Origin of the sequence: Pseudomonas sp. TYF_14 (genome assembly GCF_043105275.1) — a bacterium.
GTDB lineage: Bacteria > Pseudomonadota > Gammaproteobacteria > Pseudomonadales > Pseudomonadaceae > Aquipseudomonas > Aquipseudomonas alloputida.
Window position 1 is genome coordinate 168,667 of record NZ_JBICLK010000034.1, and the last position, 57,671, is coordinate 226,337.

At 62.7% G+C, this 57,671-nt stretch carries 44 protein-coding genes and 2 pseudogenes (2 of these 46 only partly in view); 25 read left to right on the forward strand and 21 right to left on the reverse strand.

What is annotated here, in order from left to right; all coding sequences use genetic code 11:
- The 9 genes from ACF8O8_RS11315 to ACF8O8_RS11355 all read right to left on the reverse strand — a co-directional run.
- On the reverse strand, positions 1 to 44 hold the 5' end (the start) of the coding sequence (locus ACF8O8_RS11315; protein WP_010953707.1) for an NAD(P)-dependent oxidoreductase. 865 nt of this gene lie to the left of the window's left edge; only the first 44 of its 909 coding nucleotides appear in the window; it begins with the start codon at positions 42 to 44; its stop codon lies off the left edge, out of view.
- A gap of 56 nt (positions 45 to 100) precedes the next feature.
- Positions 101 to 1,480 (reverse strand): aspartate aminotransferase family protein, encoded by a 1,380-nt coding sequence (locus tag ACF8O8_RS11320; protein ID WP_392509697.1) that lies wholly within the window; start codon positions 1,478 to 1,480, stop codon positions 101 to 103.
- Positions 1,481 to 1,575: 95 nt separating this feature from the next.
- On the reverse strand, positions 1,576 to 2,829 hold the full coding sequence (locus ACF8O8_RS11325) for an aspartate aminotransferase family protein (protein WP_392509698.1): 1,254 nt from the start codon (positions 2,827 to 2,829) through the stop codon (positions 1,576 to 1,578).
- A 37-nt stretch (positions 2,830 to 2,866) separates the two neighbouring features.
- Entirely contained in the window at positions 2,867 to 4,291 is a 1,425-nt protein-coding gene (locus tag ACF8O8_RS11330) for a gamma-aminobutyraldehyde dehydrogenase (protein ID WP_392509699.1), read from the reverse strand.
- A gap of 77 nt (positions 4,292 to 4,368) precedes the next feature.
- Positions 4,369 to 5,700 (reverse strand): APC family permease, encoded by a 1,332-nt coding sequence (locus ACF8O8_RS11335; protein ID WP_010953711.1) that lies wholly within the window; start codon positions 5,698 to 5,700, stop codon positions 4,369 to 4,371.
- A 12-nt stretch (positions 5,701 to 5,712) separates the two neighbouring features.
- Entirely contained in the window at positions 5,713 to 6,870 is a 1,158-nt protein-coding gene (locus tag ACF8O8_RS11340) for an iron-containing alcohol dehydrogenase (RefSeq protein ID WP_392509700.1), read from the reverse strand.
- Positions 6,871 to 7,088: 218 nt separating this feature from the next.
- Entirely contained in the window at positions 7,089 to 7,964 is an 876-nt protein-coding gene (locus ACF8O8_RS11345) for an alpha/beta hydrolase (RefSeq protein ID WP_350297748.1), read from the reverse strand.
- Positions 7,961 to 9,487 (reverse strand): flavin-containing monooxygenase, encoded by a 1,527-nt coding sequence (locus ACF8O8_RS11350; RefSeq protein ID WP_392509701.1) that lies wholly within the window; start codon positions 9,485 to 9,487, stop codon positions 7,961 to 7,963. Before ACF8O8_RS11350 ends, ACF8O8_RS11345 begins: the two co-directional genes overlap by 4 nt.
- Before the next feature lie 276 nt (positions 9,488 to 9,763).
- Positions 9,764 to 10,345, reverse strand: coding sequence for a TetR/AcrR family transcriptional regulator (locus ACF8O8_RS11355; protein ID WP_010953715.1), 582 nt, complete (start codon positions 10,343 to 10,345; stop codon positions 9,764 to 9,766).
- 250 nt (positions 10,346 to 10,595) lie between these two features.
- Between ACF8O8_RS11355 and ACF8O8_RS11360 the strand changes: the two genes are divergently transcribed.
- From ACF8O8_RS11360 to ACF8O8_RS11390, 7 genes are all read left to right on the forward strand, one after another.
- Positions 10,596 to 11,483 carry a phytanoyl-CoA dioxygenase family protein gene (locus ACF8O8_RS11360; RefSeq protein ID WP_392509702.1) on the forward strand — a complete coding sequence of 296 codons (888 nt, stop codon included), beginning with the start codon at positions 10,596 to 10,598 and terminating at the stop codon, positions 11,481 to 11,483.
- Between the two features lie 20 nt (positions 11,484 to 11,503).
- Entirely contained in the window at positions 11,504 to 12,871 is a 1,368-nt protein-coding gene (locus ACF8O8_RS11365) for an NAD(P)/FAD-dependent oxidoreductase (protein ID WP_392509703.1), read from the forward strand.
- Positions 12,872 to 12,960: 89 nt separating this feature from the next.
- Positions 12,961 to 13,608 (forward strand): hypothetical protein, encoded by a 648-nt coding sequence (locus tag ACF8O8_RS11370; protein WP_392509721.1) that lies wholly within the window; start codon positions 12,961 to 12,963, stop codon positions 13,606 to 13,608.
- A 464-nt stretch (positions 13,609 to 14,072) separates the two neighbouring features.
- Entirely contained in the window at positions 14,073 to 15,494 is a 1,422-nt protein-coding gene (locus ACF8O8_RS11375; RefSeq protein ID WP_392509704.1) for a DUF1329 domain-containing protein, read from the forward strand.
- 25 nt (positions 15,495 to 15,519) lie between these two features.
- On the forward strand, positions 15,520 to 17,166 hold the full coding sequence (locus tag ACF8O8_RS11380; protein ID WP_010953720.1) for a DUF1302 domain-containing protein: 1,647 nt from the start codon (positions 15,520 to 15,522) through the stop codon (positions 17,164 to 17,166).
- Positions 17,167 to 17,174: 8 nt separating this feature from the next.
- Positions 17,175 to 19,589: an RND family transporter gene (locus ACF8O8_RS11385; protein WP_392509705.1), complete on the forward strand. Its 2,415-nt coding sequence runs from the start codon at positions 17,175 to 17,177 to the stop codon at positions 19,587 to 19,589.
- Between the two features lie 10 nt (positions 19,590 to 19,599).
- Positions 19,600 to 20,562, forward strand: coding sequence for a WD40/YVTN/BNR-like repeat-containing protein (locus ACF8O8_RS11390; RefSeq protein ID WP_392509706.1), 963 nt, complete (start codon positions 19,600 to 19,602; stop codon positions 20,560 to 20,562).
- Positions 20,563 to 20,678: 116 nt separating this feature from the next.
- Here the strand turns inward: ACF8O8_RS11390 and ACF8O8_RS11395 are convergent, their stop codons facing one another.
- The gene (locus ACF8O8_RS11395; RefSeq protein WP_392509707.1) at positions 20,679 to 21,548 is read right to left on the reverse strand and encodes a phytanoyl-CoA dioxygenase family protein; all 870 of its coding nucleotides are present in this window, start codon (positions 21,546 to 21,548) and stop codon (positions 20,679 to 20,681) included.
- A gap of 238 nt (positions 21,549 to 21,786) precedes the next feature.
- On the opposite strand from ACF8O8_RS11395, the gene ACF8O8_RS11400 reads away from it, so the two are divergent.
- Complete coding sequence (locus ACF8O8_RS11400) at positions 21,787 to 23,040, forward strand: CdaR family transcriptional regulator (protein WP_010953724.1); 1,254 nt, start codon at positions 21,787 to 21,789, stop codon at positions 23,038 to 23,040.
- Between the two features lie 58 nt (positions 23,041 to 23,098).
- On the opposite strand, the gene ACF8O8_RS11405 is transcribed toward ACF8O8_RS11400, so the two are convergent.
- Positions 23,099 to 23,665: a TetR/AcrR family transcriptional regulator gene (locus ACF8O8_RS11405; RefSeq protein ID WP_010953725.1), complete on the reverse strand. Its 567-nt coding sequence runs from the start codon at positions 23,663 to 23,665 to the stop codon at positions 23,099 to 23,101.
- A 94-nt stretch (positions 23,666 to 23,759) separates the two neighbouring features.
- On the opposite strand from ACF8O8_RS11405, the gene ACF8O8_RS11410 reads away from it, so the two are divergent.
- Genes ACF8O8_RS11410 through ACF8O8_RS11420 form a run of 3 tightly spaced genes read left to right on the forward strand, consistent with a single transcriptional unit; the run spans position 23,760 to position 29,440 of the window.
- Entirely contained in the window at positions 23,760 to 24,893 is a 1,134-nt protein-coding gene (locus ACF8O8_RS11410; RefSeq protein WP_049586198.1) for a MexC family multidrug efflux RND transporter periplasmic adaptor subunit, read from the forward strand.
- Positions 24,894 to 24,908: 15 nt separating this feature from the next.
- Positions 24,909 to 28,037, forward strand: a complete 3,129-nt coding sequence (locus ACF8O8_RS11415) for a multidrug efflux RND transporter permease subunit (RefSeq protein ID WP_392509708.1) — start codon at positions 24,909 to 24,911, stop codon at positions 28,035 to 28,037.
- A complete protein-coding gene (locus ACF8O8_RS11420; RefSeq protein ID WP_392509709.1) occupies positions 28,037 to 29,440 on the forward strand; it encodes an efflux transporter outer membrane subunit in 1,404 nt (467 codons plus the stop codon). The genes ACF8O8_RS11415 and ACF8O8_RS11420 overlap by 1 nt, the downstream gene beginning before the upstream one ends.
- 82 nt (positions 29,441 to 29,522) lie before the next feature.
- Here the strand turns inward: ACF8O8_RS11420 and ACF8O8_RS11425 are convergent, their stop codons facing one another.
- From ACF8O8_RS11425 to ACF8O8_RS11460, 8 genes and pseudogenes are all read right to left on the reverse strand, one after another.
- A complete protein-coding gene (locus tag ACF8O8_RS11425) occupies positions 29,523 to 30,080 on the reverse strand; it encodes a TetR/AcrR family transcriptional regulator (RefSeq protein WP_010953729.1) in 558 nt (185 codons plus the stop codon).
- Between the two features lie 177 nt (positions 30,081 to 30,257).
- A complete protein-coding gene (locus tag ACF8O8_RS11430) occupies positions 30,258 to 30,662 on the reverse strand; it encodes a phosphate ABC transporter substrate-binding protein (protein WP_392509710.1) in 405 nt (134 codons plus the stop codon).
- An 11-nt stretch (positions 30,663 to 30,673) separates the two neighbouring features.
- A complete protein-coding gene (locus ACF8O8_RS11435; protein ID WP_061405631.1) occupies positions 30,674 to 31,834 on the reverse strand; it encodes a hypothetical protein in 1,161 nt (386 codons plus the stop codon).
- 29 nt (positions 31,835 to 31,863) lie between these two features.
- On the reverse strand, positions 31,864 to 33,483 hold the full coding sequence (locus ACF8O8_RS11440) for a methyl-accepting chemotaxis protein (RefSeq protein WP_020191871.1): 1,620 nt from the start codon (positions 33,481 to 33,483) through the stop codon (positions 31,864 to 31,866).
- A 592-nt stretch (positions 33,484 to 34,075) separates the two neighbouring features.
- A complete protein-coding gene (locus ACF8O8_RS11445; protein ID WP_010953733.1) occupies positions 34,076 to 34,756 on the reverse strand; it encodes a TetR/AcrR family transcriptional regulator in 681 nt (226 codons plus the stop codon).
- Between the two features lie 113 nt (positions 34,757 to 34,869).
- Positions 34,870 to 35,015, reverse strand: a pseudogene (locus ACF8O8_RS11450) (integrase); the annotation flags it as partial.
- Positions 35,016 to 35,061: 46 nt separating this feature from the next.
- Positions 35,062 to 35,181: pseudogene (locus ACF8O8_RS11455) on the reverse strand (integrase); the annotation flags it as partial.
- Between the two features lie 98 nt (positions 35,182 to 35,279).
- Positions 35,280 to 36,194: a LysR family transcriptional regulator gene (locus ACF8O8_RS11460; protein ID WP_003253946.1), complete on the reverse strand. Its 915-nt coding sequence runs from the start codon at positions 36,192 to 36,194 to the stop codon at positions 35,280 to 35,282.
- Positions 36,195 to 36,400: 206 nt separating this feature from the next.
- Here ACF8O8_RS11460 and ACF8O8_RS11465 point away from each other — a divergent pair, with 206 nt between their 5' ends.
- From ACF8O8_RS11465 to ACF8O8_RS11475, 3 genes are all read left to right on the forward strand, one after another.
- The gene (locus tag ACF8O8_RS11465) at positions 36,401 to 37,423 is read left to right on the forward strand and encodes a zinc-dependent alcohol dehydrogenase family protein (protein WP_010953736.1); all 1,023 of its coding nucleotides are present in this window, start codon (positions 36,401 to 36,403) and stop codon (positions 37,421 to 37,423) included.
- A 514-nt stretch (positions 37,424 to 37,937) separates the two neighbouring features.
- The gene (locus tag ACF8O8_RS11470) at positions 37,938 to 39,323 is read left to right on the forward strand and encodes a hypothetical protein (protein WP_010953737.1); all 1,386 of its coding nucleotides are present in this window, start codon (positions 37,938 to 37,940) and stop codon (positions 39,321 to 39,323) included.
- Complete coding sequence (locus tag ACF8O8_RS11475) at positions 39,323 to 40,678, forward strand: GntR family transcriptional regulator (protein WP_392509711.1); 1,356 nt, start codon at positions 39,323 to 39,325, stop codon at positions 40,676 to 40,678. The genes ACF8O8_RS11470 and ACF8O8_RS11475 overlap by 1 nt, the downstream gene beginning before the upstream one ends.
- A gap of 127 nt (positions 40,679 to 40,805) precedes the next feature.
- Here ACF8O8_RS11475 and ACF8O8_RS11480 read toward each other — a convergent pair whose 3' ends face one another.
- Positions 40,806 to 42,107, reverse strand: coding sequence for an MFS transporter (locus ACF8O8_RS11480; RefSeq protein WP_392509712.1), 1,302 nt, complete (start codon positions 42,105 to 42,107; stop codon positions 40,806 to 40,808).
- Between the two features lie 66 nt (positions 42,108 to 42,173).
- Positions 42,174 to 43,487 (reverse strand): L-fuconate dehydratase, encoded by a 1,314-nt coding sequence (locus ACF8O8_RS11485; RefSeq protein WP_049586184.1) that lies wholly within the window; start codon positions 43,485 to 43,487, stop codon positions 42,174 to 42,176.
- A gap of 101 nt (positions 43,488 to 43,588) precedes the next feature.
- Between ACF8O8_RS11485 and ACF8O8_RS11490 the strand changes: the two genes are divergently transcribed.
- The 11 genes from ACF8O8_RS11490 to xerC all read left to right on the forward strand — a co-directional run.
- Positions 43,589 to 44,536, forward strand: a complete 948-nt coding sequence (locus tag ACF8O8_RS11490; RefSeq protein WP_010953741.1) for a LysR family transcriptional regulator — start codon at positions 43,589 to 43,591, stop codon at positions 44,534 to 44,536.
- A 27-nt stretch (positions 44,537 to 44,563) separates the two neighbouring features.
- Positions 44,564 to 45,535: a LysR family transcriptional regulator gene (locus tag ACF8O8_RS11495; RefSeq protein WP_010953742.1), complete on the forward strand. Its 972-nt coding sequence runs from the start codon at positions 44,564 to 44,566 to the stop codon at positions 45,533 to 45,535.
- 146 nt (positions 45,536 to 45,681) lie between these two features.
- Positions 45,682 to 47,223, forward strand: a complete 1,542-nt coding sequence (locus ACF8O8_RS11500; protein ID WP_060488914.1) for a UxaA family hydrolase — start codon at positions 45,682 to 45,684, stop codon at positions 47,221 to 47,223.
- A 35-nt stretch (positions 47,224 to 47,258) separates the two neighbouring features.
- Positions 47,259 to 48,317, forward strand: coding sequence for an Ldh family oxidoreductase (locus ACF8O8_RS11505; protein WP_392509713.1), 1,059 nt, complete (start codon positions 47,259 to 47,261; stop codon positions 48,315 to 48,317).
- Between the two features lie 20 nt (positions 48,318 to 48,337).
- Entirely contained in the window at positions 48,338 to 49,555 is a 1,218-nt protein-coding gene (locus tag ACF8O8_RS11510) for a fumarylacetoacetate hydrolase family protein (protein ID WP_392509714.1), read from the forward strand.
- 99 nt (positions 49,556 to 49,654) lie between these two features.
- Positions 49,655 to 50,962, forward strand: a complete 1,308-nt coding sequence (locus ACF8O8_RS11515; RefSeq protein WP_350298821.1) for an MFS transporter — start codon at positions 49,655 to 49,657, stop codon at positions 50,960 to 50,962.
- Between the two features lie 125 nt (positions 50,963 to 51,087).
- Complete coding sequence (locus tag ACF8O8_RS11520) at positions 51,088 to 52,737, forward strand: VRR-NUC domain-containing protein (protein ID WP_392509715.1); 1,650 nt, start codon at positions 51,088 to 51,090, stop codon at positions 52,735 to 52,737.
- The gene (locus tag ACF8O8_RS11525) at positions 52,734 to 54,995 is read left to right on the forward strand and encodes an ATP-dependent DNA helicase (protein ID WP_392509716.1); all 2,262 of its coding nucleotides are present in this window, start codon (positions 52,734 to 52,736) and stop codon (positions 54,993 to 54,995) included. The genes ACF8O8_RS11520 and ACF8O8_RS11525 overlap by 4 nt, the downstream gene beginning before the upstream one ends.
- Before the next feature lie 209 nt (positions 54,996 to 55,204).
- On the forward strand, positions 55,205 to 56,611 hold the full coding sequence (locus tag ACF8O8_RS11530) for a PAAR domain-containing protein (RefSeq protein ID WP_392509717.1): 1,407 nt from the start codon (positions 55,205 to 55,207) through the stop codon (positions 56,609 to 56,611).
- Entirely contained in the window at positions 56,601 to 56,999 is a 399-nt protein-coding gene (locus ACF8O8_RS11535) for a hypothetical protein (protein WP_392509718.1), read from the forward strand. Before ACF8O8_RS11530 ends, ACF8O8_RS11535 begins: the two co-directional genes overlap by 11 nt.
- Before the next feature lie 394 nt (positions 57,000 to 57,393).
- On the forward strand, positions 57,394 to 57,671 hold the beginning of the coding sequence (xerC, locus tag ACF8O8_RS11540) for a tyrosine recombinase XerC (RefSeq protein WP_004576552.1). It continues 637 nt past the right edge of the window; only the first 278 of its 915 coding nucleotides appear in the window; it begins with the start codon at positions 57,394 to 57,396; its stop codon lies beyond the right edge, outside the window.

Genomic DNA, 57,671 nt, shown 5'->3' on the forward strand with positions numbered 1-57,671 from the left:
ACGGAAACGTCGAACTCGAAGCTTTCATCACTGTGTTCACGCACGGTCAAACCCTCATGATTGTTGTTTTACGTGAGTAGCCATCAGATGCAGCCTTTGCTCACAGCAGGTGCTGTGAGCGCGCCCAATCCGTCGCGTCAGCCAGCGTCCGCTCGAAGGCGCTGAAGATCGCCTCGATATCGTCCTGGGTGGTAATCAACGGAGGACAGAAGGCGATCGTGTCGTAGATGGCGCGAATGATCAGCCCATGCTTGTGAGCCTGTTTGAACACGTAGCCGCCCAACGTCCCTGGCTGGGCGAACGGTTGGCGGGTGGCCTTGTCGGCAACCAGTTCGATCCCGCCCATCAGCCCGACGCCTCTGACGTTGCCAACCAACGGGTGGTCTTCGAACGCGCGCAGGTGGCGCTGGAACACGGGGGCCAGGTGCTGCACATGGCCGACCAGATCGCGCTCTTCGATGATGCGGATGTTTTCCAGCGCAACCGCCGTGGCGACGGGGTGGCCCGTGCAGGTCAGGCCGTGGGCGAATGCCCCCAGGCGCTGGCTCTGGCTCACCAGTACATCGTTCATGGCATCGGACACCACCACGGCCGCCAGCGGCTGGTATGAGGAGGTGAGCTGCTTGGAGAGCACCATGATGTCGGGCTGGATGCCGTACAGCTGAGAGCCGAACATTGTGCCAAGCCTGCCAAAGCCGGTGATGATTTCGTCGATCACCACGAGGATGTCGTAGCGTTTGCACACCGCCTGGATCGCCGCCCAGTAGCCTGTGGGAGGAGGGATCACGCCACCTGCCGCGATTACCGGCTCGCCGATGAACGCGGCGATGGTTTCCGGCCCTTCGGCAAGGATATAGCGTTCCAGTTCGTTCGCCAGACGGACCGTAAAGGCCTCTTGCGATTCTCCTGGCCGAGCAAATCGGTAGAAGTTCGGGCAGGTCAGGTGATGAACCGGGATGGCCGGCAGATCGAAGTCACGGTGCATCGATGGGATGCCGGTCAGGCTTGCTGCGGCGACGGTGGCGCCGTGATAGGCCTGTTGTCGAGAGATGAATTTCTTTTTGGCGGGCCGGCCCAGTGCGTTGTTCACGTACCACACCATTTTCACCACCGAATCATTGGCCTCGGAACCTGAGTTGGTGAAGAACACATGGTTCAGATCACCCGGCGCCAGCGCTGCCAACTTGGCGGCGAGCGCTGCGGCAGGCGCATTGGTCTTGTGGCTGAAGCTGTGGTAGTAGGGCAGTTGCTTGAACTGCTCGACGGCAGCATCGACCAGGCGCTGTTCACTGAAGCCCAATGCCGCGCTCCACAGGCCCGACATGGCTTCGAGGTAGGCATTGCCTTGCTCGTCAAAGACCCGGACGCCGTCACCTCTGGCGATCACGAGTGGCCCGACCTCTCGGTGCTGGGCCAGGTTGGTGTTGGGATGAATGAGTGCCGCCAGATCGTTCTGAACGGTTGAAGAGTGGGTGCTCATTGGCTCATGTTCCTGTCGCAGGGCGAGGGTTGCCCGCAGGTGAGCAGGTGGCGTGCGCCCAGTGTCCGCTCCGGGTGCACGCCTGGACCCTGCAGTTACTGGCGAAGCGCTGCCGCGACCGCCTCGCCGAAGGCGTTCAGGCCCTGTTCGAGCTGGTCGGTCGGGGTGTTCACCGGCGGCATCAGCTTGATGATTTCGCCATTCGGGCCGCAGCGGTCGACCAGCACGCCCGCTTGCAGAACGCGCTGCTGGGCATCCTTGGCCAAGGCCACGTTGCCGCGGCCGAAATCGATGCCGGCGATCATGCCGCGCGAGCGGGCGGAGGCGACGCCCGGGATCTCCGCGAAGCCGGCAACCGCACGTGTCATGGCCGCGCTGTTGTCGGTCAGCAGCTTCAGGAACTGCTCGTCGCGCCAATAGCCGAGCGCGATCTGCGCGGTCAGGAAGGCCAGCTGGTTGCCGCGGAACGTGCCGATGTGATCGCCCGGCTGCCACACATCCAGCCCGGCGCGGATCAACACGATCGCCATCGGCAGGCCAAAGCCGCCGATGGATTTCGCGCAGGTGATCAGGTCCGGCACGATCCCGGAGCGCTCGAAACCGAAGAAGTCGCCCGTGCGGCCACAGCCAGCCTGGATCTCGTCGCAGATGAGCACCACCCCGTGATCGCGGGTCCATTGGCGCAAACGCTGCAACCACAGGTTGGAGGCCGGGTAGACACCGGCCTGGATCTGCACCGACTCCACGATCACGGCGGCTGGCAGTTCCGATCCGCTGCCCTGGTCGTTGGCCAGCCGCTCGAGGAAGCCCATGCTGTCGAACTCACCGTAAGGGCTGTCTTCGTACGGTACGAACACCACGTCGTTGGACAGCCCGGGGCCTCGGCGGGTGCGGTTCCCAGTGACCGCCAGCGCACCGGCCGTCATGCCGTGGTAAGCCCCGTAGAAGGAGACGACCTTGGTGCGCCCGGTCGCCTTGCGCGCCAGCTTCAATGCCGCTTCGACGGCATCGGCACCGGTCGGGCCGGTGAACTGCACCTTGTAGTCCCAGCCTCGTGGCTTGAGCAGGTCACGCTCGATCGACTCCAGGAACTGGCGCTTGGTGGTGGTGTGCAGGTCGAGGGCATGGGTCACGCCGTTGGCCGACAGGTAGGCGATCAACGCATCGCGCATGCGCGGGTCGTTGTGGCCATAGTTCAGGGCGCCGGCGCCGGCGAAGAAGTCCAGGTACTCGCGGCCATCTTCGCCGCGGATCTTGCTGCCCTGGGCGGTATCGAACACCAGCGGCAAGTCGCGGCAGTACATCCGCACGTTGGACTCGAGCCTTTCGAACGTTTCGATGTTGTTCATGCATAACCTCTTGCAATGATGGGGTGTCGTGGGGCGGTCAGTGCTTGAACATCACGTGGCGGACCAGGGTGTAGTCTTCCAGGCCGTACATGGACAGGTCCTTGCCGTACCCCGACAGCTTCACGCCGCCATGGGGCATTTCGCTCACCAGCATGAAATGGGTGTTGACCCAGGTGCAGCCGTACTGCAGGCGGGCGGCCAGGCGATGTGCCCGCCCCACGTCGGCGGTCCACACCGAAGAGGCCAGGCCGTAGTCCGATTCATTGGCCCAGGTCAGTACCTGGGCCTCATCCTCGAAGGGCGAGACCGTTACCACCGGGCCGAAAATTTCACGGCACACCACCTCGTCTTCCTGCCGGGTGCCGGCCAGGACCGTGGGCTCGAAGAAGAACCCGGGACCTGCGGCGCGCTTGCCGCCCGTGACGACCTCTATATGGGGCTGCTCCCTGGCCCGGTTGACGAAGCCCTCGACACGCTGCAGGTGCTCTTGGGTGATCAGCGGGCCCATTTCGGTTGCCGGGTCATCCTGCAACCCACATTTGATGCTGGACACGGCTTCGCCAAGCTTGCGAACGAACTCCGGGTAGACCGCCTTCTGCACATAGAGGCGACACGCGGCCGTACAGTCCTGGCCGGCGTTGTAAAAGCCGAAGGCGCGAATGCCCTCGACGGCGGCGTCGATGTCGGCATCGTCGAAGATCAGCACGGGGGCTTTTCCCCCCAGCTCCATATGCATGCGCTTAACGCTGTCGGCCGTGCCTTCGATGATGCGGCTTCCGGTACGTACGGAACCGGTCAGCGACACCATGCGCACCAGAGCATGACTGGTCAGCGGCTCACCCACCGTGGCGCCGCGCCCATGAACGATATTGACCACCCCGGCGGGGAAGATATCGGCGAGCAGTTCCCCCAGCTTCAAGGTGCTCATCGGGGTGTGCTCGGAGGGCTTCAGGACCACGGTGTTGCCGCCGGCCAAGGCCGGGCCGAGCTTCCACGCCGCCATCAGCAACGGGTAGTTCCACGGCGCGATGGAGGCGACGACACCGACCGCGTCGCGGCGGATCATCGAGGTGTGCCCCGGGATGTACTCGCCCGCCGCCGAGCCTTGCAGGCAGCGAACGGCGCCGGCGAAGAAGCGGAACACGTCCGACACGGCGGGCAGTTCATCCTGCAGCACGGCCGTGAACGGCTTGCCGCAGTTGTCCGCCTCCAGGCGGGCGAACACCGCGGCCTGGGCGTCGATGCGGTCGGCGAGGGTGAGCAGCAGTGCCGCACGGTCCTTGGGCGGTGTTTGCGACCAGGCTTCGAAGGCCGCATCCGCGCTTTGCACTGCGGCATGGACCTGTGCATGACTGGCCTCGTGGGTCTGTACCAGGACGCGGCCCAGGGAGGGGTTGTAGACGTCCACGTGGTCGCCTTCGCCGGCTACGAGGGCACCATTGATCAGCAGTTTTGTTTGCATGTCGATCTCGTCATTGAGCGGCAAGGCCTGTGGCCTGCCTTGTGATTGTCGTCAGAGCGTTCGATGGGAAGAGGGGGCTATACCAGGGCGTCGGGGACCGGGTTACGGAACAGGCTGGTCCGGCAGGCGAGGTAGACAAGCCCAAGGCCGAGCCAGCAACCGCCCATGATCAGGGCGTCTTTATCCAGGCTGACCAGCATCCACCCGGCCGTGACCAGGCCGATGAGCGGAAAGAGCACCCCGCGCAGCAACCCGGCGCCGTCCTTGACGCGCGCATCGAAGGTGAGCCGCAAGGCGCACAGGTTGACGGCGGTGAAGGCGAGAAAGGCGCCGAAGTTGACCAGGGAAGTCGCGGTTGCGATCGTCAGGCCAAACCCGGCGGTGCCGAAAACACCGCACAGCAAGATGTTGAAGGCCGGGGTCTTGTAGCGCGGGTGCAGCGCGCCGAACAGCCGCCGGGGCAGTTGGTTGTCCCGGCCAAGGGCGTAGAGCAGCCGGCCCACGCTGGCCTGGAATGACATCCCCGCAGCGAAGTGGGCGACGATGATCCCGGTCAGGACCACGGCGAAGAACAGGTCGCCGCCGATCATCCGGGCAATCTCGAAGGCGGCCCCGTCCACAAGCTCGAAAGTGGGGGAGGGGTGCGCCAGGTACATGAAGTACGAGGAGCCGACGTAGACCGAACCGCCGATCAAGGCGACCAGCAGGATGGCGCGCGGCAGCGTGCGGCCAGGGTCGCGGGTTTCCTCGCTCAGCGTGGACAGCGCGTCAAAGCCCAGGAACGAGTAGGCGGCGATGGCGGCGCCGGCCATGCTGGTGGCGAAGGGCACGTCCTGGTTGAAGAACGGCTTGGCCGACAGCAGCCCGCCAGGGCCGTTGGCCGCCACGATGTAGTGCACGCACAGGCCGATGAACACGGCGATGATGACCAGTTGCACCACCATCAACAGCACGTTGAAGCGGTTGGCCACCTGGATGCCGAGCACATTGAGCAGCGAGGTAGAGACGATGAAGCCGGTGATCCACACCCACTGGGGCACCTCGGGGAACGCCATGTTGAGGTAGCTGGCGCCGAGCAGCCAGATCAGCATCGGGATGAAGAAATAGTCCAGCAGGGCGGCCCAGCCCACCATGAATCCGAGGTTGGCATTGAGCATCTTGCGGGTGTAGGTGTAGGCCGAACCTGCCACCGGGAACACCCTGACCAGTCGGCCATAGCTCAAGGCCGTGAACACAACGCCGGTGGCTGCGACCAGGTAGGCCATGGCCGTGGTGTTGCCGCTGGCCTGGGTGATCACGCCGTAGGTGCCGAAGACGATTAGCGGGGCCAGGAAGGCCAGGCCGAACAGCAGCACGGAAAACGGGCCCAGGCTGCGCCTCAACGAGGCGCCGGAGGTTGACTGACTCATGACGGTGCCCTCTTACGCGACGAAGTGGTAAGCGGTGGTGATGATGTCGTGGTAGGCCGCTACGGACATCGCCTTGGCATTGCTGGCGTCGGAGAAGTTCTGCTTGGACTTTTCGGCGATGGTCAGGAAATCGTCCTCGCGCACGCCCTTGACCTCGGCGAAGCGGGGGATGCCCAGGTCCTTGCTCATCTGGAACAGATGGCCGACGGCGGCCTCGGCGGCATCGACCGGAGACAGCGTGGGGTCGATCCCCAACGCGTAGGCGACCTGGGCATGGCGGACGATATCGGCATCACGGTTGTGACCGAACACGAAGGGCAGGAAGATCGCGTTGCCCACACCGTGGGGCGTGTCGTACATGCCGCCGATGGCTTCGGAAATGCAGTGCACGCTGCCGACGTCGGCGTTGCCGAAGGCCATGCCGGCAATCAGGCTGGCCACCAGCATCTGCTCCCGGGCCGCCTGGTTGTCGGGCTCCTGCACGGCCGCCTTGAGGTGCTGGCTGATCAGGCGGATGGCATGCAGCGCCAGGCCGTCGCTGATCGGGTTTGCCACGCGGCAGGTGTAGGCTTCGATGGCATGGGTCAGGGCATCCATGCCGGTTGCGGCTGCAATCGACGGCGGCAGCGTGTCGGTGATATGGGAGTCGAGCAATGCCAGCACCGGGCCGATGCGATAGTCCAGCACGTTCATTTTGAAGTGGCGGGCGGTGTCGGTGATCACCGAGAAGCAGGTCACTTCGCTGCCGGTGCCGGCCGTGGTCGGGATGGCGACGATGGGCGGGATGGCATGGGTAAGCGTGAACGACCCTTCGTAGTCCTCGATACGGCCGTCGTGGGTGAGCAGCAGGCTGATGGCCTTGGCCGCATCCATCGCGCTGCCGCCACCCACGGCCAGCAGGCCGTCGATACCCGTGCCCCGATAGCGCTGGGCGGTGTGGTTGATGTCGTCACTGCGCGGGTTGGCCTTGATGTCCGCCACTTCCTCGTAGGCGATACCGGCCTTGTCGAGGCTGGCGTAGACGCTGTCCAGCAGGCCTGCTGCCTTGACCCCGGCATCGGTCACGATCAACACGCGGGCCAGGCCGAGTTGCCGCAGGTGTTCACCGGTGCGCTCGCGCAGGCCCGGTTCCATCACGATTTTGCTGGGGAGTAGAAACTTGAATTCCATACGTACCTCTTGCTCAATTGTTGTCATTGTCGAAAGGGCAGTGGAGGGGCATCCGCGCCTGGCCGTGTTTAACGGCTCGGGCGTGTAATGTGGGCCTGGCGGTTACGCACGGGCCTGAATGTTGTTGTTTTGGGTCTTGCGTAAACCTGTTGCGAAAAGGCTCCAGCGGAATAAAAAGAGGGGCGACCAAGCGACGGGCCCCTAAAAGAAAATCTGTGCTAACGCATGTGCCCCGTCAGCAGGGACAGCAGCGTGCCCGACAGGCACGTCGGCAAGTCATGCCCCATCCCGGGCAGCAGCACCAGGTTGGCGCCGCGAATCGCCGACGCCGTGGCAAACCCGCCGTTGGTGGCGACCATGAGGTCTTTGTCGCCATGAATGACCAGCGTGGGGCAGCGAATCCGCTGCAACTCCTGGGTACGGTCACCGGAGTTGATGATCGCGCCGATCTGCCTGGCGGTGCCGAGGTTGCTGGCCTCACCGCCACCTCGCGGCCAGGCTTGCATGGCGTAGTCACGCAAGGCCGGCTCGTTCCACTCCAGCCGCGAACCGATCAGCCCCATGATGTCCACGTAGTCGCGAACGCTTTCGTGCTGGTTACGCGGTGGGCGGCGCAGAAGTTTGAACAGGGCTTTAAGCGCCGGCTGGCCGACGCGCAGTGAGCCTGTCGTGGAAAAGATCGAGGTAAGCGTGCTGACGCGCTCGGGGTAACGCGCGGCGAGTGTCTGGGCGATCATGCCGCCCATCGACATCCCAACCACATGCGCCGCTTCCAGATGCAAAGCGTCCATGAGCCCGATCACGTCGCTGGCCATGTCCCCCAGGTCATAGCCGGGCGTGCGCTTGCGCAGGAACTGCTGCAGGGGCGTGGGGGGCGCCACATCCGTGAAGAACGAGCGGCCCGCGTCACGGTTGTCCAGCGTGATGACCCGAAACCCCCGCTCGACCAGGCCGTCGATAAGCGCTTGCGGCCAGTAGGTCAGTTGCAGCCCCAGGCCGACGATGAGCAGGACTGCCGGGGCGGTTTCATGGCCATGGCTGCGATAGCAGAGCCTGCGCTCGCCTGCCAGCTCGCAGAAGCGATCGGTGCTCATCGGCGGCTACCTTGCTGCTGCAACTGGACATCGGCGTGCAAGGGCGCAGTGGGTACTGCGGTGAACTTCAGGCACTTGTCTGTCACCGCGCCACGGCGCAGCAGTTTGACGTCGCGGAAATAATCCATCGACATCACCCAGGGTTCGCGCGGGCCCTGGCGCGGCATGCTGTCCAACGCGCGCTGTACGTAGCCGGCACCAAAGTCGAGCAAGGGGCGGGTTTCGACGCCTTCCGGCGCCTTGGGCTCGCAGACGTTGTAGCCTTCGCGCTCCATCAAGCCCAGCAAGCGGCAGAAGTGGTCGCACAGCAGGCAGACTTTCAAGGTCCAGGATGAGTTGGTGTAGCCCACCGCGAACGCAAAATTGGGGACACCGGAGAGCATCATGCCTTTGTAGGCCAGGGTCTCGCTGAGCACGACCGGTTTGCCGTCCTTGTGCAGGGTGATGCCGCCGAACAGCTGCACGTTCAGCCCCGTGGCGGTGACGATGATATCGGCCTTGAGCATCTTGCCTGACTTGAGCAATACACCGTGCTCGGTAAACCGCTCGATATGATCGGTGACGATGTCGGCATTGCCCGCGCTGATGGCTTTGAACAAATCGCCTTCGGGCACCGAGCACAGGCGCTGATCCCAAGGGTTGTAGGGCGGGTTGAAATGCACGTCGACCGGGTAGTCTTTCGGCAACTCCTTGCGGGTCAGCCACAGCAGCAGTTTCTTCGAAAGCTTGGGGAAGCGCTGGCAGAAGCCCCAGAAGGCCAGGGTGATCTTGGCGTTCTTGTAGCGCGTCAGGGAATAGGCGGTTTGCGCGGGCAGGACCTTGCGCAGGAACGCTGCAACCCCATCGTTGGCGGGCTGGTTGATGATGTAGGAGGGCGTGCGCTGCAGCATGGTGATGCTGGCGACCTTGTCGGCCATGGCCGGGATCAGGGTTACCGCAGTTGCGCCACTGCCAATGACCACGACGCGCTTGCCGGTGTAGTCGAGGTCTTCCGGCCAGTGTTGCGGATGGATGATCTGGCCCTTGAACTGTTCGCTGCCTTCGAACCGGGGGCTGAAGCCCTGATCATAGCGATAGTAACCGCCTGCACTGAACAGCCAGCGGCATTCGACCGTGCGGATCTGCGCCGTGCGGCCATCCTCGACACGCACCGACCACAAGCCCTTGTCGCTTTGCCAGTTGGCCGAGATGACTTTCTGCTGGTACTGGATGAAGGGAGCCAGCTGGTGCTCGTCGATGGCTTCGCTCAGGTACTCAAGAATATCCGCGGCGTCCGCCAAGGACTTGGCCTTGGTCCAGGGCTTGAAGTCGAAACCGAAGGTGTAGAGGTCCGAGTCGGAGCGGATGCCGGGGTATCGGAACAGGTCCCAGGTACCCCCCATGCGCTCGCGGGACTCGAGAATGGCAAAGGTCTTGTTCGGTTGATTGCGTCGCAGGTAGGCCGCCGCGCCGATGCCAGACACACCGGCTCCCATGATCAGAACATCGAGCGGCTCAACCGGAAGAGCAGTGTGAGAGGACATGTCGCCTCCTATTGTTGTGTTATAGAGACTGATCTTTTGACTTGATCATTTGACTCAGAATAAGGTCGCAGGAAGGGTGGGGCAAGGTGCAAAATGCACCACGTCACTGCTATTTCAGGATGATTTGCACCTGTTACTTCGCCGATCAACGATCAGACTGGGTCAGTCTGGTAGATATCGTCATCGGAACGTTCGAAGGGGGGCGCTGCGGCTTTCAGAGCCGGAGGGGGAGGGGATCGCCGTGCAGCGACGCAGCACGGCGAATCCTGTGGGGCCTCAGTAACTGGCCACCAGCAACTTGACTGCCTGGCAGGCGGTCTCGGTCTCGGCCTCCAGGCGTGCACGGTCGCCGTGAGCGGACCAGGCGAGCATCAGGCCGTCGAACAGATTGATCAGCAAGCGGCTGATAGTGGTCAGTGCTGCCTGGTCCAGTGCGCCGTCGGTGACCTTCACGATGGCCTGTTGGGCCGCTTCGAGGGAAACGGCATAGATCTTGGTTGCCATCTCCGGGTTGTTGCGCAGGTTCCAGCAAAACAGTTCGAACTGCGTGGTCGCCATCTCAGGATGAGCGGTGAACCAGTTGACCAGCTGGCGCAACATTTCCCCCACCGATTCCGCCGCCGTGGCGCCTGTCGGCACGTGTTGCAACGATTGTTGCGGCATGTTGATCAAGGACTCGTAGACCGCATAGAACAGCTCGTCCTTGGTGTGGAAGACATAGTGCAACGATGCCAGCGGCGAATCTGCTGCCGCAGCGATTCGCCGGGTTGTGGCGTTGGCCACCCCATGTTCCGCGATCACCTTCACGGTGGCCTCGATAAAGTCCTGCCTGCGCTCTTCAGCACCAATCCGAGCCATTGAGCGTTCTCCCTTTTCGGTATTGCCGCCGGCCCCTTGGCCCGGCGTTGACGGTGACGAATGCTAGCGCAAGGTCAAGCCTCAATCCATGAGTCGATGCAATCCCATACCGCATGGGCAAAGGAAGGTACGAAAAATGAAAATCAAATGACTTGATCAAGTGACCATGTTCGGTGATGATGAGTTCACCACCCAAGTCGCCCGGCCTCGGTGGGCAGAACAATGACAAAACCAGACAGGTAGAAAGCAGATGGATACACGAGCGCTCTCCACAGTCAGCAGCGATGCCTCGATCGAGCAGGTGGTGGACATCATTCGGCGTGACGGCGGCGTCATCATTGCCGACTTTGTTTCGCCGGCAACGCTGAAGTCCCTCACCGAAGAACTGGACAGCTACCTGAAGGTCACGCCTTGTGGTGTCGATCCATATTTCGCCGGCACCCAGACCCGCCGTGTGGCCCGAATCATTGGGCGCAGCGACACCGCCGTGGAGGTGGCATTGCACCCGCTGTTCCTTGGCGCGGCCAGGCAGATCCTGCAAACCCCTACCCATGTCTGGGTGGGCAGCGACCGCATCGAGATGGCGCCTGATATTCAACTGAGCTTCACCCAGGCGATCCAGATTGGCCCGGGCCAAGGCCTCCAGCCCCTGCACCGTGACGATGCCACTTCGCTCTGGCGGCACCCGCAGTATGGGCGTGAGGCCAGGCTGCAAATGATGCTGGCCATTTCAGATTTCACCGAGGAAAACGGTGCGACGCGCGTCATCCCCGGTAGCCATCAATGGGATGACGAACGAATGCCGACCCAGGAAGAAACCGTCGCCGCGCAGATGAAGGCAGGTTCGGCGCTGCTGTGGATCGGCTCGGTGTATCACGGCGGCGGCGCCAACACGACGGCAGCGCCTCGTACTGGCCTGACAATGGCCTACGACCTGGCCTTCCTGCGCCTTGAAGAGAATCACTTCCTGTCCATTCCCGTCGAACGTGTTCGCCAGCTCCCGAGCGAAATGCAACGCCTGCTGGGCTGGAGTGCCAGTTCGACGCTGCTGGGGTGGGTGGAAATCGATGGCCAGATGCGCGACCCGCAGGAACTCCTGGGCATGCCGGCATTCTCCGAGCCGGGTAAAGGCTTCTGATAATTCTGGGAGTGACGCGAATGAATGCCTTGAACAATGCGGCCGATGGTGACTCAGCACCGTTGAAGTTTCGCGGTCTGGGGGGATGGGTAGAGCGACCGGCTGATCTGCAGCCGACCCTCGAAGGTGACGCGCAGGCCGATGTGATCGTGATCGGCGCCGGCTTTGCCGGGCTGTCGACCGCGCTGGAACTCAAGGCGCTCGGGGCGGATGTGATCGTGCTGGAACAGGAATTCGCCGGCTTCGGTGCCAGTGGCCGCAATGCCGGCTACCTGCTGGGCAGCATGGGCATCGAGTACGATATGTTCGTCAAACGGGTGGGCGTGGAGCAGGCCACGCAGTTCGTCAGGTTCTATGACGAGGCGGTGCCCTACGTGGAAGGTCGATTCAAAACCTTGGGTATCGACTGTGACTACAACCCTTCGGGCGTGCTCCGGGCAGGTGTTCATCCCAGTCAGGAGAAGCGCTTGCGGGAAAACATGGCGCTGGGTCAGACACTGGGGGCGACGAGCCGCTTCGTCGAAGGTGCCGAGATGCGTGCGCGGGGCATCCCCCCTGCGTTTCTGTTCGCCGCCGAGCAATGTGGCGGCACCTTGAATCCAGGGAAGTACATCGGCGGCCTCCGGCGCGCGGCCATCGAGGCGGGGGTGAAGCTCTACGAACGCACGCCGTTGCTGAGCTTCAGCGAAGGGCCGGTCATTACCTGCAAGACTGCCCATGGCCGTGCAACCGCCCCGGTGATGGTGCTGGCAACCAACGCCTATACCCCGCAGCTGGGGGTGTTGCGCAACAAGGTCGCGGCGATTCGGGTGTCGGCAATCGAAACCCAAACGCTGTCGACGCAGCAGTTGGCTGCCCTCGGCTGGCAAGGGCGGGAAGGGATCATCACGCCGCACTACACCATGGAGAGCCACCGCCTGACGGCACACGGCACGATGGTGTTGACCGTCAAGAAGCTAGGTTATGCCTACGGTTCGAAGACGCCCAATGTCCCGGACCAGGGCGCCTATGCGGCATTGGCGCAGGTACTGCGCGAGCGCTATCCGGCATTGCAAGGCCTTGGTGTCAAGCACTGCTGGAGTGGTTACGTCAGTGGCGCCTACGACTTCCTGCCGGTGATCGGTGCCATGGGCGCGAAACAGAATATTTACTACACCACCGGCTGCTCGGGCCACGGGCTGGGCACGCAATCGTTGATCGGCAAGCTGTTTGCCGAGCATATCAACGGCCAGGCGCCTGAGCTGCTGGCAGCACTGCAACACAAGACGCCGTCCTTGCTGCCTGAACCCTTGCAATGGTGCGCCGTACACGCTGCCTTTGCGGCGGCCAAGTTGCTGGATGACTGGACCGATAGAAAAGTGCGTAAAGACAAGGCCAGGAAGGGCTGATTGCAATTGATGTGCGTGTTCTATGCCCGTACGTGCAGAACTACGGCGCGACCCTTTTGACAGAGGCTGTTATCGTGGAACTCATAGATTTGTTTGCGTTGATCGCATGCGTGCTGCTGGTGATGAGTGGCTTGGGTTATGGTGTTGCATTTATCAGGCGCAAGAATTATTTGTTGGGCGTGGAGTTCTTGATTGTCGGTATTTCCGCAACAAACTTTACGACGTTCATCGCCACGGGGTGGCAAGCCAATTATAAAGTCGCCATCTTTCTGGATGCGTTTTCCCGCGGGGTCGGCGTGCCGGTTATTGCAACGCTCGGGTTGATGGCCGTGACGCATAATTATAAGCCGTCGCCGGTGAAGGACGTGATATTGTTTTTGGCCGCGTTTGCCGCGACTGCCCTTTACTACCTGTCGACGAGCTTTAAAGAGTTGCTGCCCTATTTCTATGTGTTGATGTGGTCGTTGTACACGTTGTTTCTGGTCTACTTTATCTGGCGGCTGGTACGTGCCGGCGAGTCGCTGCACGCGCTGGCCACCTTGCTGGGAGGGGCGGCGGGGCTGACGATCGCGCTGCGGTATGACTTCTTCCCGATCCCGGGGGATGATACCAAGATGATCTTCATGACCTGTGCCTTCCTGACCTGGTCCTATTCGATTGTGCAGTTGTTTTATGCCTATGGGGCACTTCAGCGCTCAAGGAAATTGCCCTCGCATGCCGTGCTCAATCCCAGCTAAGTTGTGGGGTAGGGCTCAATTGCTGGTGGGATGATTTGCTTTATAGCTGTTATTACTCCATGGCGGGCGAAAGCCTGCTTTTTTACCGCCCCCAGGGGCGGTTTTTTTATGGGCGAATCATTCGTGATGATAATCGGGTTGAATAAGCGAAAGGTATATTGGTTTCGGCGCGATAAGTGGCGAGTTGTTCACTTGGTGCACTACTAAAAAGCATCTTTTGGTAACACATGTTTCCTTACTTCCCAGTAAGGTGCAGGCGCCAGTCGCGTATTAGCCGATAAATAATTCCAACCAGCTGATTTGTCTCATGTAATCCACCTTTCAGGCATTCTGGCATGTGGCTTGCGTGTTGATCGCGTGACATGGTCAAGTGATCATGTCGCGTGATCAGGATGTAGCGGGCGCCGATCTTTCCACCGAAGGGTCGAGCAGCCGGTCCAAGCCCTTTGTTTGAGGATCCTCCAATGAAAGAAGTCACTGCACGGTCGGAAGGTGTCGTATCCGCCCGCCGTATTTTCAGGCAGCTGCTGGTTACCCTTGCGGCCACGACCGCGATCTGTTCGGTACAGGCTGCGCCCCAGGGGGCCGAGGCGCTGGGCGCGAAGTTGACGCCGCTGGGGGGCGAGAGCGCTGCCAGTTCAAGCGGGGATATTCCGGCCTGGGCTGCGCCAGGGCCGCAGGGGGCGGGCTGGAGCTACGGCCAGGTGCGCGGGGCGTATTGGAAGTTCAAGGGCGACAAGCCTCTGTACAGCATCGATTCGAGCAATGTGGCGCAATACGCGAGCAAGCTGTCGCCGGCCCAGCTGGAGTTGTTCAAGAAGGTGCCAGGCTATCGCATGGAGGTCTTCCCGACCCGCCGTACCTGTGATGCGCCGAACTTCGTGGCCGAGAACACGCGGCAGAACGTGGGCTTCGCCAAGCTCGACGCCACTGGCGTTGCCCTCGAGGAAGCCCATGTTCCGGGTATCCCGTTCCCGATGCCCACTACCGGTGCAGAGGTGATGTGGAACATGAAGATGCGCTATCGCGGCGTTGGCGTTGAAATCCCCCGGAGCATTTCAGGTATTTCTCCTCGCAAGGGCGGGGAATGGCTGCGCCAGTCGACCGACACCTTCTTCCTGACCCCCTGGGGCAAGAAGGGCAGTGCGCTTTTCTCGTCCTACGGCCGCCTGGAAAACGCGACCTTCTTCAACTATCTGGCGCCCGCTGCGCTGGCCGGTCAGTCCGCCGTGCAAACGGCTGTGGCCGGCGAGCAGGCCACGACCTTCTACTACTTCCCTGGCCAGCGTCGCGTGCGCCGTATGCCCTCATATTCCTACGACGCGCCTCAGATCGGCCTGGACAACCAGTACACCGTGGACGAGGCAAACGTCTTCTTCGGCACCATGGACCGTTTCGACTGGAAGCTGATCGGCAAGCAGGAGCTGCTGGTACCTTACAACGATTTCGGTGCCTACGACACCGCCGCCAAGGTAGAAGCGTTCGCCGGCAACGACTCGATCGCGCCGCAGTCACGTCGCTATGAGCTGCATCGCGTCTGGGTGGTCGAGGCCAATGTCCGCCAAGGCATGCGCCACCAGGCGCCCAAGCGCATGTTCTACATCGACGAGGACAGCTGGAACCCGCTGCTGGCCGTCGACTTCGACAAGCAAGGGCAGATCTGGAAGGTGCGTGAAGGGTTCTCGATTCCCGTTTACGAGACCGGCGCTTGCGACGTGCAGGCCCAGGTCCAGTACAACTTGGCCGATGGTCGTTACCTCTTCGACATGACCTCGATCGGGGCAGGCAAACACGATATTCGCTGGATCACCGAAGACAGTGGCAACCCTCGCCTGAAGCGCGACTTCTTCACCTCGGATAACCTGCGAGCCATCAGCGAGCGCTAAAACCGACGTCAGATCGAGAGCCAGCATGAAAAAAATAATTACGAAAGCGTCAGGCCTTGTCATCGTGTGCGCAACCCCGTTGGCAATGGGGTTCACCTTTGAAACCGAAACCCTCAATGGTTCCTTCGACTCCACCATCACCGCAGGCATGGGCCTGCGTACGGAGTCGCGGGGCTGCAACCTGATCAACCAGGGGCCGACCGGGCACAACGTGCCCTCCGGCTGCCTGGCGCAGAGCTCCGGTGTGGCGGACCAGGGCGACCTGAACTACGACCGCGGCGACATGTTCACCAACTACCTCAAGGGCACCCATGAGCTGTTGCTCAAGATGCCCGAGGACGTCACCTTCATGGCGCGTGGCACCTGGATCCGCGACTTCGCGGCCACCGATACCACCGGCACGCTGTCGTTCAATACCCCAGAGAGCGTCGGCAGCAACGGGCTGAGTGACGACGCCCGCGACGACCTCGCCTTCAAGGCCCGCCTGCTGGACCTGTGGGTGAGCAAAGGCTTCGACGTGGGTGGGCAGCGGGTCCGTGCGCGCCTGGGCAACCAGGTGATCAACTGGGGCGAGAGCCTGTTCGTGGCCGGTGGCATCAACAACACCAACGCCTACGACTACCAGGCCTTGGCGCGCCCCGGCGTGCAACTCAAGGAGGCCGTGCTGCCCGCGCCGATGCTCAGTGTTGCGTCAGGCCTTGGCTCGGGTGTCAACGTCGAGGCCTACTATCAGTTCCGCTGGAACAAGAGCGAGTTGCCGCCGGTGGGCAGCTATTGGTCAAACACCAACGCACTGGGCGAGGGCAGGGGAGACTACGGGTTCTCCGAAAAGGACGCCCGCGACAGCGGCCAGTGGGGCCTTTCGCTGCGCTGGCAGCCGGAAGACAGCGACATCAACTATGGCTTCTACGTGATGCGTTATCACGACAAGTTGCCGTCGTTGCGCGTCGCCATTCTTGACCCGAACACGTTCGCGGCGGCACCCACCTGGGAATACCAGGAAAACCGGATGATGTATGGCGTCAGTGCCAACATGCCGATCGGTGACTGGGCAGTCGGTACGGAGCTTTCTTACCGGCCGAAGGATTCGGTCATGCTCAACCCTGTCGTCGACCTGTGTTCCAGCAATGGGGGCAAATGCTGGAAAGACGAAAAGAAATTCCAGTGGCACCTCACCGGCCTTTACAGCTTCACGCCGTCCAACTCCCCGACGCTGCTCGATTTCACCGGGGCCAGCACGGGCACCCTGCTATCGGAACTGGTGGTCATCAAGTACCCCGGGCTGCATGACGAGGTCAATGGCGAACCACTCGCCCCAGGGCTCAATGCCTGGCAACTGGATCCTGCGACAGCGCCCAAGTCCCGTGGCGACAAGACCTCGTCGGGCATCAACCTGGACTTCAGCCTGACCTATGACGGCACGTTGCTGCCGGGCTGGCAGGTCACGCCCGGCGTCTTCTACTCGCGCTCGCTTGGCGGGCGAACGCCGAACCTGAGCGCCACCTTCACCGAAGACGCGAGCAGCATGAACCTGTACCTGAATTTCGTACGAAACCCGGCCAGTTGGCAGATTTCCCTCAACTACGCGAAGTTCATGGGCGGCGAAACCCCCTACGACCAGCTTTATCGTGACCGCGATTATGTCGGCATCGCGATTTCCCGCACCTTGTGAGGCCTGCCGTGAACGGTTCTGTAAAGCTATCTGAAGCCCCGGCACGTGGCCTGTTGTCACGCGTCGAGGGTGTGTTGTTCGGGCATCGTCGTCTGGTACTGGCGAGCCTGACGGTGTTCACGCTGATCATGGGCTGGTTCGCCGTGCAACTGCGTATGGATGCCGGCTTCGAAAAGCAATTGCCGGTAGGCCACGAATACATCAAGACATTCGAGGCCTACCGCAACGACCTGCTGGGAGCGAACCGGCTGACCATCGTGGTCAAGGCCCGACAGGGCGATATATGGAGCGCCCCGGGCCTGAAGCGGCTGTATGACGTCACCCAGGCAGTGACCTTCCTTCCTGGCGTGTCGCGCAGCAGTGTGCGGTCCCTTTGGACGCCCAATGCCTTCGTCAACGAAATCACCGAAGAAGGTTTTCGCGCGGATCCACTGGTACCGGGTACGGTTTCTCCCGATCACCTGGATGACCAGATCATCGCGACGATCGCCAACTCCACTGCCCAGGGTGGTTTCATTGGCACGCTGGTTTCCCGTGATCAGAGCAGCGCGATGATCACGGTGGAACTCAACGAGTACGACACCCATGGCGCCCACCTGGACTATGTGGCGTTCAACCACAGGCTGGAAAAAGAGATCCGTCAGCCATTCGAGGATGGCGAATTCGAAATCCAGATCATCGGTTTCGCCAAGCAGATCGGCGACATCGCTGACGGTGCTTCAGCCGTACTGGAGTTCTGTTTGCTTGCGTTGCTTCTGACCGCGGGGGCGGTGTACTGGTATTGCCACTCACTGCGCTTCACGCTGCTGGCGCTGGTCTGTTCGCTGGCCTCGCTGGTGTGGCAGTTCGGCAGCCTGCGCCTGTTGGGGTACGGGCTCGACCCGTTGGCGGTGCTGGTGCCCTTCCTGGTGTTCGCCATCGGGGTTTCCCATGGCGTGCAGCAAATCAACTTCATCGTGCGCGAGATCGCTATCGGCAAGAGTGCCGAAGAGGCGGCGCGCTCGAGCTTCACCGGCTTGCTGATACCGGGAACACTGGCCTTGGTGACCGCACTGGTGTCGTTCGTGACGCTGCTGCTGATTCCTATCCCGATGGTACGAGAAGTCGCCATCACGGCCTCCCTCGGTGTGGCCTACAAGATCATCACCAACCTGCTGATGCTGCCATTGCTGGCCTCCATGCTGCGGGTGGACGATCGCTATGCGGCTGCCCAGGAAGTTTCCCGGCAGCGCCGTACCCGCTGGCTGCGAGGCCTGGCCCGGCTCGCCGAGTGGCGTAACGCACAGTGGGTGCTTGGCGTGGCCCTGGTGGTGTTCCTGGTGGCGATCTGGCAAAGCCACGACCGGGTCGTCGGCTCGTTGCAGGCGGGTGCGCCGGAGTTGCGTGAGGACTCGCGCTTCAATCGCGATGCGGTCTCGATCGCCACCAGCTACGACATTGGCCTCGACTGGCTCAGCGTGGTTTTCGAAGCCAACCAGGGGGCCTCTGGTGAAGGCGAGGCGGCGGCCTGCGAGGATGTCGCGGCGGGTCAGTACCAGGATCGCTTCGTCTGGGCCATGCAGGGGGTGCCCGGTGTGCTGTCGGTGGCCTCCTTCTCCAGCAACATGCGTCAGTTCAACGAGGGGTACAACGAAGGCAATCCCAAAATGGCCGCGGTGCCCATCGACCCGATGAACTATGCCGCGCTGGCCACCGAGGTGGCGCGCACGCCCGGGCTGGTGCGTACCGACTGCAGCATGTCGGCGGTGCACCTGTACCTGGCCGATCACAAAGCCACGACCATCAACCGAGTGGTGGACGCCGCCAAGGCGTTTCGCAGCGACTATCCGCAGCCTGGCCTGTCGATCCGCCTCGCCTCGGGCAACGCCGGCGTTCTGGCCGCTATCAACGAAGAAGTGGAGAAGAGCGAAACTCCCATGCTGCTGTATGTCTATGCCGCGATCGCGCTGCTGGTGTTCGCCGTCTACCGCGACCTGCGGGCAGTGCTGGTTTGTTGCCTGCCTTTGACCATCGGCACCTTCATCGGCTACTGGTTCATGAAGGAACTGCAGATCGGCCTGACCATTGCTACCTTGCCGGTGATGGTGTTGGCCGTGGGCATTGGTGTCGACTACGCCTTCTACATCTACAACCGGCTGCAACTGCACCTGGCCCACGGCCAGTCGATCACCAAGGCGGTCGAGCACGCATTGCTCGAGGTGGGCGTTGCGACGATCTTCACCGCCATTACCCTGGCGGTGGGCGTGGCTACCTGGGCGTTCTCGGAGCTCAAGTTCCAGGCCGACATGGGCAAGCTGCTGGCCTTCATGTTCATCGTCAACATGGTCATGGCCATGACCGTGCTGCCGGCCTTCGCGGTCTGGCTGGAGCGGGTATTCCCACGTAAGCGCCCTGTGCGCATGATCGGCGCGCTGGTGCACTGAGGAGAGAAGCATGAAGTTCAGGGTTTCATTCACCGCGGCCTTGCTCGCAGCAGCATTGCCGCTGATGTCTCTTCAGGCCGCGCCGTTGCAGGCCGTGCCGGCCGTACAGGTGAGCAATGCCACGCAGGCCACCATGCTGGCCGCCGGCTGGGCGGGGGCGCGCATGGTGGCCGTGGGCGACCACGGTGTCGTGCTGTTGTCCGACGATCAGGGCCTGCAGTGGCGCCAGGCGAGGTCGGTACCGCTGTCCACATCATTGACGGGCGTGTCGTTCGTGGATGCCAAACGCGGGTGGGCGGTTGGCCACTGGGGCGCGATCCTGATCACCACCGATGGCGGGGAGTCCTGGCAGGTCCAGCGCCTGGCCACCGAAGAAGACCGGCCACTGTTCGCGGTGCACTTCTTCAATGCCCGGCAGGGTGTGGCGGTAGGCCTCTGGTCGTTGCTGCTGACTACCGAGGATGGGGGCCAGACATGGTCCGAGCAGCCGCTTCAGGCCCCGCCGGGGGCCAAGCGGGCCGACCTCAACCTGATGGGGCTGTTTGCCGACAGCCGCGGCACGCTGTACGCCACGGCCGAGCATGGGCAGGTACTGCATTCCGAGGACCAGGGTAAAAACTGGCGTTACCTGGATACTGGCTACGAAGGCACCCTGTGGGCAGGCGCGGTACTGGCCGATGGACGTCTGCTGCTGGGTGGCCAGCGCGGCACCCTGTTGCAGGGTTCAGCGGACGGCAAGGGCTTTCGCCGAGTGCCAACGCAAAGCAAGGGCTCTGTCACTTGCGTAGCGGTAGCCGGCTCTCGTGTGCTGGCGGTCGGGCTGGATGGGCTGAGCGTGCAGAGCAGCGATGGCGGGCACAGTTTCCAGGAAACGCAGACCGCGGATGGCCTTTCACTGACGGCGGCGTTGTTCAACGCCGAAGGTGTACCTGTATTGTTTTCACGCCGAGGGGTAATGCCCTACCAGGAGTGAAGGGTTGGCCACTCGCTCAGAAGCCAGGCATCGCAAACCGATGCCTGGCCTGTTTTCTTGCCTGGGCGAATGGGTGGTCGTGGCACCTTCAGGCCCAGGCAAGTCAACGCTGGACGCTAGAGCTGAAGGTAATCCGCCAGGTCTGCGTAGTTATGTTGCCAAAGGCCAGGGCTGCCATTGGGGTATTGGGAGCGGAAACCGAGGATCTTCTGTACCCGCGGAGAAAGCGTGCGCACCAGCTCGAGCGGCACGATCAACGGGTAGGCTTCTTCAGGCGTGATTATCGAAGCCTGCATCGGGATGGTCAGCCCGCGACGGTAATAGTCGGTGGTCACGTTGGCCCCGCCACCGTGAACGACCTTGCCGCCGAACAGCACGGCATCCCCGGCTTTCAACAGGGCAGGAATCGTCATCTCTGGGGTGCCGACATCGTCGAAGTCATCCCAGTCCTGGCTCCCGGGGATCAAGCGCGTGGCGCCGTTTTCCTCGGTGAAATCGGTCAGCGCCAGCATCAGGTTGGTGATGGCGCGTGGCGCATGTTTGTTCATGGCCACGAACGGTTGGTACTGCATCATGTCACGGTGCAGCATTTGCGCTTTGTTGCCTGGGCCGATTTCGATCAACTGGGCCGTGGTCAGCCACCAGTCACCGCACTCCGGGGCGTAAAGCACGTTCCCCAATTCGTGGAAGAGGTCGTCATCGAGGACTTCCTCACGAAAGGTCTTGCTGTGGGTGACGAGGTTGGTTAGCCGTTTGGTCTGATGGCCATGGAACTCGGCGATCAGCTCGTGCTCGTGCCTGGAGCCGGCATCGAGCGCGGCCAGGGGGGCGTCGAGTTCGTTGTTGATCCGTACGACTTGTTCAGGGGTCATGAAGTTGCGGATGATTACCGCACCTGCTTGGTCGCTCAGCAGCGCAATCTCTTGCGCGGAAGTCGAGCGGGTTACCACGGGCAGGCTTGGCGTGGCGTCGCGAGAGGCTGACATTGAGAACACTCCAGATTGAAAGGAACGGTTGCGCAGGCGGGTTGACGTTTGATCAACGGGCATCAGGAAACAGGCCTGCTTGCCACTGCGCTAAACCCAAAAAAGGGACATGAAGCGTCACGGTGCCTCCTTGTATTTTTTGTTCAGGCAGTGAGTTCATGCTAGGTTTCCACTGGCCCTACGCCAAGGTACGAACTGCACCATTTTCCAGCCGATTTTTGAGTGATTTGCACCGCCCATGACCAGCACGCCGTCGCCCTGGCCACGCCCCTCGGAAACCGTTCGCGAGCTTATGCGCAAAGGCGCCGAACTCGCTCAGGCGCTGCCAGCCGAGTGGGTCGAGCGCCTGAACCAGTCACTGTTCTCTTCGCCCGAAGATGCCAGGTTGCTGGAGGACCCGGTCATCCTCGCGGCGTGCCGGCGCGCCAACCGGGCAGAGTTGCTGCACTGGGCCAATGCCAACCTGCAGCGTCCTGGGGAGCCGGTGGAGCCCTATGTGTCTGCTGACATGGTGGACACGGCCAGGGAGCTCGCCCGCAGGGGGTTGTCCGAACTGCTGATGAATGTTGCAAGGTCGACACAGAACGCAGCCTGGGACCTGTGGATGAAGATGGCCTTCAGCCTGACGCAGGATCCCGCGGTGCTCGAGGAATTCCTGGAGGTCTCGTCGCGGTCGATCTCGGAATTCATCGACAGCAACATGCGCGTGGTGACGCAGATCATCCTCGAAGAAAAAAGCGCCCAGGCCCATGACGACCCTATCGATAAACGCAGCCTGGTCAGCCGGCTGCTCGATGGCAGGGATGTGGACGCGGAGCAGTTCGGCAGGCGACTGGGCTACAGCCTGGCTCAGAGGCACCATGCCTGCCTCGTCTGGAGCGAAACCCCGGACGCCGAGATTCGCCCCCTGGAAGACATGGCGCGTGCCCTGGCGCAGCTCACGGGCACGGTAGCGCCGCTGATCGTATTCGCGGGCCCTGCGACCCTGTGGGCCTGGAGCAATGCGGCAAAGCCGCTGGACCTGAATCTGCTGCAGGACGTCGCCCGGCAATTTCCGAAGATACGCGCGGCAATCGGTTCGGCGGGCGCGGGGATGAATGGCTTCCGGCGCTCGCACCTGGAAGCCTTGACCACCCAGCGGTTGATGGGCCGTTTGGCGGGTTCACCCGCCGTTGCCACGATCGATCAGGTGAGGATGGTGTCGCTGATGACCCAGGATGCCCGCGCGGCCAGGCAGTTCGTCTTGAGCACGTTGGGGCGCTTGGCGACCGAGCCCACGGTGCTTCAGCATTCGTTGCACGCCTTCCTGGCCAATGGCTGCAACATCACCCAGACCGCCGAGGTGCTGGGTACCCATCGCAATACCTTGCTGCGCCGGCTGGAGCGCGCCCAGGACCTGCTGCCTATCCCGCTTGCCGACCATCGCATCCAGATCGCCGCTGCCCTTGAGCTGGTGATCTGGAGCACGCCGCTCGATGACGCCGAGCAATAGCGTTCATTCCCTTCCTTTGACGCAATAGGTCTTCACGGCTGTTGCCCTGCTCGGGCGCTCAATAGGGCGCCCGCGTGGCAATGCCCTGTAGAAACGCGCTCTCCAGCACCGTTGCACACTCTCTTGGCGCGCGCCCCCGTTGGCGGGCGTCGACCATGCCATGCAACAGCGATACGAACATCTCGGTCAGCAACGCCGCGGTGACATCCGCTCGAAATACGCCTTGTCGCTGGCCGCTGGCAAACAACGCATCGAGCCTTTCCAGATAAAACCGCAGGTCGTGCTGCACGCTCATGTGCACAGGGTAACGGGAGGCCAGGAAAGCGATCAGTTCACCCTGGGCCAGGTGCGCATGAATCAGCTGACGCAACGCGGCCAGGGGCTCGCGGCAGGCCAGCGTGCCGCTGTTGTCGAGGATATGCATGAGCGTGTCTTTGGCGTGCTGTTCGAGCTGGCTATCGAGGTTGTCTCTCGTACCGCAGTAACGGTGCAGGGTTGCCCGGCTGATGCCCGCCAACACGGCCAGCTCGCCCATGGACGCTCTGGGTCGCAAGGCGGCAGCGGCATACAGGGCATTCACCAGCTTGGCGGGAAGCGTTGAAGGTGGAAAGTCTGAAGGGGTCATTAAGAGTCTTTTATGATTTTAATGAGACAATATTGACTCATGTGGGTTTGAAAAGTAGCATCCGCCCCGTTTTCAATCAAGGTTCGGGTGTGTGATGGGCAAGACAGGTTCGATAAGGGTGGGCGCATTGGCCATGGCGATCGCCTTGGCCGGGTGTGAGCCCGCAGCAGAGCAGGACGGTGCAGCCAATGCGAGCTACCCGGTGGAAATCGTGACATTGGCGCCCGAGCAGGTCGCCTTGGCGGCTGAACTGCCGGGCCGGGTCGAGCCGATGCGCGTCGCCGAGGTGCGGGCGCGGGTGCCGGGTATCGTGTTGCACAAGCGCTTCGAGGAAGGGGCTGACGTCAAGGCGGGGGATGTGCTGTTCCAGATCGACCCGGCGCCGTTCAAGGCCGCACTGGCCCGTGCCGAGGCTGACCTGGCCCGAGCCCAGGCCGTGCAGCAGGAGGCCCAGGCGCGGGTGAAGCGTTATGAGCCATTGGTCAAGATCGAGGCGGTCAGCCAGCAGGACTTCGACAGCGCCACCGCCGAGCTGCGCAGTGCCGGTGCGGCGGTGCGCTCTGCCCAGGCCGACGTGCAGGCCGCACGCCTGAACCTGGGCTACGCCACCGTCACCGCGCCGATCTCCGGGCGCATTGGCCGTGCGTTGGCCACCGAAGGCGCGTTGGTGGGGCAGGGGGAGGCGACGCTGATGGCGCGTATCCAGCAACTCGACCCGATCTACATCGACTTCACCCAGTCTGCCGCTGACGCACTGCGCCTGCGACAAGCGTTGAAGGACGGCGCACTTTCGGCCGACAGCCAGCGCCTGACCGCGCAAGTGGAAGGCACCGACTTCCAGCGCTCGGGCGAGCTGATGTTCACCGATGTGAGTGTGGACCGCGGTACCGGCCAGGTCATCCTGCGGGGGCGCTTCGACAACGCGGACGGCACGCTGCTGCCGGGCATGTATGTGCGCGTGCGCACGCCTCAAGGCACCGACAACCACGCCATCCTGGTCCCACAGCGTGCGGTTCAGCGAGGCAGCGACGGCCAGGCGCGGGTCCTGGTCGCCACCAATGGCATCGCCGAGGCACGCGCGGTGCGCACCGGCGTGATGCAAGGCTCGCGCTGGCAGATTACCGAGGGGCTGGAGCCGGGCGATCAGGTGATCGTCGGCAGCCCCGCAGGGTTGGCCCCCGGTATGCCCGTTGCGCCTGCGCAGAAACAAACGGCTGCCGCCCAGTGATGCGAGGGAAGTGAGTTGTCCAGGTTCTTCATCCATCGCCCGAACTTCGCCTGGGTCGTGGCGTTGTTCATTTCACTGGCCGGTTTGCTGGTGATTCCATCCTTGCCCGTGGCCCAGTACCCCAACGTGGCGCCACCGCAGATCTCCATCACCGCCTCCTACCCCGGCGCTTCGGCCAAGGTCATGGTGGAGTCGGTGACCAGCATCATCGAACAGTCGCTCAACGGCGCCAAGGGCCTGCTGTACTACGAGTCCACCAACAACTCCAACGGCGTGGCCGAAGTGATGGTGACCTTCGAGCCAGGCACCGACCCGGACATGGCGCAGGTCGACGTGCAGAACCGTTTGAAACAGGCCGAGGCACGCATGCCACAGGCGGTGCTGACCCAAGGGCTGAAAGTCGAGCAGGCCAGCTCCGGCTTCCTGCTGATCTACGCCCTGACCAGCACGGCCGGCAACCGTGGCGATACCACGGCCCTAGCCGACTATGCCGCGCGCAACATCAACAACGAACTGCTGCGCGTGCCCGGCGTGGGCAAGCTGCAGTTCTTCGCCTCGGAAGCGGCCATGCGGGTCTGGGTGGATCCGCAGAAGCTGGTGGGCTATGGCCTGTCCATCGACGACATCAACTCGGCCATTCGCGGCCAGAACGTCCAGGTACCGGCCGGCAGCTTCGGCAGCACGCCCGGTGCCAGCGAGCAGGAGCTGACCGCGACCCTGGCCGTGCAGGGCACCCTCGACACCCCGGAAGCGTTCGCCGGCATCGTCCTGCGCGCCAACCCCGATGGCTCCAGCGTCCGCCTGGGTGATGTGGCGCGCATGGCCATCGGTAGCGAGAACTACAACCTGTCGGCGCGCCTGAACGGCCACCCGGCGGTGGCCGGTGCGGTGCAGTTGGCGCCGGGCGCCAATGCCATCCAGACCGCGACGCTGGTCAAGGAGCGCTTGGCCGAGCTGTCGCAGTTCTTCCCCGAAGGTGTCGAATACTCGGTGCCGTACGACACCTCGCGCTTCGTCGACGTGGCCATCGAGAAGGTGATCCACACCCTGATCGAAGCCATGGTGCTGGTGTTCCTGGTGATGTTCCTGTTCCTGCAGAACGTGCGCTATACCCTGGTCCCGTCGATCGTGGTGCCGGTGTGCCTGCTCGGGACGCTGATGATCATGAAGCTGCTCGGCTTCTCGGTGAACATGATGACCATGTTCGGCATGGTGCTGGCCATCGGCATCCTGGTGGACGACGCCATCGTGGTGGTGGAGAACGTCGAGCGGTTGATGGCCGAGGAAGGTCTGTCGCCGGTGGAGGCGACCATCAAGGCGATGGGGCAGGTGTCCGGGGCGATCATCGGCATCACCCTGGTGCTGGCGGCGGTGTTCCTGCCGTTGGCGTTCATGTCCGGTTCAGTGGGGGTGATCTACCAGCAGTTCTCCGTGTCGCTGGCAGTGTCGATCCTGTTCTCCGGCTTCCTGGCCCTGACCTTCACCCCGGCGCTGTGCGCCACGCTGCTCAAGCCGGTGCCCCATGGCCACCATGAAAAGGCCGGTTTCTTCGGCGCCTTCAACCGTGGCTTCGCCCGTGTCACCGAACGCTATTCGCTGCTCAACAGCGAACTGGTGGCACGTGCCGGCCGCTGGATGCTGGCGTATGTGGGCATCCTGGTGGTGCTGGGCTATTCCTACCTGCGCTTGCCGGAGGCCTTCGTGCCGGCCGAGGACCTTGGCTATAGCGTCGTGGATGTGCAGTTGCCACCAGGCGCCAGCCGGGTACGCACCGACCACACCGCTGAGGCGCTGGAAAAGTTCCTGATGTCCCGTGACGCGGTGGCCAACTCGTTCATCGTCAGCGGCTTCAGTTTCTCGGGCCAGGGTGACAATGCCGCATTGGCGTTCCCGACCTTCAAGGACTGGTCGCAGCGCGACAAGGCGCAATCGGCGGAGGCGGAAACGGCAGCGATCAATGCACAGTTCGCCGCCAACGGCGACGGTGCCATCACCGCCGTCATGCCGCCGCCGATCGACGGCCTGGGCAACTCCGGTGGTTTCGCCCTGCGCCTGATGGACCGTGGTGGCCTCGGGCGCGAAGCACTGCTCGCGGCCCGTGACCAGTTGCTGGCGCGTGCCAACGGCAACCCGGTGATCCTCTACGCGATGATGGAAGGCCTGGCCGAAGCACCGCAGCTGCGCCTGCACATCGACCGGGAAAAGGCCCGAGCCCTGGGCGTGAGCTTCGAGGCCATCAACAGCACCTTGGCCACCGCCTTCGGATCGGCTGTGATCAACGACTTCATCAATGCCGGGCGCCAACAGCGCGTGGTGGTGCAGGCAGAGCAAGGCGAACGCATGACCCCCGAAAGCGTGCTGCGCCTCTATGCTCCCAATGCCAACGGCGAGCAGGTGCCGTTCAGCGCCTTCGTCACCACCCAGTGGGAGGAGGGCCCGGTGCAACTGGTGCGCTACAACGGTTACTCGTCGATCCGCATCGCCGGCGACGCCTCGCCGGGGCACAGTACCGGGCAGGCAATGGCCGAGATGGAGCGCCTGGTCAGCGAGCTGCCGCCAGGTATCGGCTACGCCTGGACGGGCCTTTCCTACCAGGAGAAGGTCTCCAGCGGCCAGGCTGCCAGCCTGTTCGCCCTGGCCATCCTGGTGGTGTTCCTGCTGCTGGTGGCGCTGTACGAAAGCTGGGCGATCCCGCTGACGGTGATGCTGATCGTACCGATCGGTGCCCTGGGCGCGGTGTGGGCGGTGACGCTCACCGGCATGCCCAACGACGTGTACTTCAAGGTCGGCCTGATCACCATCATTGGCCTGGCGGCGAAGAACGCCATCCTGATCGTCGAGTTCGCCAAGGAACTGTGGGAGAAGGGCTACAGCCTGTGCGACGCCGCCATCGAGGCCGCGCGCCTGCGTTTCCGTCCGATCGTGATGACCTCCATGGCGTTCATCCTCGGCGTGGTGCCGCTGGCCATCGCCTCCGGCGCGGGTGCGGCAAGCCAGCGCGCCATCGGTACCGGCGTGATCGGCGGCATGCTCAGCGCCACCTTGCTGGGCGTGGTGTTCGTGCCGGTCTGTTTTGTCTGGGTGTTGACGTTGCTCAAGCGCAAGCCTTCCCCGGTGCAACAGGCTGTCGAGGAGGCAGAGTGATGATCATGGTCAATCGTGTGCTTCCTATCGTCCTGGCCTTGACCTTGGCTGGTTGCTCCCTGACGCCGACCTATCAGCGCCCCGAAGCGCCGGTGGCGGCCGAATGGGGCGATGCAGCCGGCCATACTGGCCACTCGGTGGAGCAGTTGGACTGGCAGGCATTCATCGTCGACCCAGTGCTGCGTCAGCTGGTCGGTACCGCGCTGGACAACAACCGCTCCTTGCGCCAGACCCTGCTCGACATCGAGCAGGCCCGTGCGCAGTACCGGATCCAGCGGGCCGACCGTGTGCCGGGCTTGAATGCCAGCGCCTCCGGTAATCGCCAGCATTTGCCTGCGGCGCTTTCGAGCGATGGCCGCGAGGGTGTCAGCAGCACCTATCAGGTGGGCTTGTCGCTGCCGGAATACGAAGTGGACCTGTTCGGCCGCGTCAAAAGCCTGAGCGATGCGGCCCTGGAGCAGTACCTGGCCACCGAGGAAGTCGGGCGTGCCGCACGCATCGCCCTGATCGCCGAGGTGAGCCAGGCCTACCTGGCCTTGGACGGCGCCGAGCGGCGCCAGGCGCTGACCCGCCAGACCCTGGCCAGCCGCGAGGATTCCCTGGCGTTGGTCGGCCAGCGGCGCGCCGCCGGCACGGCCACGGCGCTGGACCACCAAGAGGCGCTGGGGCTGGTCGAGCAGTCCCGTGCCGAGCTCGAAGTCACCGTGCGCCAACAGCGCCAGGCCTACAACGCGCTGGTGCTGTTGCTGGGCAGTGCCGAGGCGGCCAAGGCGATGCCCGCTGAACGCCCGGATGAGCCGATGGTGCTCAATGACATTGTGCCGGGCGCGCCGTCGGCATTGATCGAGCGCCGCCCCGATATCATCGCCGCCGAACACCGGCTGCGCGCGCGCAATGCCGATATCGGCGCGGCGCGGGCAGCGTTTTTCCCGCGTATCAGCCTGACCGGCAGCTTTGGTACCGCCAGTGCGCAGATGTCCGGGTTGTTCGACGGTGGCTCGCGTAGCTGGGCCTTCATGCCGCAGCTGTCGCTGCCGTTGTTCGACGCCGGGCGCAACCGTGCCGGGCTCAGCCTGGCCGAGGCACGCAAGGACTCGGCCGTGGCCGCCTATGAAGGCGCGATCCAGGTCGCCTTCCGCGAAGTGGCCGATGCGCTGGCCGCCACCGACACCCTGCGCCGCGAGCAAGCCGCGCGGCGGGCCCTGGCCGACACCAGCCGCGAGACCCTGACGCTGGCCAAGGCTCGTTACGAGGGTGGGGTGGACAACCATTTGCGCTACCTGGACGCCCAGCGCAACAGCTACGTGAACGAAGCAGCCTTCATCGAAGCCAGTACCCAGCGACAACTGGCGTTGGTCGACCTGTTCCGCGCACTCGGCGGCGGCTGGCCGAGCAAGGGCTGAAACAGCCTCCTTTGGTTGGCTTGTCCAGCCACTTGGCCCCAGGGATCGATGCCCTGGGGTTTTTTTGGCTGGTGAAGGCAGGTCAGCGAGCGGGTGCCGCAGCACCGTCGAGGAAAAGCAGCTCCAGCGTTTGCACGGACGTCGCGCTGGCCGCCCGCCCGCGTCGTTCGGCATCGACGATGCCGTACACCATGCTCAGGAACATTTCGGTGAAGATCGCCGCGCTGATATCGATACGGAAAGCCCCCGCCTGCTGGCCGCGCAGGAAGAAGGCATCCAGGGCGTCGGCATAGGCCCGCCACGGGCGGTTCGTCTCGCTGTCGTCGAACGAGTCCGGGCGGTACTGGAAGAGCAGGAAGATCATCATCTCGCGATGCTTGAGGTGCTCGACGATGAGGCGATGCAGGGCTGCGGTCGGGTCGCTGCCGTGCAGGTCAGCGTTGCCGATGACCTGCGTCAGGACCTGGTCCCCATAGCTTTCCAGCATGTTCACCAGGTTGTCACGGGTGCCACAGAAACGGTGCAGGGTCGCCTTGCTCACGCCCGCCGCCTCGGCCAGCTCCTTCAATGTGGCTCGGGGGTGGACGACGATCGCGTCGGCCAGCGCTTTGAGCAGGCGCTCATCGGTAGGGAGGTGCATCAGAAGATTCCACACTGCATATCGTGCGGGCATTGTGAATGAAAACGGCTCATAGGGCACCCATTTGAGCAAATAATGGCTCAATCAAGGCTCGCAGGTCGCAGCCCTGCAGGGGCTTGCCTGCGAGCGCCAGGCGCTGCCTCCCCCGGTATGCCAGGTCAGGGGAGGCGGCGAAGCTCAGGGCAGGGTGAAGAGCACTTTGACCTTGTCGTTGACGGCAGAGGTGTCGATATAGCCGATGGCATTGGCCTCGCTGCCCACCTTGGCGATCACCGCGGCGTCATCGTCCACGCTCTGCAGCGGTTGCCCCTTGCCCGTGAACACCAGGCCTGACCAGTACGACTTGAGCTGGGATTCGTTCTTGTTGGTCAGCGCGCTGTAGAATCGTTCCTTGGTGGGGTTCCAGCCTTTCTGGTCGAGGCCCCTGAGGCTGGTGTCCTTGCCCAGGAATATGTTGGCCACCTCGGCCTGGGACGGTGCGGCGCTGGCGCCGGCATTCATGATCACGGCCACCTCGGCACTGGCCAGGGTGCTGGCTGTGGCCAGGGTTGCGCCGAACATTGCGGTGAGGAGTGGTTTCATATGGGCGCTCCTTAGAAGACGAAATCGACGCCGACGCTGACAATGTCGCCGTCGTAGTTGCGCGAAGGAGTGCCGGCGGTACCGTTGCTGGCCGCGAAGACTGCATGGTCGAAGGTCTCCTGGGCGTTCTGCACGAAGGTGCCGCGGTAGCCGTTGCCGCGCGTGTCCACCCGCTTGTACTCGCCCTTGAGCACCAGGTTCGGCGCCAGGTTGTAGTTCATGCCGTAGGTCCAGGAGCTCTGGCGGCCAGCGTCTTCGTCGAGCTGAGCGTAGGTAAGGTGGAGCAGCGCGTCGCCAAAACGGCGCCCGCCCATGAGGTAGAAGGCATCGATGCTGCCTTGCTGGTCGCCTTCGGTGTTGTTGCTGGTCCACTCGTTCGAGGAGACCCAGGTGCCGTTGTCGTACTGGTAGCCGATGGACGCGAAACCGCCTTTCTTGCGGTTCAGGCTCAGGAAGTCGACCTGTGTAGGCGAGCCCCCTGGGGCGACGACCGAGGCGCTGAGGTTCGTGTCGATGTCCGCTTCGGCGTACCCGAGACGCAGCGTGCCGAAGTCATAGGTTTCCAGGCTGACGTTCGCCGCGAAGATCTTCTTGTAGTCGATGTCGTACAAGTCATCCATGGCGAACAAGTTGCGGTTGGCGGCCTGGCCGCCTGCCACCTGGAACGTCACGGAGCCGATGCCGGTGGTCACGGTGTAGAGGGCATCGGCACCTTCGTAGTTGCTCAGCTGGACCTGGCTGTAGACCTCATCCGGCAGCCGCAGCCAAGGGTGGGTGACACCGACGTCGAGGGTTTCGGAATACATGTAGATCGGCAGGCGCAGCCGCCCTACGCGCACCGTCAGGCCTTCGGTCGCTTTCCAGGAGAGGTAAGCCCACTCCAGGTTGCCTTTCCAGGTGTCCTGTTCCGGCTTGAGGGTGCCCTGCACGGTCACCCCCAGCGTGTCGGTGAGCCCATATTGGAGCTGGCCACCCAGCCGGGAGAGCTGGTCACCGCGCCAGGCGTCCGTTGTCTGCCCGCTGATGCCGAAACTGCGCCCTTTGTCCTCGCCCCCCAGGTGGGTGAGGCCGGCGGTGCCGAAGCCGTTGAATTGATAGTCTCCCTGGTCCAGGGCCATTGCTGGGGTGGTCGCGATAAGGCCTGCGATACCGAGTGCTCTAATGCCTTGCATGCTTCAACTGCTCTCGTGGTGGGGAAGGTTCAAATGCGAAACTGAGCGGTGGCGCTGCGAAGGTGGTTGCCCGTACCGACCAATTGCTCGCCGAGCCGTGCGGTGGCGTCGGCACCTTGGGTGGTGGCCTGGGTGTCCTGTTGCAGCCTCTCGGTGTCTTGCTGGATCGAACGGGAAAGGCCGATCTGCTCGTTGGTGAAACGGGCGATGCCGGCGTTTAACTCATCGATCTGGCGAACGGCCCCGGTAATCGCCTCCAGGGTCTGCGTGGCATGTTCAGAGCGCTGAATGCTTGACCTGGCCTTTTCGCCGTTCAGGTTCATCGCGTGCAAGACACTGCTGGCGCTGTTTTGCAGGCGCTGGATGATGTCTTGGATCTGCGCGGTGGAAGCGGTCGTTTTCTGGGCCAGGTTGCGCACCTCATCGGCGACCACGGCAAAGCCCCGCCCTTGCTCGCCAGCCCGTGCCGCTTCGATGGCGGCGTTCAGGGCGAGCAGGTTGGTCTGTTCGGCGATGCTGCGGATCACCGTCAGCACCGAGCCGACGTGCTGGGTTTCTGCTTCCAGTTGTTCCATGGCCTGCACCGAGCTGAGCACGCTGTTGCCCAGGTCGCCGATGCTCAAGGACAGGCTGTCGATGTTATGCCTGGCTTCGTTCGCTTGACGCGCCGCGGCGCTGGCTTGCTCGGAGGCCTGCTCGGAGCGCTGCGCCACTTCCTGAATGCTATTGGTCATGGTGTCTATGTCACGGCTGATGGACTCGGTGCGCTCTTGCTGTGAGCGCGCACTGTCCTCCGCGCCCTGGGTGAGCCGGTGCAGTTCGCGGGACATCTGCTCCAGGGGCGCTGCGGTTTCGATGACCTGGCGCAAGGTGCCTTGCAGGCTGTCCAGCAAACCGTTGAACAGGCCGATCATCTCGCCGATTTCGTCTGAGGAGTCGACCTGCACGCGGCGGGTCAGGTCGCCATCGCCGCTGGCAATGGTCTTGAGCGATCCGATGACGCCGCGGACATTGCTCATGACCTGACGAATCACCCAGGCCGCGCTGGCGCTGACCACCAGCAGCAGGCAAAAACTGAGCAGGTAGCCGACGCGCGTGGTGGTGGCGTTGTCGGCGCGGACTTGGGTCAAGCTGCTCTGGAAGTCGGCGTAGGCGTGGCTGCGAAACTGCTCGCCGAGCGCCTGGGCGTTCTTGAGGTCGCTGGCCATGCGATCAAAATGGGGGCGTAAATCATCGAACGCCGCCCCATCGAGCAGTTGCCCGGAGGAGGCGAACGCGTTATCGGCGTAGCGCTTGATCGCCGCCGACCAGGCTTGAATTTCCCGGTGTCGGTCGGCCCGTTCAGCGGTCAGCGGTTCCAGGTCGCGCAGCCGCGCATGGACGTCGGCCAGCACGTCGCTCGCTTCATCCAAGGTGTCCCGCTCGCCCGCTGCCACGGCGCTGTTGAGCAGGCCGGGCAGGCGGGAGAACTGGAAGATCACGTTGTCGGCAGCTTCCAGCGTTGGGTAGCGCTGTTTTTCGAGCGACACCAATCGGTTGTCGTTGTCGTCCAGTTGCACCGCGGTGTAGCCCACGAACAGCAACATGCCGAACAGGGCGATGGCAGGTGGCAGGAAGAGTTTCAAGGTGAGCGGAATGTTTTTGAACATGGGCTGTGCGGGCCTCGTCGGGACGAAGGGCAAATTGCAGGCAAGCAGGGCCGCAATAGCCGGTGCGCTTTTGGCAGGGCGTGCTATCGCGACACGTCGGACAAAGGGCTGTCCTTCGACAGCGTAAGTTGGCGTTACGTGATCATGGCGCCCCTCCGTGCCCCGTTGCGAATTGGCCGCCCGATTGCGTGGAGGGTCAGGCCGAGGCCAGGTTTGGAGAGGTGGAGGAAGGTGAGGTCGTCAATTTCAGGCAACCTGCGTCTTTGTGGAATAAGGATCCGGTAGCCCTGGCATGCCTGCTCGGACCGCGACAGCGCCTTGGTGCTAAAGCCCATTTTCGCTCCTGCCACTTGGTTGTGTTTTATTTGTTATATCAAGTGTTTTGTAAAATACAGGAGTTTTGCTTACATGCAAGACGCAATGGCGCCAGAGCCTGCAAAAAGCAGGGCAGGCGCTATCGGGGCCTGGTGCTTGGGTTGGATCGGCAAGGCGCGGGGCGGCAGTTGCGCGACGACGGAAGGCGGCGAAGACACGAGCGGTTTGGTGGGGGTGACGCCTTCCAGGGAAGGCGCCGGGTCTACCGGGAGGCGACTTAGGACTTGGCGGTTTTGGGTGGAGAAATCATGACAATGAAGGCGTCAATCAAGGCTTTCCCGCGCTCTGCGCTAACGGGTTCGGACTCGAAAGGCAGCATCATGAGCCAGCCATCACTGAACGCGGCAATGTGATCGGCCAACACATCGGCCGGCACATCTTCACGGATCTGGCCCTGGCGCTGGCCGGCCTCCAGCACCGAAGTGGCCACCTCGCGGAAGTTGGTATAGCGCTGCTTGATGACACTGGCGAACGCGGGCTGGTGCCGGGCATGGGTGAGCAGTTGCAGCCATGCAAGCCAGTTGCCTGGCTCGTCAAGGCTGATCCATTGGTGCCACTGCTCAATAAGCGACTTGATGTCGACCTGATCGAGGTCGATGTCCAGCAGTGCGTCGACTTTGTCGAACAGGGTCTGCGCAACGGCACTGACCATTTCTTCCTTGTTGGCGAAGTAGTAGGTCACCGCGCCTGTGGTGCACCCGGCGTGCTGCGCCACCTTGCGCATGGTGGCACCGGCATAGCCTTCTTGCGCGATCACCGCGATCGCCGCCGCCAGCAACTCGGACCTTTTGGCGTCGCGATCGCCAACCGGGCGCCCACGACGGGCAAGCGGTTCGGATTCGCTTTCATTGGCCTTGGCCTTGGCGTTGGGAGCAGTGCGGGGGTGTACTTCAGGCATAGGGGGGCGGTTTCATCGGTCAAACAATAGAAGCGGCAGTTTGCCACAGCACAGCCGACGCGCGCGATGTCAGTGGGGGGCGAGGTTCGTGCTTTTTACCTACCGGCTTTGTGGGCCAAGTGAGCGACGATGAACTGCATTGCGACCTCGGTCGGTAGGGGCCGTCGCCGAGCGCCCGGTGATAGCGCAGTTGAAGCCAGGCCGACCAATAGGCGAGGGCGCTCTGGTAGCTGCGCACGGTATTAGCCGCCGTGCCCTGCGAGGACGCCTCGACCGCGGCGCCACTGCATCCACCGCCAGTGGCAGCGCATTTTCACCAACTCTCCAGGGCGAACCGGCAGCATCACCAGCAGGCGCATCGCGATGCTTATACTGCTCGGGCTAAGTTCATCCAGGCGCAGCAAAAACTCCCCCAAATCGGCCGGTGGTATGACTCACCCACATAGGTTACAAATCAGTTCACGCACATAGGTAACAGTCTTTAACTGGCAAGGTCGGTTTTCTGGATCTCAGTGGAAGCCTGTCACAAGCTATCGGGATCCCCAAAGAACATCTGTATCCGCGACCGCAGCCACCGCTCCGCCGGGTCATTGTCCTGTGCCCCGCGCCAGGCCATGTGCAGTTCGAAACTGCGCACGGGTATCGGCAGGTCCTCGGCCCGCAAGCCGCCGGCGGCCGTCAGTGCATCCGCCGTGTAGTCCGGTACCGTAGCCACGATATCGGTGCCTGCCAGCAAGCTCCCCAGCCCGTTGAACTGCGGTACCGCCAGCACCACGTGGCGCTTGCGGCCGATTTCTTCCAGGGCTTCGTCGATGAACCCGGACAAGTCCCCGGCAAACGACACCAGCGCATGGGGCCGGGCGCAGAAGTCATCCAGGGTGATGCTGCCGGGTACGCTGTCGGCGCGCAGCAGTTTCGGCATGCTGCGGCGCAGCACCTTGCGCTTGGCGTTGGCCGGCAGTTCGCTGGTGTAGCTGACCCCCACCGAAATCTCGCCCGAGGCCAGCAGGGTTGGCATCAGCAAGTAGTTGACCCGTCGCACCACCAGCACGATACCGGGCGCCTCGGCGCGAATGCGCTTGAGCAGTTGCGGCAGCAAGGCGAACTCGGCGTCGTCCGACAGGCCGATGCGGAACACCGCATTGCTGGTGGCCGGGTCGAATTCGGCGGCGCGGCTGACTGCAGTGGAAATCGAATCCAGTGCCGGTGACAGCAGGGCGAAGATCTCGTGGGCCCGTGCCGACGGTTCCATGCTGCGCCCTGTGCGCACGAACAACGGGTCATCGAACAGGTTGCGCAGGCGCGACAGCGCCGCGCTGATGGCCGGTTGGCCGAGAAACAGTTTTTCTGCGGCACGGGTCACGCTGCGCTCGTGCATCAGCGTTTCGAACACGATCAGCAGGTTGAGGTCTACACGACGCAGGTCGTTTCGATTCATCGGTGCGCTTCGCCTAATGTGGGGCAGAGGTGAATCTTAAGGCCAAAGGCTGTTACCCTGCACGGGTTTAGGGGGACCAATCGCAGGGAAAGTCAGGTGCCCAATCGATGACAAGCATGTCGACTATTAATGCCCACTGATGGTCTAACGGGCAAAGCCCGGATAGAGTCAGTGGTAATTAGAGGTTCACAAAGGCGAGGTATGCGATGTCCCGCATGATCCGGTTCCACAAGTTTGGCGCTGCCGACGTGCTCCGTTGCGAAGAGCAGGCCGAACCGTCACCCGCTGCCGACGAGGTGCAGATCCGCGTCGAAGCGGTTGGCGTCAGCTGGTATGACGTGCTGTGGCGCCAGAATCTGGCACCGTCCCAGGCGCGTCTGCCAGCGGGGATCGGTCACGAAATGGCAGGGGTGGTGACTGCGGTTGGTGAAGGGGTCGATGATATTGCCGTCGGTGACCGGGTCGCCAGCTTCCCGGCCACCAGTGCCAACGACCACCCGGTGTACGGCGATGTCATCGTACTGCCCCGTACAGCCATCACGCGCTACCCGAATGTGCTCACCCCGATCGAGGCCAGCGTGCACTACACCCCGCTGCTGATCGCCTATTTCGCCTACGTCGACCTGGCACGGGCCAAGGCCGGGCAGACAGCACTGGTCACCGATGCCAGCCATTGCGCCGGGCCTGCCTTCGTGCAGCTGGGCAGGGCCCTGGGGCTGAAAGTGTTCGCCGCCACCAAGGAAGCGGCGCAGCGTGACTACCTGCTGGGCTTGGGCGCAGACAAAGTGATCGTCACCGAAGAGCAAGACCTGCTGCTGCAGATTGGCAAGTACACCGATGGCCGTGGTGTGGACATGGTGCTCGACGGCATGGGCGGCCCGCAGATGTCACTGTTGGGTGATGTGCTGGCGCCGCGTGGCAGCCTGGTGCTGTACGGTCTGCAAGGCGGCAACCAGACGCCGTTCCCGGCTTGCGCGGCATTCCAGAAGAACATTCAGTTCTATGTGCACTGCATCGGTAATTTCACCGGCAAGCCAGAGCTTGGCATCAGCCAGGACCAGGTGGCGCTGCAGCGTGCCTTGCGCGATATCAACCAGTTCACGGCCGACCAGCTGCTGACACCGCAGATCATCAAGGTGTACCCGTTCGAGCAGGTGGTCGAGGCGCATCGTTACATGGACCAATGCCCGTGCGGCGGGCGCGTCGTGCTGGACATGGCGCAACACTGACGGTGGATGGCACAAGCGGCGAACCCGGGCAAGGTCCCGGGTTTTTTGTGCGCGGGATAAAGTGATTCAACACTTAAAGTAGGACTGTTCCTACAATAAATCACGATATGGACTACATATAAGTCCGTAGTTTTCGGGATGTCAGAAATATCCCGGCAAATAATCAGCCTTGAACGCTTTTGCCTTGCGAGTCACTGTGAACTGACACGGATGCTGAATGGTTTTTTTACCCTGAACTGTATCTTCAATTCGCGCTGCCTCCCTCTCGATAATGGCCCAATGATAGTTTGTGCAAGGAACGTGGGATGAGCATGGCTATGCCTGATATGGAGCAGTATGTGACAGCGACAGGCCATCGCAGGGGCGGTTTTTTCTCGATGGCTTGGCGACAGTGAAGGGTTACGTCATTACTTTCATTTTGTTGTAGGAAATTTCTTCTAGGTAAGTTTGGTGCATGTTCACGCTCAAATGTTGGGTGCATGCGCTGGCTGCATGAAGTTGATGAGGTGATTGCGTGACTGCTATTCACGACCAGGCGATGCATTATATCTACCAGCAAGTACTCGAGCGCTTGTTGAATCACATGTCCCAGGCGCAGCGCGCTTCCTTGCAGTTGCTGATACAACGCCTGTTGGTCGCTGCAGGTGGGCCGGAGTACATCGGTACTTTCAGCTTGCAGGTATTGCAAGGGAGCGACCGCCATAGCAGCCGGCTGCTGGCCATGTTGCGTGCCGCGCAACTGAGCATTGCCCTGCGTTCGCCGGTAACTTTCCAGCTGCGGGTATTGGTGGTCAGCCTGCCGGTTGCCGATAACGCCACGCTGGAAGCTCACGAGCGCAGTTTCAGTGCGTTGTTCATGCAGGATGACCCGCGGGTGCAATTGCAGATGATCGAGGGGCGCGCAGTGGTGCCGTTCAGTCGTCGGCTCTCGGTAATGCCTGAGCGCTGGCTGCTGGCGAGGGACGCGATGTTGATGTTCGGCCACATGATCGATGCCAGGCCGGAAGCCCTGCTGGGTTGCCGCCTGTACCTGGAGCTGGCGGGCGCCGTGGTTCAGGCGTTGCAGGCAGCGGTGCCTCCCGATGCGTTGGTCACCGCCATGCCCGGGCTCCAGCGGCGCCGATACCTGGCGTGGGCCCGGCGCAGCCTGCGCCTGGCCGGCGTGCATGCCCCGCATGCAGTGCACCAGTGCCTGGCGGCGCTGGCCCAAGGGCTGAGCCGATTGCACGGTGCTGTTGGGGGCGCACCGGGTGGTCAGCACGAGCCGGTTCCAGGCGCCGTACCGGAGCGTGCGCCGGTGCGGCTGATCGCTATTGATGACCTGTTGCCGCACTTGCTTGAAGAGCAGCAGCTTGACGCGATGCTGGGTTGTCACTTCGAGACGGCTGCGGATGCTTTGCCGCTGTCCGAATTCGTCGACTCGCTGGCCACGGCACAGCTGCATGAACTGCGCGCCCGCAGTCTGGAGCCGCTGGCCGGGCGCCCAGCGCTGAGGCTGGCAGGGCAGGCGGGTGGCAGCAAGCAGCGTGACGCCGTGCCGTTGCTATTTGGCAAAGCCTACGGCATCAACCAGGCCCAACTGGTGTGCCTGCTGTTCAGCCCGTTTGCCAGGCAGGGGAAAAACCTCGAGCGGTTCTTGCAGTGTCGGCACGCCGACATGGTGGTGGCGTTGCCGTACCTGCACAGGGCCTTGCAAGGCAAACCCTGCCCCGATGCAGTCAAAGCCTGGCTGGTGAATACCAGTGGCTTGCCGTTGGGGCAACTGCGGCAAATTTATGATGGGCAGTTGCCGTTGGCGGGATGGCGCCTGCTTAACAACCTGGCCCGCCGCGATGTACACCTGAGGCTGCTGCCACAGCTGGCGTTGGGGCGGCGGCGTGGTGTTGCGGGGCTGCCTTGATGGGGCGAGCGGCCCCAGGCGAGTTCGCGTATCGCAAGGTGTATCGCTACCTGGAAGCGTTGATCGAACAAGCTGCAGGCGTTGGCACATGCCGTTTGCCATCATTGCGTGAGCTGTCCCGGCGGCTGCGGGTGTCGTTGGCCACGGTCCAAAGTGCCTACAGCCTGCTGGAAGAGGAGGGCCGTGTACACTGCCTGCCGAGGTCGGGCTATTACGTACAGAACGGCGGCAAAGATCAGGCCGTGGCCTTGGCCCGGCAGCCTCCCTTGCCGACGCAGCCACTGTTGGAGCGCATGCTGCTTGGTCACGAACGGCGTTTGGCCCGTCAGCGTGATCGCAGCGTTGCGTCCTGGGAAGCGCTGGGTAGCGCCCGTTTGCGCAATGCCGTGGCTGAGCGATACACCCGCTGCTCCAACCAGTACTGGCATGCCGATGACGTCCATCTGGCCCCCGATGTGCTCGCGTTGCTGGAGACGCTGCTAGCGGCGCTGGCCCTTCAAGGTGGTACCGCATTGGTGCATTCGCCCTGTTGCTGGCAAGTGTTGCGCGCCCTGGCGCGTGCCGGCATGCGCGTGCTGGAGGCACCACTGGATGCCCGTGGCAACCCCGAGCTGCACGCGTTGGCCAGGCTGCTGGGTAGCGAGCCGGTAAGCCTGCTGGTCATGCCGTCTTGCCTGGGCATGCCACAAGGGCGGCTGGTTTCCCCGTATTACCAGCAGCAGCTTGGTCTTTTGCTTGGCCAGCACCCTGTATGGCTGCTGGAAAACGACCTGGACAGCGAGCTCTGTTACGACGGGCCGCCGAGCACACGCCTGCGTGACTGGATCGACCCGCGCTGGCTTCTGGTGATGGGCACGTTCGAGGCCGCAGTGGGGGCAGAGGCGCCGTATGCCTATTTACTGAGCCGTGACACCGTGCTGGCCAAGGCATTCGCCGAACGGGCGTTTCGGCTTGCGCCGCTCCGTTTGCAGGCGCTCGCTCACATGCTCGGCAAGGGGGAAATCGAAACGCAGCTGGTACAGCAACGCACAGACTTGCAAAGGCGTACGCAATACCTGGCGCATGTACTGCAATCGCAATTCGGCCAACGGGTGGTCTTCGACATGCCGCAAGGTGGGCAAATGCTGTGGGTGAGCTTTTGCCAGCCGCTGGCGTGGGACGGTATTGCCGCAGCGTTGGCAGGTTCTGCACTGCACGCACTACCGGGCGAGCAGTTCGGCCTGCCGGGGCATTACCCTCAACACCTTGCGCTGATCTGGCTGGGTGGGCGCCCGGATGAACTGCAACTGGCGGTAAGGCGACTGGCGCAGGCGCTTGAGGTGCGCTGCGGGCGAAACACCCGCTTCACAAGTTGAAATCAAGACGCTTGCAGGTGCCGTCAAGTGCTGCGAGAGGGCCGACAAGTGAAATGACGGCCTGAAAACCTCAAGGCTCATTCGCAGCACAAAGAGCCACCTGCAGGGGGCGTAAATTGAGTTCTCCTCAGGGTTGCTCTTGCCCCTGACGCAAACGGGTACTGACCAGCGCCGCACATACCAGCAACGCGGCAATGATCCACAACCCGTTGCGGGTGCTGCCGGTGGTCTGCTCGATCAAGCCCATCACCGACGGCCCGACGAAGCCGCCAAACAGACCGCAAGTGGTGACGAAGGCCAGGCCCGCCGCCAACGCACTGCCGCTCAGTCGGCTGGAGGGAAAGACGAAGATGATCGACTGCACCACGAACAGCATCAGCGCGGTCAGAGAAAACCCGAGCAGGCCGATGAACGAGTTGGCCAGCGATGCCAGCAGCAATCCGGCCGCCATGGTCAGCAGGCCAAGGAACAGCAGGGTGCGGCAGCGGCGCGGCGAGGTGGCCAGGCGTGGGAAGGTAGCTGCGCCAATGGCTGCTGCAATCCACGGCACCGCTGTCAGCAGGCCGACCTGGAAGGGCGAAAGCGCAGCGTAGGTGCCGATAATGCCCGGCAGGAAGAAAATCACCGTGTAGATGGTGATCTGGTGCACGAAGTAGACCGCGATTGCCAGCCAGATCTGCCGGTCGCGGAACATCTGCCCCAGCTTGCTCTGCTGCGGTGCGGCGGCCTGCTCTGCGGCCAGGCGGCGCTCGATGTCCTGGGCGTCGGCAGCCGTCAGCCAAGGTGCCGAGGCCGGACCGTCGGGCAGCTTCTTCCACACCACATAGGCCAAGGCTACGGCGGGCAGGCCTTCGAGCACGAACAACCATTGCCAGCCATGCCAGCCCAGCATACCGTCCAGCTCCAGCAGGGCACCGCCCAGCGGGCCGCTAAGGATGTTGGCCAGGCACACACCCAGCAGGAAGTACCCCGTGGCACGGGCGCGTTGTTCGCGGTCGAACCAGTAGGTCAGGTACAGCATTACCCCGGGGAACAGGCCAGCTTCGGCTATCCCCAGCAACAGGCGCATGATGTAGAACGAGGTTTCACCCTGAACGAAGGCCATGCCCGCCGAGAGCAAACCCCAGGTAATCATGATACGGGTGATCCAGAAGCGCGCGCCCACCCGGTGCATGATCAGGTTGCTGGGCACTTCGGCCAAGGCATAGGTGAGGAAGAACAAGCCCGCGCCCAGGCCATAGGCTGCTGCCGAAAGGCCCAGGTCGATGCCCATGCTGGCTTTCGCCAGGGCGATGTTGGTGCGGTCAAGAAAGCTCATCACGTAGACGACGATGAGCAGTGGCATCAATTTGCGTAGCAGCAGGCCGTTCAAGCGCTGCTCATGGGTGGTGGCAGGGGCGCAAGCCGCTGCGCGGGTGAGGGTTGTCATTGTTTTTTTCCCCGTGAAAAGTGCTGGTGGTGTGCCGCGCAGCAGCGGCACACTCAGGTCTGTGGGTCAGGAACGGTTGATGTCGAGCCACACGGCGCCGTTGGGGTACTGGTAACGTTCCAGGGTCTCAGCGTGCATCTCGATGCTGTAGCCAGGGCGTTGTGGCGGCATGTAGCGCCCGCGATGGATCACCACCGGGTCGATGAAGTGCTCGTGCAGGTGGTCGACGTACTCCAGCACCCGGTTGTGCAGCGAGGCAGAAACCGCGATGTAGTCGAAAAGCGCGATGTTCTGCACATATTCGCACAGCCCGACGCCACCGCCGTGCGGGCAGACCGGCACGTCGTACTTGGCGGCCATCAGCAGCACGATCAGGACCTCGTTCAGGCCACCCAGGCGGGCTGCGTCCAGCTGGCAGAAGTCCAGTGCACCGGCCTGGAACATCTGCTTGAACATCACCCGGTTGTGGCAATGCTCACCGGTGGCGACACCGATTGGCGCAATGCGCTGGCGAATGGTGGCGTGGCCGAGAATGTCATCGGGGCTGGTCGGTTCTTCGATCCAAAGCGGTTCGAATGCGGCCAGGCGGCGCATGTTGGCCACCGACTCTTCGACGCCCCACACTTGGTTGGCATCCATCATCAGGGTGCGTTCCCAGCCGATTTCGTCGCGCAGGATGCTGGCGCGGCGGATGTCTTCTTCCAGGTCGGCCCCGATCTTCTGTTTGATGTGGGTCCAGCCGTCTGCCACGGCCTCGCGGGCCAGTTTGCGCATTTTCTCTTCGCTGTAGCCCAGCCAGCCCGGGGCAGTGGTGTACCCGGGGTAGCCTTCACGCAGCATGTGTGCCTCGCGCTCGGCTTTGCCCGGCGCCTGGCGGCGCAGCAGGGCGATGGCCTCTTCGGGGGTGAGCACGTCGGTGACGTAGCTGAAGTCCAGGCAGCGCACCAGCTGCTCCGGCGTCATGTCGGCCAGCAGTTTCCACACGGGCTTGCCTTCGTGCTTGGCCCACAGGTCCCACACTGCGTTGATGATGGCGGCGGTGGCCAGGTGGATCACGCCCTTTTCCGGGCCCAGCCAGCGCAACTGGCTGTCGCTGACGGTAAAGCGATGCCAGAAAGCGCCCATGTCGGCGCTGATTTCTTCGAGCGTAAGGCCGACGATCAAGGGGGCCAGCGACTGCACCGCTGCTGCGCATATTTCGTTGCCACGGCCGATGGTGAAGGTCAGGCCGTGGCCTTCGAGGGCGGCAGCGTCGGTGTGCAGCACCACGTAGGCCGCCGAATAGTCGGGGGCACTGTTCATGGCGTCGGAGCCATCCAGCGACAGCGAAGTGGGGAAACGGATATCGCGAACGCTCAGGTGGGTAATGCGTATGCTCATGGTCGACTCTTGTTCTGTTCAGGCACAGGGAGACCTGACTGTAGGTTGTCGAGCGATACAGGCATAATCGCCAAATCTTAATCAGTGATACCGGATTCGATATGTCTCGCTTGCCACCTGACAAGGCTCAGGCGCCTGCCAGCCTCGGTGCCTTGAAGATTTCCAGCCGTCAGATCACGTTGCTCAATGCGCTGGGCGAATTCGGCAACCTGCGCCGCGCCGCCGCCGCGATGCACACCACGCAACCGGCCGCCAGCCTGTTGCTACAGCAGCTTGAGGAGCGCCTGGGGGTACGTCTGTTCGAGCGCCTGCCCCGGGGGATGCAAGCGACGCTGTATGGCGAGGTGATGATTCGCTATGCGCAAAACGCATTGCATGAGTTCGATCATGCCCAGGCGCAAATCGCCGAACTGGCGCGCGGAGCCTTGGGCCTGGTGCGGGTGGGCAGCGTCATGGGCCCGGTACCAGGCGTGCTGACCAAGGCGGTGCTGGCCTACAAGCGCGACCAGCCCAAGGTGCGTATCTCGCTGGAGGTGGGCACCAGCGACACCTTGCTGCCGGCCTTGCTACGCGGTGATTTCGATATGGTGGTGGGGCGCCTGCCGGACCAGAGTGACAGCCAGGAACTGAATATCGAGCTGTTCGACGGCGGTGAGCAGATGCGCATAATTGCTCGCGCAGGTCATCCCTTGGCGACAGCCACAGGGCTGCAGTTGGCCGACCTGGTGAGCTTGACGTGGATCTTGCACCCCATCGGCAGCCCGATGCGCCGTCGCGTCGAAAGCGCATTGCAGGCCGGCGGCATGGTGCAGTCGCTGGATATTGTCGAAACCGCGTCGATCCTTGCGACCACTGCCATGCTCGAAGCGTCCGAAATGATTGCGGTGGTGCCCAATGACGTGGCCCAGCATTATGCCCGCTATGGCATGGTCGCCGTCCTGCCGGTGGAGTTGCCATTGGCGATGGCCAACCTTGGTGTGCTGACCCTGCGCTCGCGGCCCAACTCGGTTGCCCTTGATACTTTGCTGCGCTACCTGCGGGCACAATAACTTTCACCTGCATGAGGCCCTGCGTCTATGCCGCCGGACATGACCCATTCCAGTTTTTGCAACTGGATCCGCTACAAGCACCTGGTGTTGATCGACACCCTGGCGCGCACGCGCAACATGCACGCCACCGCCACGCGCATGAACCTCAGCCAGCCGGCGCTCAGCAAAATGCTGCGTGACCTTGAGGAGCAGTTCGGCTTTGCCCTGTTCGAGCGCCTGCCTCGCAGCATGCCGCCCACCGAGCTGGGTGAATACGTGGTGCGGTACGCCCAGGGTGCCCTGGCCGAGTCGCAACAGTTCGTCGACCAGGTCAACCGCCTGCGCAACGGCGGGCACGGTTTCATCCGCGTTGGCGGGATCTTTGCCGCGACCGCATTGGTATTGCCGCAGGCCATCGCCGCCATCAAGGCGCGAAGCCCGTTACTGTCGATTGAAGTGGTGGAGCATTCCAGCGATCACCTGCTGACCATGCTCGAGCAGAACAAGCTGGACATCATGATTGGCCGCTTCACCGAGGAACGCTTCGGTCAGCTGTTCGACTTCCAGCCGCTGGAGCCCGAACCCTTCAGCCTGGTGGTGAACAGCGAGCACCCGCTCAACCAGCTCGATAACACACCGCTTGAAGCGCTAGGCGATTGGCCGTGGGTGCTGTACCCGGTGGGTACGCCGATCCGCAACCGCCTGGAGCAGGCGTTCCGAGTGGCCGGAATCGCCACGCCTGCCGACTGCGTGGAGACCATCTCCATGCCCATGTTCCTGCAGTTGCTGCAATCGGCACCGATGATTGCCATGCTGCCGCGCTCGATGGTGGCCGCGCAGTTGGCCAGCGGGCAGTTCAAGGAGCTGCGCAGCCCTTTGCAGGTGCCCGCGCTGGAGTATGGTGTGGTCACCCGCAAGGATGAACCGCTCAGCGCCTCCGCCAGGGCGTTTGTCGAGATTCTGCTGGAGGGCGCGCAACGCCGGCGGCAATCTTCGGAAGACACTGCGTTCTGCCCCTAGCCGATTGAAGATCACGTACCGAAATACCCTTTCGATAACTTCAGGTTATCGCTCGATCGGATCATCTCATTGGGAATGCGGCACCAGGCTTCTTACAGTGGCTACAGCCATAACAAGAAGTCAGCCGCTCCGCCCTGAGAGGTCCCATGCAACTGATTGCCAAATCCGGTGACCCCGCCGTCATCCGCCTCAACCCTTTGGACAACGTCGTCATCGCCCGCCAGGCCCTGCTGCCAGGCGTGCGCCTGGATGCCGAGGCGATTACCGTGCGCCAACCCATCCCTTCAGGCCACAAGCTCGCCACCGAGCCTGTGGCGCAGGGCCAGCCGTTGCGCCGTTACGGGCAGATCATCGGATTTGCGTCCCAGGCGATCGACGCTGGCGACCATGTGCATGTGCACAACGTGCAGATGGGCGATTTTGCCCGCGACTATGCGTTTGGTGTCGATACCCGCAGCCTGCCAGGCAGCGCCGCGCAGTTCCAGGGCATCGTGCGCGCCGATGGCCGTGTCGCCACCCGCAACTACATCGGCATTCTCACCTCGGTGAACTGTTCGGCGACCGTGGCCCGGGCCGTGGCCGACCATTTCCGCCGTGACATTCACCCCGAGGTGCTGGCCGACTACCCGAATGTCGACGGTGTGGTCGCCCTGACCCACAGTGCCGGTTGCGCAGTCGACCCGAGCGGTGAAGCCCTGGGCCTGTTGCGCCGCACCCTGGCCGGGTACGCCGTCCACCCCAACTTCGCTGCCGTGCTGATCATCGGCCTGGGCTGCGAAACCAACCAGATCGAAACCCTGCTGGAAACCCAGGGCCTGCAGGCGAGTGCGCAACTGCGCGCCTTTACCATCCAAGGGATCGGGGGCACTTCGAAAACCATCGCTGCCGGTATCGCCCAGGTCAAGGCGCTGTTGGCCGAGGCCAATCAGGTACGGCGCCAGCCGGTCAGTGCCCGCCACCTGGTGGTCGGCCTGCAGTGCGGCGGCTCAGATGGCTATTCGGGGATTACCGCCAACCCGGCACTGGGCAATGCCGTTGACCGCCTGGTGGCCGCCGGTGGTACCGCCATTCTCTCCGAAACCCCGGAAATCTATGGTGCCGAGCACTTGCTCACGCGCCGCGCGGTAAGCCGTGAGGTGGGGGAGAAGCTGGTGGCGCGCATTCGCTGGTGGGAAGACTACTGCCAGCGTATGAACGCCGAATTGAACAACAACCCCTCGGCCGGCAACAAGGCAGGGGGGCTGACCACTATCCTCGAGAAATCCCTGGGCGCAGTGGCCAAGGCAGGCTCCAGCAACCTGGTCGATGTGTATCAGTACGCGCAAGCCGTGCGTGCCCAGGGCCTGGTGTTCATGGACACCCCCGGCTACGACCCGGTCTCGGCCACCGGTCAGGTGGCCGGCGGGGCCAACCTGATCGCCTTCACCACCGGCCGCGGCTCGGCCTACGGCTGTGCCCCGGCGCCATCGATCAAGCTGGCAACCAACAACCGGGTGTTCGAGCACCAGCAAGAGGACATGGACGTCAATTGCGGCGGCATCGCCGATGGCTCCACCAGCATCGAGGAGCGCGGCGCATTCATCTTCGAGCAGATGCTGCGCATTGCCTCCGGGGAACGCAGCAAGAGCGAACAGCACGGCTACGGGCAAAACGAGTTCGTCCCGTGGCAGATCGGCGCCGTGACCTGATCGACCGCTCCCGTCCCATTTGCGAGGCAACTGCAATGATTCAAACCACACTGTACAACGTGCAAGCGCTTACCACGTTTGTCGAGCAACTGTTCATGAAAGCCGGAGCCGACGTGGACGTCGCCCAGGTAGTGACCCGGGTGTTGCTAGAAGGCGAGCTGCTCGGCCACCGTACCCATGGCCTCAACCTGGTCAGCCGCTACATCGACGGCATGCTCAGCGGCCAGGTCAAGGCCCGCGCGCAGGCGCTGGAACAGGTCGCCGACAGTGGTGTTTCCAGCCTGTTCGACGGCCACTACGTGTTGGGGCCCTATTGCGTCAGCCGGGCACTGGATTGCGCGGCCGCGGGCGCGATCAAGCAGGGCATCGGTATTGCGGTAGTACGCCGCGCTGCCCATATCGGCTGCCTGGCCGCCTACCTCAAGCCATACACCGACCAAGGGTTGCTGGCCATGGTCTACTCGTCGGATCCGTCGGTGGGGTTGGTCTGTGCTCATGGTGGCATCGACCCGGTGTACACCCCCAACCCGATTGCTGCCGGTATCCCGACCCAGGGTGAGCCGATCCTGCTGGATGTCAGCATGTCCACCGTCACCCTCGGCCTGGTCGGCCAATGCCGCGATGCCGGCCGGCGTCTGCCGCACCCTGTGCTGGTGAGCAATGACGGGCAGCTCAGCGATGACCCGGGCGATTTCTTTACCCGCCCGCAAGGCAGCATCCTGCCGCTCGGCGGCCAGGCCTTTGGCCACAAAGGTTTTGCCCTTGCGCTGTTGGTCGAAGCCCTCACCTCGGGGCTGGCCGGCCATGGGCGCAAGGATGCACCGGATCAGTGGGGCGCCTCGGCCACTGCGCTGGTGATTGACCCGCGCATGTTCGGCGGCCTGGAGGCGTTCCTCGACGAAACCAGCTTCCTGGGGGGATTGGTTCTGGCAAGCCGCCCGCTCGACCCCGAACGCCCGGTACGCCTGCCCGGGCAAGCAGGCCTTGCCCTGCGTCGCCAGGCCGTGGAGCAGGGCGTGAGCCTTTCGCCGCAGTTGATAGCCGACCTTGAGCGCGTGGCTGGGCAGTTGCAACTGCCGGGACTTTTCCAATGATGCACAGCAAGGGAACACAGATGACTGATCGAACGAACGCCAATCAACCGCGACCACTGAGCCATGATGCCAGCGTTTTCGACCGTGGCAGCTGGGTAGGGCGCGTCTGGTTGCCGGAGCAGGGGCCGGCGGTGGTGCTGGTGAAAGCCGGCGCCGTCTACGATATCAGCACCCACGTGGCGACCGTCTCGGCGCTGCTGGAAGTGGACGATCCGGTGGCCTACCTGCGTGCCTTGCCGCTGGCCGAACCCTTGATTGCACTGCCGGCATTGCTGGGCAACAGCGATCCCACACGGCGCACCCCGCACCAGCCCTGGTTGCTGGCGCCGATCGACCTGCAAGCGGTGAAGGCCGCTGGTGTGACCTTCGCCACCAGCCTGCTGGAGCGTGTGGTAGAAGAACAGGCCAAGGGCGACCCGGCCAAGGCCGACGCCATCCGTGACACCCTGGCCAGCCGCATCGGCGCCGACCTGTCGCAGATTGTGCCCGGCTCGGCTCAGGCCGAAGCGCTGCGCAAGGTGCTGGTAGAGCAGGGCCTGTGGTCACAGTACCTGGAGGTGGGTATAGGCCCGGATGCCGAAGTGTTCACCAAGGCCCAACCGCTGTCTGCGGTTGGCCACGGCGCCGACATCGGCATCCACCCCAAGTCCAGCTGGAACAACCCAGAGCCGGAAGTGGTGCTGGCCGTGTCGAGCAATGGCAGCATCAAGGGCGCCATGCTCGGCAACGACGTCAACCTGCGTGACTTCGAAGGGCGTAGCGCGTTGCTGCTGTCCAAGGCCAAGGACAACAACGCTTCCACTGCACTGGGCCCGCTGCTGCGGTTGTTCGACGAAAGCTTCGGCCTGGACGATGTGCGTGCTGCCGAGGTGGACCTGCGGGTGGAAGGCGAGGACGGCTTTATCCTCTCCGGGCGCAGTTCCATGCGCCAGATCAGCCGTGACCCGCAAGACCTGGTGCAGCAAACCCTCAACGAAAACCACCAGTACCCTGACGGCCTGGTGCTGTTCCTCGGTACCCTGTTCGCCCCCAAGCAGGACCGCGATCAGCCGGGTAACGGTTTTACCCACAAACCGGGAGACGTGGTGAGCATCAGCAACCCGCAACTGGGTACCCTGTGCAACCGCGTGACCACCAGCGATCTGGCACCGCAGTGGGACTTCGGCCTGCGCGCGTTGATCGACAACCTCGGCCGGCGTGGCCTGCTGGAGGTCGCGGCCACCGCCCGCCAGCTTTGAACGGCTCGCTGCGTCAGGGAGGGGCGCAGCATCATCGAGGGATCGTCAAGGCGCTGACAGCGCGGCAACAATAATAATAAAGGTCATCACATGAACCCAATGAAGAAGTACCAGCGCATTACCGTCGTGTTCCTGCTGCTGATCGGCATCGTCAACTACCTGGACCGTAGTGCGCTGTCGATCGCCAACACCTCCATCCAGAAAGACATGATGATCAGCCCGTCGCAGATGGGCATCCTGTTGTCGGCGTTTTCCATTGCCTATGCCTTTGCCCAGTTGCCAATGGGCATGATCATCGACCGCCTGGGCAGCAAGATCGCCCTCGGCGCGTCGTTGCTGGGCTGGTCGGTTGCCCAGGCGGCGTTTGGCATGGTCAACAGTTTTGCCGGTTTCATGGGTCTGCGGGTGTTGCTGGGGATTGGCGAGGCGCCGATGTTCCCATCGGCGGCCAAAGCATTGTCAGAGTGGTTCGACGCCAACGAGCGCGGCACCCCGACCGGTGTGGTCTGGTCGTCGACCTGTCTTGGCCCCTGCCTGGCGCCGCCGTTGCTGACGCTGTTCATGGTCAACTTTGGCTGGCGCGGCATGTTCATCATTACCGGCGTGATCGGCGTGGTACTGGCGCTGTGCTGGCTGACCTTCTACAAGAGCAAGGCCCGTTTTCTGGCAGAGCTTGCCGCCGAAGGCAAACCGCTGCCGAGTGAGCGCCAGGCTGCGGCCGCCGCTGCAACCGCGCCGAAGGCTTCGTACTTTGCCGGCTGGCTTGATCTGTTCAAGCACCGCAGTACCTGGGGCGCGGTGTTGGGTTTCATGGGGGTGATCTACATGCTCTGGCTGCACCTGACCTGGCTGCCGGGCTACTTCGAGCGCGAGCATGGCCTGGACCTGTACAAGACCGCCTGGGTGGTGTCGCTGGCGTATGGCTTCGGTGCGGCGGGTACCATCGTTGCCGGGCGCTTCTGTGACTGGCTGGTAAGGCGTGGCATGAGCGTGCTGGGCAGCCGCAAGTTCAGTGTCATCACTGGCCTGGTGCTGGCAGCGCTGTTCACCTTGCCACTGTCGTTCGTCACCGGCCTGACGGGGTGCATCATGCTGCTTTGCCTGGCGCTGTTCAGCATCAATATGGCCAGTGCCACCGCCTGGATGATCGTCAACACCATTGTCGACAGCCAGCGCGTGGCCTCGTTTGGCTCGATCCAGAACTTCGGCGGTTACATCGCAGGCTCGGTGGCACCGATCGTGACGGGCTTCAGCATCCAGTACTCGGGCTCGTTCACCACAGCGTTCATGATCAGCGCGGTGGTGGCGCTGTGCTCGGCGGTGGCGTACTTCCTGCTGCTACAGGCACCCATTGGCAGTGCCAAGGTCGAGGCGGGCGGGATGGCTGGCGCAACTGAACAGGCGTGAACGCTACGGGGGCTGCAGTGCAGCCCCTGAACCCTTGGTTGATCGTGAGGCGACCCGCGGCGCTTGTCATGGAGGGGTATCTGTATGTATAAACAGTGCCTGTTGCCGCAAGCTGACCTCCGCCCGTGATCGCCCATTCCGTCGACGACCCGTTCTACTACCTGCATAACTTCCGCCAGGTCGTGCTGTGGGTCGAACAGCGCTACCAGGACCTGCTGGATGACCAGGAACTGGCCTTCATCCGTGCCTTCAGTCAACTGCAAGCGCCAGCCCAGGCCTTGATGGTGCGCATGGTGATGCGCAAAGGCGAGTTGTTTCGCAGCGATCGGCTCGACTACGCCGAAATCGGCGATACTGCGCTGGCGCTGCAGCCGTTGCTGGCCCTCGGCTGGGTACGGGAGCCCGAGCAACTGGACCTTGAGCAGCTGTTCGCGTTGCTGCGCAAGGAAGAACTGGCCCGCTGCTTCGCCCGGCAACTGAACCGCCCGCGCGCGGCCAAGCATGAGTTGTTGGCACAGCTGCAACCCCTGGCGCTGGCAGCCCGGTCACTGGTCGAATGGTTTCCTGACAGCGATGTGCGCATCCTCCAGTGGTGCCTGCAACCTTTGTGCGACCGCATACGCCTGCTGTTTTTCGGCAACCTGTACCAGGACTGGTCAGACTTCGTCCTCGCCGACCTGGGCTTGCTGCGTTACGAGCAGGTGCCGTTCAGCCCTGATTCGCGTGCCTTGCAGCAACGTGACGATGTCGACCTGGCCATGGCGCTGCACCATTGCGCCGAGCGCCTGGAGCAGGGCGGCGACCCCCTGCCGATCCTTGCCACCCTGCAGGGCCTGCACAGCAGCAACCCCTGGCTGGCCCGGCGCCATGCGCGGCTGCAATTCGCCGTGGGCCAACAATGCGAGCGGCTGGGTGAATGGGACCTGGCCACGGCGGTGTATGCGCAATGCAACCATCCCCAGGCGCGCATTCGCCAGGTGAGGGTGCTGGAGCGCAGCGAACAGTGGCACCAGGCCCATGCACGGGCGTTGCAACTGGCAGCGGCACCTGCCAATGCGCTGGAGGAGCAGGCGCTGCAACGCATGCTGCCACGCCTGGCGCGCAAGCTCGGCGGCCCGCCACAGCGGCGCCAGCGCACCACGCCGCTGGAACTGATAGAGCTCGAACTGCCCCGCGGGGACGCTGCGCTGGGCGTTGAAGAAGCCGTGCGTCAGCACCTGATGCAAGAGGGGGGGCAGGCGCATTACGTGGAGAACACGCTGTTCAACAGCCTGTTTGGCCTGTTGTGCTGGGAGGCCATCTTCGCCCCGGTGCCCGGCGCATTTTTCAACCCGTTCCAGGCCGCGCCACAGGACCTGCACGACAGCGACTTCCAGCAGCGGCGCAGTGCGCTGTTCGAACGCTGCCTCGGGCGGCTCGACGAGGGTAGCCATCGCCAGGCGATTCTCGACTGCTACGTGGCCAAACAGGGATTGCAGTCGCCGTTCGTGTCCTGGTCCATGCTCAGCGAGGAACTGCTGGAGCAGGCCTTGGCGTGCCTGCCGGCCGCAGCGCTCAAGCAATGTTTCCTGCGCCTGTTGCAGGACATTCGCAGCAACCGTGCCGGCATGCCCGACCTGATTCAGTTCTGGCCCGAGCAGGGCCGTTATCGCATGGTCGAGGTCAAGGGGCCCGGTGACCGCCTGCAGGACAACCAACTGCGCTGGCTGGAGTTCTGCAGGCAACACGGCCTGCCGGTCGCGGTGTGCCACGTGCGCTGGAGCGAAACACCTTGAGCTACAGCGTAGCGGTGCGCGCCTTGTGTGAGTTCAGCGCCAAGGTCGGCGACCTGGACCTGCGCTTCACGCCATCGCCCACCGCCCAGGAGGGTATCGAAGGGCATCAGCGGGTGGTGGCACGGCGGGCTGCTGGCTACGAGTCGGAAATCGCCCTTGAAGGCCAGTTCGAAACCCTCAGGGTGCGGGGCCGTGCCGACGGATATGACCCTGCCAGCAATCGTCTGGAAGAGATCAAGACGCACCGTGGCGATCTGGCGCGTCAACCGGCCAATCACCGTCAGTTGCACTGGGCACAGGCCAAGGTCTATGGCTGGTTGATGTGCCAGGCACGACAACTGCCGGCCATCGAGGTGGCGCTGGTGTACCTCGACGTGGACAGCGACGGCCAGACGCTATTCACGGAGCACTGTTCGGCTGCCGAGTTGCAGGCCTTCTTCGAAACCCAGTGCCAGCGCTTTCTGGGCTGGGCCCGATGGCAGCAACGACGCTTGGCCGAACGTGACCAAGGCCTGCTGGCGCTGAGTTTCCCCTACCCACAGTTCCGAAAGGGCCAGCGGCAGTTGGCTGAAACCTTGTACAAGGCGGTGAGCACCGGTCGTTGCCTGATGGCCCAGGCCAGCACCGGCATTGGCAAAACCCTTGGTACCTTGTTCCCGCTGCTCAAGGCCATGGTGCCGCAGCAGCTGGACAAGCTGTTTTTTCTCACCGCCAAGACACCAGGCCGGGCACTCGCCCTGGATGCCCTGCGCCAGATCACCGATGCCACGCCGCAACCTGCCCTGCGCACACTGGAGCTGATCGCTCGCGACAAAGCCTGTGAATACCCGGACAAGGCCTGTCATGGTGAGTCCTGCCCATTGGCTGCAGGCTTCTACGACCGTTTGCCGGCTGCGCGCGAGGCTGCGGCAGCACTGCCGTTGCTCGACCGCGCCAACCTGCGTGAAGTGGCTTTGGCGCACCAGGTGTGCCCGTACTACCTGGGCCAGGAGATGGCGCGCTGGGCCGACGTGCTGGTCGCTGACTACAACTACTACTTCGATGCGCATGCTTTGCTGTTCGGCCTGACCCAGCTCAACCAGTGGCGAGTGGCAGTACTGGTGGACGAAGCGCATAACCTGGTCGAGCGGGGGCGCGGCATGTACAGCGCCAGCCTTGACCAGGGCCAGCTGCTGGCGTTGCGCCAGAGCAAACCGCCTGGACTGGACAGCGCGCTGGACCGCCTGAACAGGCAGTGGAACGCGCTGTATAAAGAGCAGCGTGCGCCGTACCAGGCCAGCGAGTCGCTGCCCGAAGGCCTGCTGCGCGCCCTGCAGCAGTGCGTCGGGGTGATTCAGGAACAGATGAACCAGGCACCCACGCACATCGACCCCCAGGTGTTGCAGTTCTACTATCAGGCCTTGCAGTTCTGCCGGGTTGCCGAGCTGTTCGACGAGCATTTTCTGTTCGACATCAGCCAGCGCCAGGGCCCGCGCAAGCGGCGGCTGGCCACGCTGTGCCTGCGCAATGTCACCCCGGCGCGGCTGCTGGCACCACGCATGCAGGCGGCGCGCAGTGTGACGCTGTTTTCCGCCACGTTGAGCCCGCGGCACTTCTACAGCGACCTGCTGGGCATGCCAGCCGATACCGCCTGGCTGGACGTGGCCGCGCCGTTCCGTGCCGAACAGCTGGAAGTGCGCATTGCCAGCCAGGTGTCCACCCGTTACCAGCAGCGCCAAGCCTCCCTGGCGCCGATCGTTGACCTGATTGCCCGGCAGTATGAGCGCATGCCGGGTAACTACTTGGCGTTCTTCAGCAGCTTCGAATACCTGCAACAGGTGGCAGGGCTGTTGGCCGAGCAGCATGGGCAGATTCCGCTGTGGTCACAGGAGCCGGGCATGGACGAGGCGGCCCGCCAGGCATTTCTCGATCGCTTTGTCGCCGATGGCCGAGGTGTGGGCTTTGCAGTATTGGGCGGCGCTTTCGGCGAAGGGGTGGATTTGCCCGGCACGCGGCTGATTGGCGCGTTTGTCGCCACCCTGGGGCTGCCTCAGGTCAACCCGGTCAACGAGCAGTTCAAACAGCGCCTGGGGCGGCAATTTGGCGCGGGTTTCGATTACGCATATCTCTACCCGGGCGTGCGCAAGGTGATCCAGGCGGCGGGCCGGGTTATTCGGGGTGACCAGGACCGTGGCGTACTGGTGCTGATTGACGAACGCTTCGCCGAGCCCCGGGTGCAGCAGATGTTTCCAGGGTGGTGGGCGGCGGCTATTGTCTAGCGGTACTTTGGTCTTGGGTGATCAGCCGTCATCAGGCATAAAATTACTTATGCTGCCGGGATACTAAGTATTGCCATTTGGAAACATCATTTAATAAACATACGTTTGGAATAATTTGTAGGAATTATCTAAATTTCGACTGATAACGATTGAGTTCCCCTTGCTGGTGTTAGGTTTTCCAACCTGAACTATGCTTAGGGGACTTGCAGATGCGCGTCAATCTAGAGGGAAAAGGCCAGGCAGTCGATGGCGATGTGACCACAACGGGTGCTGTTTGTATTGCAACGGGGGCCGGGTATCTCGACGAAGGCCGAATGGTACTTCGAGAAGGTGACCACACCACAGCTTGTCCTCTTTGTGGGCAAGAGGGAACGGTAGTCGAAGGTGTGGATCACTTTATTTCCGATGGCCAGCGGGTGGCCATGGACGGGGCGCTGGTTGTATGTGGCTGTTCGCCAGGCAGCAACCGGGTGGTTGCGCCGTTGTCCGCAGCACCACCGGCCAGGAAGCCCATTGCAGGGCGTGCCCAAAACCACTTTGCTGGGCCGTCAAACGCTGACTACCCCGAACGTTTTTCCCAACCTGTAGCAAGTGCATTGCCCGGTACCCTGGAGCCCGGCTTCTACATAATTCCTCGACACATGTCGTTTCCACAGGTGCTGCTGCAATTGGCCGAGCACGATGCCATGTTACCGATCTCCCGGTTACAGCGGCTTAACCCGACATTTGCGCAAGGTTTCAAGGCAGGGGAAGTCTTTGTGATCGGTGATCCTGATAATGGAGATGCCTGCACCCGCGAGGAAGGTCAGTTGATGGCAGCAGCGCAGCATGCGCGGCGTGCACTGGAGGTGCTCGACTACGCCGAAGCGGATTTCATGATGCAGCACCAGGCCGAAATCGCCGGCTTGCTCAGCAACGCCAGCCTGTCCATGGGCGTGGGCAAGGATATGCTGGATCAAGGTTTGAAGCAGGTGAGTCATACCTTGACCAGTATCGAACATTTGCACCAGCGAGAGTTCATGCGCCACGGTCATCTGAACAGCCCTGGCTTCTTCGCTGAGCGGCGGCGGCTTCTGCGGCAACTGGATGGACAGTTGAAAACAGCATTTCTGAACAAACAGTTGAATCTTGGGAACTATGAACGTCTGAGGAAGAGCTTGAAGATATCCACCAAGAGCCTCGTGCACCACTGGTCGAAAGCGGGCGGGCCAAGTCAGATCCCGGGTTATGCAACACATTTAGATAAGGTGGCGACGCTTGGAAAGTACTTGAAGTATGGTGGTTACGCTGCAGTTGGGCTCGGAGGTACTTCATCTTATGTAAAAGTTCAGGAGGTTTGCCGGGCTGGTGAGACAGAGGCGTGCAAAAAAATCCGAATGACAGAGGCGGGTAGTTTTGCCGGTAGCCTTGGCTTAAGTACGCTCGTTTCCACGGGAGCTGGATTAGCCGCCGGGACGTTGTGTGCAGCTTTTGCGATTGGGACCGGAGGAGTCAGCGTTCCGGTGTGTGGGATTCTTCTGGTCGGAGCGGGTGGGGCCGCAGGTAGTCTCGTTGGGGAGGAGCTTGGTCAGAAGGCGGGTGAATTTATCTACGAGGCTACAAGTGATGGACGTTAACGATTGGCCGATATTAGCGAAGCTACTATTGGTATTAGGGCCATTTGTCATTGGATTGCCTGGCCCGGCCATCCTTGCCTTTCTTGTATTAAGGAAAGATTACGATGTTGCATGCTCGGCGATTCAGAGTAATCCCTACCTTGAATCCATGAAACAGGCGTGTGATGGGCGACGATTCAAGTGGCGCTGGATGCTGATGTGCATGGTTGCTGGGTTGATAACATTCCCACAATTGGCGCTGCATAGAGGTAAGCTGGATCCTGAAGAGTTAAGGCGTTTTCCTCCGAGGCTCAAGTTCAAGTTGGTGCTTTCGGCGTGGCTAACACTGTTCGGTTGTGTTTGGATGATTGTTGCTTATGCCCTCGTTGGTCTTTCGAAATTGAGATAGATACATTGCAAGTCTCATCAGCATTTTGGGGGGCTCTTCCGCATGTCGCAACGGCTGCAAAGTCGCGCCAATAACTTCCCTGTGCTGCAGAGATCGTTAGGGCCGCTTGGCGGCCCTGTCCCGACACCAGGCCGCTCTTGGCTGTATTAACCGGGCATTTCGTCTGCCCGGGGCTGCGGCAGGGTCGGCAGGTTCGTTCAATAAGCTGCAATTGGGGTAAGATCACGATCCGTGCCAGTCGCAAAGCCCTTGAATATCAAGGTGATGGCACTTCTCAGGGTCCGAATGACACGCGCGTATTGCGGTCATTCAGACTGGCTTGTATGTCGTTTTGACTTGCTTCAGGGTTTGCCTGGTTCAGTGCCGGCTGACGCTTCGCTACAGGATTCACGTTTTGTCCGACCTCTCGAAAAATCCGCTGCTGCAGTACATGGCCCGTCTGGCCCCATCCAGCCAGCAAACCATGCGCTACATTCTTCAGGACGCCGCCGACCGGCTAGGTTTTGTCGACTGCAACATTGTCGATGTGCCTTGGCATCGGCTCGAGCCGGGCCATGTGATTGCACTGGTGGCTGCCCTGCGTGCCGACGGCTACGCGCCCAACAGCTCGTCGCTGTACGTCAACGCGATTCGCGGGGTGATGAACGAGGCCTGGCGTCAGGGCCTGATCGA

What these genes read in the sequence shown, in the direction of transcription:
- ACF8O8_RS11320 (WP_392509697.1), bottom strand. Translation starts at nt 1,480, where the DNA reads ATGAGCACCCACTCTTCAACCGTTCAGAACGATCTGGCGGCACTCATT.
- ACF8O8_RS11325 (WP_392509698.1), bottom strand. Translation starts at nt 2,829, where the DNA reads ATGAACAACATCGAAACGTTCGAAAGGCTCGAGTCCAACGTGCGGATG.
- ACF8O8_RS11330 (WP_392509699.1), bottom strand. Translation starts at nt 4,291, where the DNA reads ATGCAAACAAAACTGCTGATCAATGGTGCCCTCGTAGCCGGCGAAGGC.
- ACF8O8_RS11335 (WP_010953711.1), bottom strand. Translation starts at nt 5,700, where the DNA reads ATGAGTCAGTCAACCTCCGGCGCCTCGTTGAGGCGCAGCCTGGGCCCG.
- ACF8O8_RS11340 (WP_392509700.1), bottom strand. Translation starts at nt 6,870, where the DNA reads ATGGAATTCAAGTTTCTACTCCCCAGCAAAATCGTGATGGAACCGGGC.
- ACF8O8_RS11345 (WP_350297748.1), bottom strand. Translation starts at nt 7,964, where the DNA reads ATGAGCACCGATCGCTTCTGCGAGCTGGCAGGCGAGCGCAGGCTCTGC.
- ACF8O8_RS11350 (WP_392509701.1), bottom strand. Translation starts at nt 9,487, where the DNA reads ATGTCCTCTCACACTGCTCTTCCGGTTGAGCCGCTCGATGTTCTGATC.
- ACF8O8_RS11355 (WP_010953715.1), bottom strand. Translation starts at nt 10,345, where the DNA reads ATGGCTCGGATTGGTGCTGAAGAGCGCAGGCAGGACTTTATCGAGGCC.
- ACF8O8_RS11360 (WP_392509702.1), top strand. Translation starts at nt 10,596, where the DNA reads ATGGATACACGAGCGCTCTCCACAGTCAGCAGCGATGCCTCGATCGAG.
- ACF8O8_RS11365 (WP_392509703.1), top strand. Translation starts at nt 11,504, where the DNA reads ATGAATGCCTTGAACAATGCGGCCGATGGTGACTCAGCACCGTTGAAG.
- ACF8O8_RS11375 (WP_392509704.1), top strand. Translation starts at nt 14,073, where the DNA reads ATGAAAGAAGTCACTGCACGGTCGGAAGGTGTCGTATCCGCCCGCCGT.
- ACF8O8_RS11380 (WP_010953720.1), top strand. Translation starts at nt 15,520, where the DNA reads ATGAAAAAAATAATTACGAAAGCGTCAGGCCTTGTCATCGTGTGCGCA.
- ACF8O8_RS11390 (WP_392509706.1), top strand. Translation starts at nt 19,600, where the DNA reads ATGAAGTTCAGGGTTTCATTCACCGCGGCCTTGCTCGCAGCAGCATTG.
- ACF8O8_RS11395 (WP_392509707.1), bottom strand. Translation starts at nt 21,548, where the DNA reads ATGTCAGCCTCTCGCGACGCCACGCCAAGCCTGCCCGTGGTAACCCGC.
- ACF8O8_RS11400 (WP_010953724.1), top strand. Translation starts at nt 21,787, where the DNA reads ATGACCAGCACGCCGTCGCCCTGGCCACGCCCCTCGGAAACCGTTCGC.
- ACF8O8_RS11405 (WP_010953725.1), bottom strand. Translation starts at nt 23,665, where the DNA reads ATGACCCCTTCAGACTTTCCACCTTCAACGCTTCCCGCCAAGCTGGTG.
- ACF8O8_RS11410 (WP_049586198.1), top strand. Translation starts at nt 23,760, where the DNA reads ATGGGCAAGACAGGTTCGATAAGGGTGGGCGCATTGGCCATGGCGATC.
- ACF8O8_RS11420 (WP_392509709.1), top strand. Translation starts at nt 28,037, where the DNA reads ATGATCATGGTCAATCGTGTGCTTCCTATCGTCCTGGCCTTGACCTTG.
- ACF8O8_RS11425 (WP_010953729.1), bottom strand. Translation starts at nt 30,080, where the DNA reads ATGCACCTCCCTACCGATGAGCGCCTGCTCAAAGCGCTGGCCGACGCG.
- ACF8O8_RS11430 (WP_392509710.1), bottom strand. Translation starts at nt 30,662, where the DNA reads ATGAAACCACTCCTCACCGCAATGTTCGGCGCAACCCTGGCCACAGCC.
- ACF8O8_RS11435 (WP_061405631.1), bottom strand. Translation starts at nt 31,834, where the DNA reads ATGCAAGGCATTAGAGCACTCGGTATCGCAGGCCTTATCGCGACCACC.
- ACF8O8_RS11440 (WP_020191871.1), bottom strand. Translation starts at nt 33,483, where the DNA reads ATGTTCAAAAACATTCCGCTCACCTTGAAACTCTTCCTGCCACCTGCC.
- ACF8O8_RS11445 (WP_010953733.1), bottom strand. Translation starts at nt 34,756, where the DNA reads ATGCCTGAAGTACACCCCCGCACTGCTCCCAACGCCAAGGCCAAGGCC.
- ACF8O8_RS11460 (WP_003253946.1), bottom strand. Translation starts at nt 36,194, where the DNA reads ATGAATCGAAACGACCTGCGTCGTGTAGACCTCAACCTGCTGATCGTG.
- ACF8O8_RS11465 (WP_010953736.1), top strand. Translation starts at nt 36,401, where the DNA reads ATGTCCCGCATGATCCGGTTCCACAAGTTTGGCGCTGCCGACGTGCTC.
- ACF8O8_RS11475 (WP_392509711.1), top strand. Translation starts at nt 39,323, where the DNA reads ATGGGGCGAGCGGCCCCAGGCGAGTTCGCGTATCGCAAGGTGTATCGC.
- ACF8O8_RS11480 (WP_392509712.1), bottom strand. Translation starts at nt 42,107, where the DNA reads ATGACAACCCTCACCCGCGCAGCGGCTTGCGCCCCTGCCACCACCCAT.
- ACF8O8_RS11485 (WP_049586184.1), bottom strand. Translation starts at nt 43,487, where the DNA reads ATGAGCATACGCATTACCCACCTGAGCGTTCGCGATATCCGTTTCCCC.
- ACF8O8_RS11490 (WP_010953741.1), top strand. Translation starts at nt 43,589, where the DNA reads ATGTCTCGCTTGCCACCTGACAAGGCTCAGGCGCCTGCCAGCCTCGGT.
- ACF8O8_RS11495 (WP_010953742.1), top strand. Translation starts at nt 44,564, where the DNA reads ATGCCGCCGGACATGACCCATTCCAGTTTTTGCAACTGGATCCGCTAC.
- ACF8O8_RS11500 (WP_060488914.1), top strand. Translation starts at nt 45,682, where the DNA reads ATGCAACTGATTGCCAAATCCGGTGACCCCGCCGTCATCCGCCTCAAC.
- ACF8O8_RS11505 (WP_392509713.1), top strand. Translation starts at nt 47,259, where the DNA reads ATGATTCAAACCACACTGTACAACGTGCAAGCGCTTACCACGTTTGTC.
- ACF8O8_RS11510 (WP_392509714.1), top strand. Translation starts at nt 48,338, where the DNA reads ATGACTGATCGAACGAACGCCAATCAACCGCGACCACTGAGCCATGAT.
- ACF8O8_RS11515 (WP_350298821.1), top strand. Translation starts at nt 49,655, where the DNA reads ATGAAGAAGTACCAGCGCATTACCGTCGTGTTCCTGCTGCTGATCGGC.
- ACF8O8_RS11530 (WP_392509717.1), top strand. Translation starts at nt 55,205, where the DNA reads ATGCGCGTCAATCTAGAGGGAAAAGGCCAGGCAGTCGATGGCGATGTG.
- ACF8O8_RS11535 (WP_392509718.1), top strand. Translation starts at nt 56,601, where the DNA reads ATGGACGTTAACGATTGGCCGATATTAGCGAAGCTACTATTGGTATTA.